Genomic DNA, 56591 nt, shown 5'->3' on the forward strand with positions numbered 1-56591 from the left:
GCTTAACAGATTCAAATTCAAATAATTTAATTATTATAAATGAATTTTATTGTGTTAGCTTAATAAGCTTCCTTCACCATCATTAAATTTCTTAGACATTTTATTAGCTGCAAATATTAAGATAATTCCTACAACAGATTTGAAAATACCGATTGCTGTACCAAATGAATATCTAAACATTCCAATACCATAATCTAATGCGTATTTATCAATAACTAATGATTTACTTGCTACTATCGGATTTCCAAGCAACATTTGCTTTTCAAATCCTATATTAATAAGATTTCCTATACTCATTATAAGAAGTACTAATACTGTACTTTTTATTGAAGGTAATGTAATACTAAACATTTGTCTAAATCTGCCTGCTCCATCAACCTTAGCTGCATTATACAATTCTGGGTCTATTGCTGTCATTGCTGCAAGATATATGATTGCATTCCACCCCATTTCCTTCCAAACATCTGATGCTGTAACTACTCCCCAGAACATGCTTGGTGTTGACATAAATTGTATTGGTGAGCTTATTATATTTAACTTCATTAATATTTCATTTACTATCCCTGAACTTGATAACATATTTGTTACTAAACTTGCTGCAACAACCCACGATATAAAGTGTGGTAAATATGAAATTGTTTGAGCTGTTCTCTTAAACTTTGAAGATCTTATTTCATTTAATAACAATGCAAATGTTATAGATGCAATTGTTCCAAATACTAGTCCCAAAATACTCATTCCTAAAGTATTTTGAAGTGCTTGATAAAATTGATCTTCTTTAAATAATGCTATAAAGTGTTTAAATCCTACCCATGTTTGATCTAAAAATCCATTTTGTGGTTTATAATCCTGAAAGGCCATTGTCCACCCTGCTAATGGAAGATACTTGAAAACTATTACCCATATTACAAATGGTAATGACATTGCAATTAAGCATTTTTGCTTTTTAATTTTTTTCCAAGTAATTTTTCTTTCTTTTGGTTTGCTAATTTCCTCTTCTATTCTGTTTGATGTGTTAATATTTTCTGCTGCTTGCACTATTTACTCCTCCATTCCTGTAAACTGTAGTTGATAATATTATTTTAATCCTGCCCTTAACTTCTCGATACCCATAAAAATGTATATGTTTTCATATAAAAATTAGAGTATTGATAAGAAAATACATTGAATATTTAACATACTACATTTACATTTAATTTTTAATGATTTTATATTAGAAAGCGGCTTATGCTCTATTTTCATTGGAAGTTCTTCAAAAGATATCAAACTAGAAAAGACTATAAATATTATAGGTAAAAGTAAATTAAATCCTACTAATTCTATTAAAGATTTATACTTATTAATTAATGGTGATTGTTCAATAAACTCATTAAAATTATTATAAACAAAAAGATATAAGTAAAAAATTTTACTTATATCTTTTTTTATTTTGAATATTTTTCTTTTAACTCAGCATCTACATCTTTTAAAATATTTTCTTCCATTCTTAAAATAAAATAGCATACTGCACTCCCACCAAACAACACTGCAATTAATGAAATGTTAGTAAAGCCTACTATAGCTACACCTATTATTAAGATTGATATATTAGTTAATGTTATATATAACTTTTTAAATACTAATCTGGTAGATATCTTAAATATATCAATTGTTTTTGCGTTTATTCTTGATAAGATTGGATAAACATATAAGCATATTGCTCCCATAAATATAGCTAATGCAATTAATATATAAGAAATAAACTTCATGTTACTTAAAAAAAATAATCCTATATCTACATAACAAACCATTAATATTATATTTATAATGGCTGCAATAAATATACCTTGTCCAAAATTAAGTTTATAAAAATGAATGAAATCTTTCGTAGCATTTTCTTGTTTATCATTCATTGCTCTACCTGTAACAGAAAACATTGTTGACAGCGCTGGACCTAGTACTATTCCTATAAATGTTAATATTGGAATAGATAAATTTTCACCTGATAAAAAGAAATAAAGTATAAATGGTGAAATACTTACCAAAAACCATATATTAGTTATAAAAAGATACATTAATTTGCTAGTCAATATATATACCCTATTATCACATGCTTCTTTTGCCATGATATCACCCACCCTTTGTAAAATTAGTAATTGTAGATTATATTTTTTATAATTATACAAATTTTAAAGGATATTTTATACATTACTTTTTTTATATTAAATACATAAAAAATTAGAGGTTATATAATTTTAAATTATATAACCTCTAATGCCTTGACTTTATTAATTATTTTTTATACTTAAATAAAAATTAGTTTCAGTTACTTTAACATATGGTGCAACCCAAAGCCCTGCAATTCCAACGGTTATTGCTGTAAGAAGCCACCATCCTATAAATGTTAATTCTAAATAAAATAAGTCCCACTTATGGCCATTCATCATATCAACACTTTCTTTTATGCATTGTGTTATAGATTTGCTAGGATCTTCAGATAAAATATAATAGCTTTGAGAAAACATAAGTCCAACAATTATTCCCGGAACTATAAATAATATAGTACCTATACATACAGATAATGTAATAAGTATATTTAATCCTAGTGTTTTAAGATAAATATTAAATTGAGAAAATAAAGTTTCAAATCTTGGCTCTTCTCTTTTAGTCGTCATATCTAATAAAAATTTACAAAGCCCTACTGAAATAACGCCCCCAAGGAATAATGATATTAAACTGCATGATATACTTAATCCAATCAAACCAAATTTTTCACTAACCTTATACATTACATCTGAATCGATTAATATATTAGCAACTAGTACAGTAGCAATTGCCACTGCCCATTTTCCTCTTAACTGCTCTTTTGCATTTGCCTTTAATTCTGCTGTATTCATTTTTACTTTCACCCCCTATTCCTTTATATGATATATATAAAGTTCTTATTCACTTTATAGCTATTTAATTATATATAGTCTTCTATAATTTATTTTTCATACTCGTAAATATAATAATTACATTCATCCATACCAATATTTTTATATGTTTTTTGAGCAACATAATTTTCCTTCTCTACATATAATCTTATTCCACAAATATCTTTATCATTATCACAAATATCTTTTATATATTTATATAAGTTTTTAAATATACCTTTTCCTCTAAACTTCTTATCAACATATACACTTTGAATCCATAAGAATGTTCCATTTCTCCAATCGCTCCATTCAAAAGTATACATTATTTGACCTACAACCTGTCCTTCTATTTCACATACATGATAAATTCCCTTAGTTGAATCTCTTAATATTGCTTCAACGCCCTTAGTTACTGTATCCATATTTAGTACTTTTTCTTCTGTTTCAAGTGCTAAGTTATAGTTATACTTTGCTATTATATTTACATCTTCTATGGTTGCTTTTCTTATTTTCATTATAACTCTCCTTGTTTGCTTATTTATTTTTTATTATTATATTTTGCATTAATGTTTTCACTAGCATTACTCGTACTTACTTCTAAAATATCTATTACAAACTCCTTATCTTTTAAATTTTCTAATGTTATTTCTGCATTTGATGTATCTAACTTTAAATTATTTGCATAGCATTCATATGCTTCTATTTCTCCATTAGAAGTATCTAGTACAACTTTGTTACCTCGACATTCATTTACCTTAATTTCCCCATTTGATATATCTACCTTTATTTTTTTTCCATTTATATTATTTAATATTGCCTCTGAATTACTTGAATCTAAAATAATATTTTCTGCAGATACATTTAAAACTTCAATTCCTCCATTAGATGTATCAATTTTTATATCTTCTTTAACATTAACATTTTCTACAATTATTTCTCCATTACTTGCATCCATATAAATATTGTTCGCTTCAATATCATTTAAGATTATTGCTCCATTAGAAGTATCAGCATCAATGCTTGCTATTAGCGTACTTGGTATTTCTATTTTTATATTATCTCCTTTAATATTCCATTTAAATAGTTCCAATTTTTCTTTTTTCTCTATTATTATATCATTACCTTTTTGATTTATTTTATATTGGCTATTATCATTATTAGTACATTGAATTTTTATTTCCTTTTCATCAGTTTTTATAATCTCTAAAGATGCATTAGGTGCATCTATATTAAATTTAACAAGATCATCATTTGGTATAAATTCTTTTAATATGTTCCACTTTGAACTAGTAATATCTTTTTCATCAAATATATCTTTGCCTTTATTTAATGTCCCTTTCACATTAGCAAATATTATTGCCCCAATTACAACTATAACTACCAACCAAGCCGTTATAATTTCAAACTTTTTATTCATTAAACACCTCACATATCATTTACTGGCACCTAATTAATATATTAACATACTGTAAAATATTTGTTAATATATTCCTACAACGGAGTTTATCTTGCAATATTTAAAAGATATATTAAAAATAAAGGAGCATATACTCATATGCTCCTTTATTACTTCATTTTATTTAATGATTTTTTCATATTATCTACTGCACTTTTAAATTTATCTTTTGCTTCATCGCCTAACTCTTCTACTTCATTAATTACATTGCTAATTTCATCAGCAATTTCTTGAGATAATCTTCCTTGCTTGATTTTTTTATTAATTTTATTAATTTTGTTTTCTAATTTTTCAAAAGCCATAATTAATAACCTCCACTGTATATAAACTATATAATTAATCCTAAAATTATTTTATCCAAATTATTTATTTACATACATTAAAAGTATTTCTAACTATACTTATAGATATTTTCTTATATTTATCTCTTTTGTTCCTCTTTAATCCAAGTAATAATATACTTATAATGCTTTGGTACCTCTTCAATTTTAGGATCTATTACTTTAAATCCCCCATTTATTCCAAGTTCTTTACAAGTTAAATCAAAGTGACACATTGCAATTCCTAAATCTATTTTGTTAATATCATATCCTTCTTTAGCTTCCTCTTTATCATTAGAAATAAAAAAATGAAAATCATCTCCATGCTTTACTATTCTCCAAGGTTGTTTATTTAAAGCTGATGGGGCCAATCTTACATTTTCTAATGCATCTTTGAATCCATCTAAAGTAGCATGTTCAGTTAAGGGGCATGAAAAATCTCTAAAAAAGAAAATTTTATTCCATGGCTTTCTATAATCACAATTTGAAAATCTTCTCATTGTTTTTTCTACAAAGCTTTTATTTTCACTTTCATATCCGATTGGTGATATTATAGGTAAAATTTCTCCTGATTCAACTTCCATTGCCTTAGCAAATTGTCCTTTTTTAAAAGTGCCTCCAATCCAACAAGTACCTAACCCCAAAGCTGTTGCATATAAGACTAAAGATTCCATTTCATATCCTAATTCTTCTAATGCAAATTCCCCTTCCTTTATCTTTGCTGCAATGAATTTTGTTGCACCTTTTATTATTCCATATGTTCCAAGTTTAGCTCCATTAATATGTTCTTTAGAATCAAGTATTTTAAATACTACCTTTTCATCAAAAGGTCCACTTAGGGATTTAATATATTCATTAAGTTTATTTAATATTTCATCTGGTATCTTTTCAGTATTATATGTTCTAACTGATTTTCTTTTAGTTATTATTTTATTTATATCCTCATTAAATATAAACTTGTTACTCATACCGTCTACCCCCTTTCAAATCATTTATAACAAAAAACTTTTACATATTTAATATTAATCTTTATTAATATTTTTATTCATTTACTTTCCATATTATTAAAAATACCACCATTTTTAATTTATAATTGGTGGTATTTCCTTAAATATTTATCTAAAATTAAATTTATCAAATTATAATTAACTAAAATATGCTTATTTATTTTTCTCAAATTGAATTATCATCAACTTATATATTATAATCTTTCTTATTATATATTATATAAGTTCCAGCAAGTGATATTATCATTATACCTAATCCTATAATAATATACTTTTCTTCAAATCCATTTTTTATTACATTTGATGGAGCAGCATAATCAAACGGAGATAAATATATGAATCCACTTAATCTATCTTGAAGCTTTGAAAATATTCCTAATATATAACTTGCAAAAAATATTCCTAATGCTATTGATGTAGCTTTCTTTGCAGACTTTACAAAAACTGATATTAAAAAACCTATTGTCATAAATACATATGAAATTAAAGCCATTCCTAAATAAATCTTATTTATATCTGTAATCACTGATACAAATTTTACATCATCCGGTTTAACGATTATAGTTGAAATTATAGTTATAATAAAAACTATAATTATAAATATAAAAAGTATAAATGCATTAGCTAAAATCTTTGCTGTAACTATTCTACTTCTTGTAACAGGTTTAGAATATAAAAATTCAATAGTACCTTCACTTTCCTCCTTAGCTAAAGATGATACTCCAAGTATTGCCGCATATATTCCACCTGCCATTACTATATATTGAAGAACATAAGCAGAAAAATCAGAAATATTACTAAAATCAGTGGCTCCACTTATATTAAAAGCTTCTAAAAATGCCTCTGGAAGTGATTCTAATTTTGATCCTACTAACTCTTGCATTCCCATCTCCTTCATACTTGGAAAGAATAACATAAACATTACAATTAAAACACTACACACTAAAGCCCAAATGATATTCCCCTTCAATAACCTTTTAAATTCAAAATTAAAAATATTCATATTATCTTACTCCCTTGCTTTCATAATAATTCATAAATGTATCTTCAAGTGTTTGTTCACTAATTAATAATTTACTTATTTTATATGCTGAAAGCTTCTTAATCAAACTATCTACATCATTACTATAATTAAAAACAAATTCATTCTTTTCTTTAGAAATAACTTGTCCTCCTATTTCTTTTATTATCTCTTCATTTATTTCTTTGCAGCTTAAAACTATCTTTAAAGCTGCTTTTTTAGCTAACTTTTCTAAAACTACAGTGTCAATAATTTTACCCTCTTTAATTACCGCTACTCTATCACAAAAATTTTCCACTTCCACTAGGTTATGAGATGAAAAAAATACTGTAGTTCCTTCTTTATTTGCCTTTTTTAATAATTCAAATAACCTTTTTTGAATTAATGGGTCTAATCCATTCGTAGGTTCATCTAATATTAATAACCTTGGTTTGTGAATTAACGCCTGTACTATTGCAACCTTTTTCTTATTTCCTAAAGAAAGCTCTGACATTCTTTTCTCAACATCTACTTCTAACAATTCATAAAGTTTATCAACATCTTCTTGATTAATTCCATCATAAAAACTACATGAATATTTAATTATATCTTTGACCTTTATTTCATCATAAAATTTAACTTCACTAGGTACATATCCTATTTGCTTTTTAATATCTTTACTTTGCTTTACTATATCCATCCCTAATATTTTTCCACTTCCCCCTGTTGGAAAAATAAAATTTAATAATGTTCTTATTGTAGTAGATTTCCCAGCGCCATTTGGCCCTACAAATCCAAATATTTCGCCTTCTTTTATTTTCAGATTTATATCTATTATCCCTCTATTTTTCCCGTAGGACTTTGATAAATTACTTGTTTCAATAATATACATTTACTAATTCCCCCTTAAATTTTTATAAAAAATTGAGAAGATTTATTTAATATAACCTTCTCAATGTTCTTATTATCTTTTAAATACAAAAGCCTTTATTACTCCAAAAAATTCTCTAACATAAAACACTACAGCCGATACTTTATGAGATGGAGCCGGATATCCTAAAGTATTAATCCCAACTTCTTTGGCTAAAAATTTTGCTCTAAACATATGAAAATTATTAGATATTACAGTAACAGTAGGATCTTTTACTTCACTTTCCTCATCTAATATTTTCTTTGTATATAAAAAATTTTCATATGTATCAGTTGATTTATCTTCCATTATAATTTGACTTGAATCTACTCCATTATCAACAAGGAAATTCCTCATTGCACTAGCTTCACTAATCTTTTCCCCTTCACCTTGCCCTCCAGATACAATTATCTTTACATCAGGATATAATTCATGAAAATCTAATGCTGTTTCTAGCCTATATAATAATGATGTACTAATTTTTGTTCCCCTCAGTCCTGCTCCTAATACCATTAAATAATCTGGCTTTTCCTTATCAACATGATGACCATTATATATTATAAGACCTTCTACACTTATAAATAAAACTAATCCTATTGTAAATAATATAGTAACTATATTTCTTATTATTTTAGGAATCTTGCCCCAAATATTTATTTGGAACTTTAATTCTATAAAACTATAAATAATTAAAACTATTCCTAGCATACAAAACATACTAGAAAATGCTATAAATCCAAACATTAATTTTAAAACTAAATAATACAAAACTAATATTATACCTATTATCATAAAAGCCTTGTATATTAAATTACTTTTTCCAACTAAGCTTTTTTTCATTTTCATTACCTTCCATTTCATTCCTCTCTAGTTATATTATAAAGTATCTTTATAACATAATTAAATAGTTTTTAATTAAATAAAATTGCATATATCATATATTTATATTATTAGTTTTCCTTTTTATTAATAAAGTAATATAATAAAAATATATAAATAGTAACAAGGAGATAAAAAATATGAACTTAAGTAGAAATGACCACTGTTGGTGTGGTAGTAATAAAAAGTATAAAAACTGTCATTTGGCTTTTGATGAAAAAGTCCACTCTTATAAATTAAAAGGTCATGTAGTACCACCTAGAAATATTATTAAAACACCTGAACAAATAGAAAAAATTAAAGAAAGTGCTGCAATTAATACTGCAGTTTTAGATTTAGTGAGCAGTAAAATCAAAGCAGGAATGTCAACTGAAGAAATTAATACTATTGTTCATGATTACACAGTATCACAAGGTGCTATACCTGCTCCATTAAACTTCCAAGGGTATCCTAAAAGTGTTTGTACATCATTAAATGATGAAGTTTGCCATGGTATTCCTAGTGAAGATGTTATTTTAGAAGATGGTGATATAATAAATGTAGATGTTTCTACTATATATAATGGTTATTTTTCAGATGCCTCTAGAATGTTTATGATCGGTCAAGTACATCCTGATTTAGAGAAATTAGTAAGAGTAGCAAAGGAATGCTTAGATAAAGGTTTAGCAGCTGCAAAACCTTGGGGATTTTTAGGTGATATAGCTGAAGCTGTTCAAACTCACGCTGAAGCTAATGGTTACTCTGTAGTTAGAGAATTTGGTGGTCATGGCATAGGTCTTGAATTCCATGAAACACCTTTTGTTTCACATGTAGGTAAAAAAGGAACTGGAATGTTATTAGTTCCTGGTATGGTATTTACCATTGAACCAATGATAAATATGGGAAAACCAGATATATTTATAGATTCTGATGATGGTTGGACTACATTAACTGAAGATGGTTATCCTTCAGCGCAATGGGAGTATACAGTATTAGTAACAGAAACTGGAGTTGAAGTATTAACTCATTAAAATTAAGGTGCATGTATAATTGCACCTTTTTTTTATACCTTAAATACTTATAATATAATAATTCTTTCCCCATTTTTATTAATTTAAATAAATTTCCAAGACTTTTATATCAATTTACTATTTTTTTTATATTTATTTTAACTTATTTTATTATATTACTAAAACTTATTTTTTCTATTTTAATTTCACTAATTCTATTATAAAATTAATACTTGCAAGAAATATTTCAGTGTTTATACATCCTGAAAGGAGACATTCATAATGAATACAGAATTAACTAAAGAAAACTTGAAAAATATTTATGGAACCGTAAGTCCATTTGAATTTAAAGATAAATTATTAAAATTAGCATCTTTAAATAATAATACAATTTTAGATGCTGGTAGAGGAAATCCTAATTGGACTGCTGCTGAACCTAGACAAGCATTTTTTACTTTTGGTCAATTTGCAATATTAGAAACTCAACGTACTTTAAACATTAATTCCTTAGCTGGTATGGTACAAAAAAAAGGTATTGCTAAAAGATTATTAGAATATATTAACACAAATCCTTCACTACCTGGAATTGATTTAATACAAAAAATTTATGATTATGGAATTAATAATCTTGGATTTAATGAAGATGAATGGATTTTTGAATTAGCTGATGGAATTATAGGTGATAATTATCCTGTTCCTGATAGAATGCTCGTAAATATAGAAAAACTCGTAAATAAATATTTACTTAAAGAATTATGTGGTGATATTAAATTTGAAAATAATTTTGATGTTTTTGGAGTTGAAGGTGGAACTGCAGCAATGTGCTATATCTTTGATTCTCTTGAAAAAAATCACCTATTGAATAAAGGTGACAAAATAGCTCTTATGACACCTATTTTTACTCCTTATTTAGAAATACCACATTTACCTCATTACAATTTTGATGTAATAAATATTCATGCTAATGAAGTTGATGAAAATGGTCTTCCTACTTACCAATACAGTGAAGATGATTTAAATAAATTAAAAGATAAAAGTATTAAGGCTGTATTTATAGTGAATCCAAACAATCCTGCATCTATTGCACTAAATGATGATTGTAGAAATACACTAAAGAATATTGTAACTAAATATAATCCTAATTTAATGATTATTACTGATGATGTTTATTGCACATTTGTTAATAACTTCAAATCTGTAATTAGTGATTTACCTTATAATACTATTGGTGTTTATTCATTATCAAAATATTTTGGTGTAACTGGTTGGAGACTTGGTGCAATAATATTAAACGAAAATAATATTTATAATAAACTTATAGGTGCGCTACCTGAAACACACAAAGACACTTTAAACAAACGTTACTGTCATTTATCTTCAAACCCTGAAGAATTATCATTTATGGATAGATTAGTTGCTGATAGTAGACAAGTTGCTTTAAATCATACTGCAGGTCTTTCAACGCCACAACAAGTACAAATGGCATTTTTCTGTGGATTTGCATTAGTTGATTTAGAAAATAATTATAAAAATCTTACTATTGATATCTGTAAAAGACGTAAGGAGTTACTATGTGAAGGCTTAGAACTTAAAGTTTTTAATAACCCTCATTATGCTTCTTATTATACTGAAATAAATATATTAGATTGGGCTAGAATTGAGTATGGAATTGACTTTGCTAAGTTTATTGAAGAAAATTACACACCATTTGACATTCTTTATGATTTAGCTAAAAATTATTCTATTATTTTATTAAATGGAGATGGTTTTGCATCTTCTAGATGGGGTTTAAGAGTTTCTCTTGCTAACTTAAATGATGAAAGTTATCTTGAAATTGGTAAAACTTTAAGATTTATTTTTAATACTTTAAATCAACATTGGGAATCTAGTAAATAAATTTTAAAACTTGACCATCAGAAAAAATTAGTAATCAACTTTTCTGATGGTCAAGTTAAATAAAACACATATGCTAAAATAAGAAAAACTATACTTTCTTATGATTTTAACATATTTAAAATCATGAACTGATTGTATAATTGATTTTTTCTATCACTCTTAACAGGAAAAGATTTTCTCAATGCTATTATTTCCTTTAAATCAATAATCCCATAAATTATTCCCTCAACATTTTCTATACTTTCTATTACCTGACCATTAGGATCAATAATACATGAATCTCCAGAGTAATATAAACCATCTATTTTTCCAACACAATTAACACCAAGTATATAAACTTGATTTTCAATAGCTCTAGCCTTCAACAGTGTTTTCCAGTGTTCACTTCTATTCTGTGGCCAATTAGCACTAACAATTATAATATCTACATCATTTGAAACACATTGAAATATTTCTGGAAATCTTAAGTCATAACAAATAAAAGAAGCAAGCTTAGTGTTATCTATTGTACACTTCACTATTTCTTCTCCTGATAAATAATGCTTATCTTCATTACTAAAAGAAAAAGGATGAATCTTTATATAATCGGATATTATCTCACCTTTATAATTTATTATAGTAAAATGATTTTCTCCACTACTATTTATTTTTTTAACCCATCCAAATCCTACATTTATATTATTATCAATACATATTTTTCTGAAAAAATCTATGGTTTTATTCTCTTTCTCTCCTATTAACTCAACATTAATACCAAATCCTGTCAAAGTCATTTCAGGAAATAAACATAAATTTGCCTCGTTATTTTTTGCTTCTTTAACTTTAGCTATAATTTTCTTTTTATTATATTCTTTATTTTCAAATTCAATATTTATCTGACATAATGCAACCTTCATATTACTTTTTCCCTTCATTTACAATCACCTCTGTACCACATTGTATGACCACATTTTCCTTTAATAAAAAAGTGCTCTTTCAAGCACCTTTGAATTATTTTACTTATTATTCATCTTTAACCATTTAGTAACTTTATCTATAAAAAGAATTCCATCTAAGTGATCTATTTCATGGCAAAAACACTTTGCCATTTCTCCTCTTCCAGTCAAAATTATTTCTTCTCCATTTTCATTTAATGCCTTTATTGTAACTTTTTTAGGGCGAATTGTATTGCCATATTTATTAGGAATACTTAAGCATCCTTCTACACATTCTTGAATTCCCTTTTCTTCAATAATCTCTGGATTAACTAATTTAATTATGCCAGTTCCCATATCTATTACTACAAGCCTTTTTAATATTCCAATTTGCGGTGCTGCAATTGCTGCTCCATCTTCTGTATTATGCAAAGTATCAAGCATATCATCTAATATCATTCTTATATGATCATCAACTTCTTCGACTTTTTTGCACTTTTTCCTTAAAATCTCATCACCTTCATATCTAAGTTGTCTTAATGCCATTTTATTCACCTCTAATTTATTTCTACACTATATTGTACTCATTGCAAATATAAATATGAAAAAGTGATTAATGCATTTTATTTTTACATTTATTTGTGCAATAATAAAAATATAAATTATAAAAAGGCCGGTGATTTTATGACTGCTGAAATAGATAAGTTAACAAAAATACTAAAAGAAAGTAACAATATAGTCTTCTTTGGTGGGGCTGGAATGTCAACTGAAAGCGGAATTCCTGATTTTAGAAGTTCCAATGGATTATTTAATGAAAAACTTAATGTTACTTTTACTCCTGAACAATTAGTTTCTCATAGTTTTTATATAAGATATCCAGAAGAATTTTTTAACTTTTATAAAGCTAAACTAATATATCCTAATGCAAAGCCTAATGCTGGTCATATCGCATTAGCTAAACTAGAAGAAATGGGTAAATTAAAAGCTATTGTTACTCAAAATATTGATGGACTCCATCAAGCTGCCGGTAACAAAACTGTATTTGAACTTCATGGTTCTGTTTTAAGAAACTACTGCACTAAATGTCATGCTTTTTATGATGAAAAATTCATTTTACAATCTAAGGGAGTACCTACTTGTACTAAATGTGGTGGTAATGTTAAACCTGATGTTGTTCTTTATGAAGAAGGTTTAGATGATAATGTCATTAGGGGTGCAGTTAATGCCATTGCAAATGCTGATACATTAATTATAGGTGGAACTTCTCTTGTTGTTTATCCTGCTGCTGGACTTATTGATTACTTTAGTGGAAAGAATCTTGTTCTTATAAATAAGAGTTCAACTTCTGCTGATAATAAAGCTGATTTAGTAATTCATGATTCTATAGGTAAAGTTTTAAGTGAAGCTATAAATAAAATTTCCTAGGAAATTCATCGTAAATAAAACAATAGAGTCTAAATTTATAGACCCTATTGTTTTATTTATATTATTCTGCAGCTTTTTCTTCATCTCTGCATTTACATTTATTTTGATCTTTTGATTCATCTTTCTTAGACTCATCTTTGCATTTAGATTCGTCTTTCTTTTTTTCTTCTTTCTTAGATTCATCCTTACACTTAGTTTCTTCTTTTTTCTTTTCTTCTTTCTTATTGTCGTCCTTGCACTTCTTGTCTTCTTTTTCCTTCTTCTTCTCTTCTTTTTCTTTCTTCTTGCAAGGGTTTGAAGAAGTTTCTTCTATATCATCTTGAGAAGTTTTTTTGCACTTTTCATCTGAAGATTTTTCTTCTGAAGGTTCAGATGTTTCCTTAGATTTAGTTTGTTCCTTTTCTTCTGCAGGTGCTTCTACTGTAGTCTTACTATCACTTGAATTATTAGTTATAGTTTGAGCATAAGTAACACCTTCTACCATCATTAATGCAGAACAAATCAATAATGATATAACTTTTTTCTTCATACTTTTTTCCTCCAATATTATCTTTAGTTTATTATAATTACTCCTAAGTATTTCAAGCTTAGTATTACCATATTGAAAGAAAAATATGATTGTCCATATCAAATGTGGCCAAACTAATTATGATGTAAATAAACCCTTTTTAACCACTAATTTCTGAAATTTATACAAAATTGAGAAAATATTATTATCATAAACTAATACTTCTAGATTAGTTCCTGAAACCATTGGCGATATCTCAATTTCAAATTCACCATTCTTTTTTGCTTGAGTTGTTCCTACTGTCCCATTTTCAGATACAACAATTACATTACTACTTGGAATAGTTTTACCTTTAATATTATTGCTAGAAGTTGTAACTTTCTCTACTTCTAAGTTTACATAATCCTCATATTCAGAAATAACTTGAGTTGCCATCATTGCATGTCCAACTTTATTGGGATAGATTTTAAATTCATTATTTACAACATGAAAATTTAATTTTTCATCACTATTTAAAATGTTATAGCAATCAATGACTTTATAATCATATATGCTATAATTTTTTGTAATTACTTCATTAATAGCACTTATTTTTTCATTAAAGTAATCATATATATCTCCTTTTTTATTAATAGGATTATACACAGTATTTATATAAATATCTGCATCAGGAGATAACTTTTTTATTTGTTTAATTATATTAGTAAAATCTTTTTCAAAAACTTCTATTTCATTTATAACTTCTAAATTTTTTTCATCACTATTCAAGTATTCACTTACAATAGCCTCAAACATTTCTTCATCATATTCTTCTAGAGATTCGCTATCAATATTACTATATAAATTGTTCATAATTACATTTAATATATTATTTCCCCCTATAGATATAGTAATTAAATTAGCATCTTTTATTTCCTCTTTATTTAATTTTATTATGTCAAGTAATTCAGCTGATGTTATTCCTTCCATACTTAAATTACTATAAGCTAGATCTGAATTTAAAGCTTTTAAAAAATCTTTTATTAATGATACATAAGATACATCATAATAATCTTTACTTTCAGATGCAACCTCATCACCGAGAGCAACATATTTATTTATTCTCTTACTTGCATCTCTTCCATTTGCTTGAATTGAAATGGGTATAATTAAAAGTATTATTCCTATTGTTACTATAGCTATTATATTTAATTTGCTTATCTTTTTCACAATAACCCCTCCCTAAAAAAAACTCATATATTTATTATATAGCTTTTTCTCTAAAACTATAGCCTCTTTAGGTATTTTTTTCCATTAAATTTTCTTCATTTTCTTCTCTATTTTTCAATAATATAAAAAAATTCTACAATTCCCCTAAGAAAACATTTATACAGTTTTAATAAAAAAGGTTATATTAGCTAATAAAAACATAAACTAATATAACCATGGTTTTACATATATTTTTCTAAAGTTTCGGCTCTTAAATAAGATTTTTTAATTATTTCTTTTGGATATCCAATATAATCTAATAATTTAATAGCATTACGAGTTTTAGATACTCCTCTTTTTAACTTATAATCAAAGTTTAATCCCTTACTATCAACTTTTTCACTAAAATAGAAGAATTCATAATTATCCTTAAGTATGTCTGTAAGTTCCCTATCATGAGTTGCTACTATAGATATACTATCTTTACTATTTATATATTTAAGAATTTCAGCTGACGATGAAATTCTTTCAATAGGATTTGTTCCTCTAAATATTTCATCAATAGGACAAAATACTGGTAATTCCAAATCCAATGCTTTTATAATTCTAAGTAATGCTTCTGCTTCTGCCATATAAAAACTCTTTCCTAAAGTAACATCATCACTTGGACTAATAGATGATACTATGTTAAAGAAGCAAGCTTCATATTTTTTAGTTAAAGTGAAATTAAAAGTTTGAGCAAAAATCATATTTAATCCTATCATTCTTAAGAAAGTAGATTTACCTGACATATTAGTCCCAGTTAAAACTATTCCCCTCTTTTCAAATTTAATAGAATTAGCTACAGCATTTTTTACAAGTGGATGTATTCCATCAACTATATTGATATTTACTTCATCATTGAATACTGGCTTAGTATATTTACCTTTTATCTCTTCTTTATAAGAAGCAATTGATATATAACTTTCTATTTCTCCTACTAAATAATATAAATCTATAATTTCTTCTCTCTTTTCACCTAAAAGGCTTGCTACTCTGTAAAAAGAAGTTTCTTCTAATAAAAATGGTATAGTTAATACCTCAAAAACTCCTCCTCCAACGTTTGCCAAATGAATAGTTCTTGTAGCACTATCAATTGCCTTTAATTCCTTTAACAACTTTGATATTTCATCAGTATAATTTTTTATTTTAGGATTATTTATCTTTTGAATTTTTTTTGCAGAAATTATTATATTTCTTAAGTATAATAATCCTTGTGATTTAACATTCTTTCTTTCCTTATCATTAATAAAGACATTTACCCATAATAAACAAAAAGTAACAAGTAACCAGTATGGTTCCTTAAATAATATTGATAAAATAATAGTTCCAAGCATTAATACTCTTCCAAAAAAGATATATAAATAATATTTAGTTTTATTTTCCTCAAGAGGCTCCATTATCATATCTAAAAAAGTATTTTTTCTATCATAACCAAGCTTAAAATAAATCATCTGAAGCTTAGTTCTTAAATCACTATCACTTCTTAATTCTTCAATAAACTTATCTCTTTCATCTAACTTCTTTTTATCATGAAGTGGATTTCTAAGCATTTTATATAATATAGCTTCTCCAGCACTACTATATGTTCTATCAACCTTTTCAAATACTTCATCCATATTAAAGTCATCCCATGTTTGATCATCTAAAGTATATCCATCATGCTCTTCCATATCAAAATAGGTTCTTATATATTTAAAATTTCTTTTCTTTTTTCTTTCCTCTCCAAAATCATTTTTCATCATATCATACAAACCTAATATTGAATCCATTAACCCCATATTGCACCTCTTTTGCTTCTTATAGTTTGAAATAAATTTTAAGATTCCATTATATTATTATAAATTTATTTTAATTATACACTATAATCATATTTTATAATATAATTAATGGCATTGTACTTTTCATAATATATAAAAACGCCTCTAAAGCTTTATACTTTAAAGACGTTATATTGTTACTCTTTCGAAAATTTATATATGTAAAACATATTAACAAAGAATATAAATGTATTAATAATTCCTACCGGATAGGCTTTTACAATAAATCCATAAATTGCAAACAGCACACATCCAATTGAATTAATTATTCTAAGTTTTAATATATCAGTCATTAATAAAGATATTGCAATCATTATTGATGCTGCATATCCAACCCATTCAATTAATGGTATTCCAAACATAAAAATCACCTTCTTTTGTTAAAATATTTTTATTTTATACTAAGTTCATAAACAATGAATATATATTCAATTAAATTTCTCTTAATATTCTCTTAACACAATTACAAAATCTATCATTTAAGTATATAATATATTTGATATTCGTTATATATTAATATACGAAATATATTATTCGAAAGGAGTTATTATTCTATCATGAAAATAAACTACAAAAATATATTTAAATATTTACTGGTTATTTTATATCCATTAATGATATCTGTTTTGTTAGAATATAATATTTGTCAAAATTTCACTGAAACAATGACATTCTTAATAACAAAGCCAAATATCTTATTATTTAATATATTAATATCTGCAATACTATTTATACTAATTTTTCTTATCTTAAATAAAGCCTGGCTCTCAATGACAATTCATGGTGGAATATTTTATATTCTATCTTGCGTAGAATATTTTAAATATAAAACTAGCGGAAGTCACTTAGTTATTAGTGACTTAATAATGACAAAAAATCTAAGTGATGTTGGAAAATTTGCATCATTAAAAATTACTTATCCTTTAGTGCTTAATTTAGTAATTTTAATACTATATATAGTTTTTACCTATAAAAATAATTTAATTCTAGGTTTTTCACTAAAAAAGCGTATTTACATTTGTGCTAGTATAAGTGCAATGTTAACTATAGCATTAACAACTTCCATCTCAGCAAAAGTATTTTCAGCATTTGAAATAGAAACTAATGTTGCTACTAATATATTAGAAAGTAACGAACAGTTTAGTGATATAGGATTTTTGCCGTATTTAGCAAAGACTACCTCTGAAAATTTAATGGATATTGTAAATCCACCTGAGAATTATAGTTATGATTCTATAAACGAATTATTTTCTTCTGAAAATAAAGATTCAGATGATAGTAAAACTACAAATTCAGATAATATAACATCTGATGAAAATAAACCTAATGTTATATTTATTATGTCTGAATCATTTAGTGATTTTAGAGTGTTTGATTCTCTTAATATTGATGAAGATATATACTCTGGATTCGACCAAGTAGGATCTGAAGGATATATAGGTAATTGTATTGTTCCAACCTTTGGAGGATATACAACAAGAACTGAATTTGAATTATTAACTGGTCTCCCAACCTATGCAATTAATACACCATCTGTTCCACAAAACTTACTAAAAAAGCAAGAAATAATCGATACAATACCTAAATACTTTAAAAATTTAGGATATTCTACTACTTATATTCATCCTTTTAGTAAAAGTTTTTATGATAGAGAAACTCTTTACTCTCAATATAGCTTTGATAACTTATACTTTGATGATAATATGACAGTAGAAACTACTAAATTTAGAAGGTATATTTCAGATGAAAGTGTATTTAATCAAATAAAATCAGTACTAGAATCAAGTGATAATCCAAGTTATATTTTTGCTACTACAATGCAAAATCATCAGCCTTACTACGAAGAAACTGCTGAAGGCGCTGATCAATTATCATACTATTTAGCCGGTATAAAAGAAACAAGTGATACTTTAAGAGAATTTACTAATTGGCTTAAAGATTTTGATGAGGATGTTGTTTTAGTATTTGTTGGGGATCATTTCCCATTCTTTACTCCTGATGATGATGTTTATAACAGACTAGGGGTTTCAGATGCTAATTCTGAATTAATCTATACTCAAAAATATATTATTTGGAACAATTATAATTCAAGCATTTTAGATAAAGATGATAAAACTATTTCAGCTTTTTATATTCCTTATGTAGTAACTGATATGATTGGCAGTGAAGATACAAAGTTTACTAGTACTATGAAAAGTATTATGAATGACTATCCACTTTACTCTCCAAGTGTTCAAAGTTCTAATGAGAGAAATGCTGAACTTGATTTAATCACTTATGATAGGGTTATCGGTGAAAACTATAGTAATGAAATAGAATCTAATAATAATTAATATATTTTTACATTTAATAATATTATATAATAAAAATAAACTTAGCTGGTAACTTTATAATTACCTGCTAAGTTTATTTGCACTTTAACTAAATATTATATTTCCATTATTATCATAACTTAATTTCTTAATAAAAGTATGTCTATTTGGATCATATAATGGATCTCCTACTATATCTTTATAATTTCTAGCATGATATACCAACATATCTGTTTTTCCATCCTCTGAAACAGTAAAACAACTATGACCTGGTCCGTATATTTCCTTTTCTTCATCAGTCTTAAAAACTGGTGTTTCTGATTTATGCCAAGAATCTTTATTTAATAAATCACTATTTTCATCAGCTATTAGAACTCCCATACAATAATTAAAATCAGTTGCACTTGCTGAATATGAAATGAATATCTTACCATTTCTATTTATAACAGCAGGCCCTTCATTAACAAGGAAGCCTATCTTTTCCCAATCATACTCTGGCTCTGTAATCATTACTTGTTTTCCTTCAATTGTCCAAGGATTACTCATTTTTGCAATATATAAATTTGAATTTCCACATATATTAGGATCTTTTTGAGCCCAAACTAAGTATCTAATTCCTTTATGTTCAAAAGTAGTAGCATCTAATGCAAATGACTCCCAATTAGTTTTTAATTGCCCTTTTTCTACCCACGATCCTTCTAATGGATTTTCACTTTCATTTTCTAAAACAAATATCCTATGATCAAATAATCCTTCTTTAGTTTCAGTCGTTCTAGCAGCTGCAAAATATACATACCATTTTCCATCGATATAATGAATTTCTGGTGCCCATATATTTGCACTTAACATTCCTTCTTTATGCTTTCTCCACACAGTTACTGCTTCCGATTCTGCTAATCCATTTATAGTTTTTGATCTTCTTATTTCAATTCTATCATATTCTGGAACAGATGCTGTAAAATAATAATATCCATCTGTATGTTTATATATCCATGGATCTGCCCTTTGTAATATAATAGGTTTTACGATTTCTTTAACTGCCATAATGACCTCCATTTCTAATACCACTCTTTTTACTCTTTAATTTTGTCGTATTCCAATTTCATTACAATATCTTGTGGATAATCTCCAAAACTCTTACCAAAAATACTTATCCCCCCGATATTTTTTGCTTCTTCCTTTATACCAATTTTTACACTTATATAATCATTATCTTCTAATTTAAATTCACTAATTTTTTTATCTGATAATTTCATATTATCAATATAAGTACCATCTTTTTTGATTCTCCAGTATTTCAAAAGCCCATATTGATTAATATTATCAGGCCACCATTGTGGATTATTTTTCCCTCTTCTTCCTCCAAAATCTCCTGGGCTAGTCCAAGTCCCTACTTCTATATCATTTACCCATAATGTTATATCTGAAGGCCAATCATTCCTATAAAATGGTGCTTCTGAACACATTTCAATTGAAAGTTCTAACATTGTTATATTAGAATTTTTTATAGATTCATATGGAAATTTATATTCTATATATCCTTTATAAAACCATAACAATTGTGCATTAACTTTTTCAGGATAATAAAAACTGCTTGGCTTATCAAATTTACCTATGCTTCCTTTCTCTCCGACTAATCCACAAGATGGTTTTACAATACAATCACTATAACTTCCTATTGGCATATTTATATATATACTATTTTCTAGTGCCCTACTTTGTTTACTATCTAAGTTAATAATTACATCTCTACATGATTTACTACTAACCTTCATCGAACCTCTAATTCCTGGTTGTAACTCTGTCATTACTAAACCAGCTTCTTCTAATATTTTAATATTCAAAGCTGTTGTAGATACTGGCATATCTAGCTTCTCCGCTATTTCATTTACATTTAAGCACCCATCATCTAATAACTCTAAAATATTAATTCTAGCCTCATTTGCTAATGCTTTAATAACACTAAGCATCTCATTTTTATCACTATAACTTAGTTCAATTTCCTTTAACATTCTGCGACACTCCTTCTTGTAAACACCACTTTTTAATTTTTATTAATATTAATCTGCAAGTAAATTACAAAGCGATTTAAAAAACTACTATAGTACACTAATAATTGTAAATCCAAGATGCTCAGCAAATATATTTACCTTTATTTTTTTCCTAATCTTATTACATTACAAGATGCTTTACCTAATTGAAAAGTAATAATACCCTCACTTAGTTAAATCTATTTCTGAAATCTTAAAATCTTTATTTATTATCATTTTAGCTTTTTTGCTCATAAGGTACCTTACTCTTCCGCTTTATCCCTTTACAGCTCCTGCTGTCATACCATCAACAAAGTATTTTTGGAAACATAAGAATATTATTAATACTGGAATTACTGAGAAGAATGATCCTACTATCAATAAATCATAGTTGTTTCCATATGGTGTTAGCAATGTATTTAAACCTATTGGTAAAGTAAATTTTGTATCTGTTTTTAAGACTAATAAAGGCCATAATAAATTATTCCAAGCACCCATAGTATTTAATATTGCCATTGCAGCAAATGCTGGTTTCATAATCGGAATAATAATTCTAAAGAATATACCATATTCTGAAGCACCATCTATTCTACCGGCACTAATTAAATCTTTTGGTATCCCTAATAAATATTGCCTAAAGAAAAATACTGTAGATGCACTAGTTATACCTGGCAATACGATACCCGTATAAGTATCAATAAGACCCATATCAATTATTTGACTATACATAGGCACCATTAATATTTCAAAAGGAACCATCATAACAAATAATACGCAAATAAATAGAAAATTTTTACCCTTAAAATCATACATTGCAAATCCATATCCTACTGCTGCACATACAAATAATGTAACTATTACTGATACTGCTGTTAAAAACAAACTGTTAAAGAACCATGTAAAATATTGATGCTGACCAGTAAATAAGAATATAAAGTTATCTAAGGACATCTTATCAAATTCTAACTTTAAGTTTATTCCATAACGTATTAAATCATTACCTGGCTTAAATGAAGAAATAACTAAAATGTAAAATGGAATAAGTATAATAACTGATAAAATTGCGAATAAGACAAATATCAATACTTGTAATGCTAAACGTTTCTTATTTCTTGTAACTTGTTTCTTTATTGGTTTTTCTATATCTCTTGATACTTCTAAAGTAGACATTGCTTATCCCTCCTCCTTTGAAAATGTTCCATTTAATTTTAATTGAATCATATTAATTGTCATTGCAATAATAAATAGTATAATTCCAACTGCAGATGCATAACCCATTGCATTCTTTTCAATACCTTGTCTATATAAATATCCTACGATTGTAAGACCTATGTTCTTAGGTGAAGAATTTCCTCCCCAAATCATATAACTTTCTGTAAACATTGCTAATCCAGCATAAATAGAAATAGTTAATACATAAACTATTGTTGGCTTTAATTGTGGAACAGTTATATAAAAGAATTTTTGTACTGCGTTTGCACCATCAATATCTGCTGATTCATAAAGTTCATCAGGTATGTTCTTAAGTCCTGATAAGAAATATAACATATTAACACCTGTCCATCTCCAGCATGCTAATAATAATAATGCGAAAAATCCAGTTCCTGCACCTTTTAACCATTTTATAGGATCCATTCCAAAGAAACCTATAATAGAGTTCATTACTGCACCATCTAATTCACTAAATGCTAATCTAAAAATTGTACCAGCAACAACTACAGATGTTAATGCAGGTAAATAAAGAGCTGATTTAAAGAATTCTCTTCCTTTTGCAAATTTACTATTTAAAACTGTAGCTAATAACATTGGAATTGGTATTAATAAAACCAATGTCCAAAGCATGTATTTCATACTATTCATAATAGCTTTAAGAAATACTTTATCACCTAATAATCTACTATAATTATCAAAACCAACCCATTCAGTTATTCCTGGTAAAACTGATTGAAAGCTCATTATTATTGTTCTTGCCATAGGTGATATAAAGAAAACTAAAAATATAATTATAAATGGTAATATAAATACATATGGAGCAACCTTTTTATTATATATAAATCTTTTTACCACTTTGTTACCTCCCTCTATAAATTATGCAAAACCCATCTCCTATGATGGATTTTGCATTTATTAAAAAATATTATTATTGAATTGCGTTATCAACTTCATCCTTAGCATAATCTAAAGCATCTTGTACACTTTCTCCATCTTCGAATATACTATTTAAAGTTGTAGTACAGAATACTTCATTAATTGAAGGGCTATTAGCAACAACTTTGCATAATCCAATTTCATCTCTTATTTCTTTTAAAACATCAAAAGGATTGTTTTGGAAGTATTGAACATATTGGTTATCTGGATTATTAGTAACTTCTTCGTTATCCCAAACAGCAGTGTTAACTGGATCAAAGCCTAGTATTTCCCAAACCTTTATATTACCTTCTTCTGAAAGCTTAGCAAATGCTAAGAATTCTTTAGCTAAATCCTTAGCTTCACATTGGTTAGTAACAACAGTACCAGTACCTCCCCCACCAACTGAGCGGTCTTGACCTTCTTCAAAAACAGGAGCTGGAGCTATAGCAATTTTACCTGATAACTCTGGCATATAGTTAATAAATCTTGACATATACCACATTGGCATAATAGCACAAGCATAATTTCCATTGTTGTATTCACCAAAAGCTTCTTCATTATCAGGTTGTCCACCTGCAATTGTTGCAATAGCATTACTATCTTGAAGATCCTTTAATGTTGTTAGCACCTTTTCCATTTCAGGTGTATCAATTTGTGGATTACCTTTATCATCAGTATAATCACTTCCAAGTTCTGATATCATTAATGATTCAGTCCATATAGAACCTGTATCAGCTGTTCCTAAATATTTTCCAGTAGCATCATAATATTTACTACCTGCTTCTTTAAAGTCATCCCAAGTTTTAATTGTTGTATAATCAATACCTGCAGCTTCTAATAATTCAGTATTATAGAATGCAACTGTTGCTCCAACATGTGTTGGTAAACCATATACTTCTCCATCTGAACTATAAAGATTAAGTCTTGATTCAACTATAGAATCTTTATAAGGTTCAACTACATCTGTTAAAGTTTCTAATTGTGGTACACCTTTTAAGAAATTAGGAAATTGTCCAACTTCAATATCACATAAATCTGGAGCACCCTTTCCTGCTAATAATGAAGATTGTAATTTAGTATGCATATCTCCATAAGGTAAAACTGTTAATTTTAAATTAATTGTCTTATCTGGATTTTGCTCATTCCACTCTTTAACCATTTCTTGATAAAACTGAGCATGTAATTCAACGAATGTCCACATTTCAAGTTCAGTACCATTTTCATCACCTGCTGTTAATATTTGTGCTTCCTCTTCTGAAGACTCATCTGAAGTTTCATCACTATCAGATTCACTTGAAGAGTTCGAACTTCCAGTACCACTATTACCACTTGATCCACATCCAACCATTAACCCCGTAGTTACTGATGTGGCTAGTATTAATCCCATTAACCTCTTAAACGTTTTCATCTTAACCATAATATCCCTCCATAAATACATAATATATATTACAAAAGCTATTGCTTATGTAGACATTTAATAAATTTCCACCCTTTTTTCCTTACATACTTTTATCCAATTATTTTATTTTCATTTTCTTGAATTAGTACAATATTATTGTAACTAATAGCACCTAATATTGTCAATACATTTCCAGTTATTTTTTCCAAAACATTGAAAATATTTTCTGCATTTTATTGACAATTAATTAAAAATCTAAATATTGTACTTACAATAATATTTATAATTATTTTTTAAAATAATAATAATCCATATTATACTTACATTTCAATATTGGATTTAAATAATATCAGCCTTCATCCAAACAATCATTTCACCTTTTTTCCTATTACCCCAATAACAATATGGTATTGCCTTTAATTTAATATCATTTAAAACAGGTCTTTTATTTAAATACAATTTTTCTTTACTTGAATTTTTGTCATCTACTTTTTTTCCATTAACATATAATAAAGTTGTTCCCCCTAATAAATTTTCATCATATATTTCACTAATTTCCTCCGCGGTATTAACCATAATTCCTGAAAGATTACTTCCATTATCAACTTCCTCTAAACAATATACTAATGGACCTTTTGTTATTGCTACTTTTGCAAAATCAGCTCTTAATAATGGATTTGAATACATAAATCTTGCCGGTGAATCAAATTTAACTTTTATAATATCATCATTAAAACTTCCATTAATAACTGCAAATCCTTTATTTACTTCAAATAAGCAACTTTTACCATTTATAGTTATATTAAAATTCTCTGCATAATCAGGTATTCTAATTGCAATTGAAGCCTTATTATCATTGTTAGATGATACCTTTAAATTTATATTATTGTCATTTGGGAAGTCTGTAACAAGTTCAACATAAATATTCTTTTCTTCCAATTCTACTACTGATGTATTTGAAACAAATAAATTAATATATAAAGTGTCTTTAGCCTTCATATAAATATATTGTCCTAATGAAGCTAATGTTCTTGCTATATTAGGGGGGCAACATGCTACACCAAACCATTTTTGCCTTACTGGTTTTACATGTTCTTTACTTGTACGTGATAAACAAGAGTCTGGCCATACCTCTAACGGATTTACATAAAAGAAGCTCTTTCCATCCATAGAAATTCCAGAAATCACCGTATTATATAATGCTCTTTCTACTACATCTATATATTTTGCTTTTCTTGTTATCTTAGCCATTCTTAATCCAAATAAAGCTAACCCTATAGATGCACATGTTTCTGAATAATTACTATCATTAGGTAAATCATAATCAGTTGTAAATCTTTCTAATAATCCTGATGATCCTATACTTCCTGTTATATACATTCTTTTATCAACTATATTCTTCCATAATATTTCACAAGCTTTAAATAATTCGCTATCATTATATTCACATGCCAAATCCGCCATAGCACAATACATATAAACAGCTCTTACAGCATGTCCCTCTGCTGTTTTCTGTTCTCTTACTGGTAAATGTGATTGTGAATATAATGGACTATACCCATCAAATTCTGGAAAAATCCTTTTAAATTTTTCACTCTTTTGTTCTTCTAGGAAGTAATTAGGAGATTTCCCTCTTTCATCTATAAAATATTTTGCCATATCTATATACTTTTTTTCATTTGTAATTTCATATAACTTAACTAATGCTAATTCTATCTCCTGATGTCCAGGATATCCATGATTTTTTCCTGCTTCTTTTCCAAAAGTATCACAAATCAAATCAGCAAATTTAATCATAATATTCAAAAATTTATCTTTTCCTGTAGCATTATAATATGCTATAGCAGCCTCTAATAAATGTCCTGCTGTATATAACTCATGTCCCTCCATTAAATTTGTCCATCTTAATTCTGGCTCCTTTATAGTGAAATAAGTATTCAAATATCCATCTTCGCATTGAGCTCTTCCTATTAAATCTATTACCTCATCTGCAGTAGCTTCTAAGTTTTTATCTTTATCTGTTGCTAAAGTATACGCTACTGCTTCCAACCATTTTGCTACATCTGTATCTTGAAAAACTGCTCCACCAAATTCACCACTACTTTCTCCTGCTGCAATTTTAAAATTCTTCAAGCAATGACTTGGTTCAGCGCCCTTAACATTATCATTTAATATATTCCACTGATAAGGAATTATTACATCCTTGACTAACTTAGTATATTTAGTCCAAAAGGCATCATTAATTTTTATTTTTTGCAGATTAACTGATTTCAACTTTTTATTATTCTCTAATCCCATTTTGACTCCTCCCTATTGTTTACTAAAACGTTTAATTACTTTCTAATATATTTATACCATATTTTTACTTATTTTAAAATTCATCCCTAATCTCTTTTTCATAATTATCCCAATATATCTCTTTTCTTCTCTTATTATCTCTAAATAATAATATAAACTAATTTAATTTGTTCTTAATATTTATACTTAAACGTTTAATAAAAAAAATAGGTATATCATAGCTTTTCTATGTTATACCTATAAGTACTATATTTTTCTTAAGGAATTTCCCTCTATAAATTTACATTTTATTTTGTATATTTTATTTGTAATCTTTTTATTATTCTCTACCAAGGATTTAATTAATACTTGCGCTGATTTTCTTCCTATTTCATACAATGGTAATGCCATAGTTGCTAATTTAGGGTTATACGCTTGACTTACTTCCCTATTGTCAAAACCTATAATAGAAATATTTTTACCAATTAATATACTTTTATTATTTAAGTAGTCATATACTCCTCCTGCCATAACATCATTCATTGAAAAAATTGCTGTAATACCTTGTTCAACTAACCTTTCAGCTGCTTCATATCCTGATTCCCTTTCCCAATCCCCATAATATAAAAAACTAGGATTAAAAAGTATATTGTTATCATATAAAGCTCTTTGATATCCTCTTAATCTTTCTTGAGTATGTATACTTTGTTGTAATCCACATATTACTCCAATTTTTTCATTTTCATTTTGAATAAGTCTACATGTAGCATCATATGCTGCTTCCTCATCATCAAAAATTATCGAAGAAAATTTATCTGATTTTACAAAACTATATGCTATTGTAATAGGTATTGGAAATTTTTCAGGAATACACTTAAGTTCCCTACAATGACATGCAATATATATAATTCCCTCTACTTGCTTAGATATCATTAATTTAAATTCTTCATTAACTCTTTTATAATATTTATCAGAGTTATAAAAATTTTTATCATATTTTTTATATAATCTTAGATTTCCAAGCACCAATTGATAACCTTGTTCATCACAATACTCATTAATTCCATCTACTATATTAGCAGTATTAAATACTGTTAAGTCTTCTGTAATTACTCCAATAGTTTTAGTATTTTTTTGCTTCAAATTTTGCGCAATTACATTTGGTGTATAATCTAATTTTTTTATTACATCCATTACCCTTTTTCTGGTCTCATCACTTGCCCCTGGCTTCCCATGTATGATGTTAGATACTGTTGCAATTGATACACCACTTTCTCTTGCAATTTCTTTTATTGTTGCCATTCTCATTCACCTTTATTAAACGTTTTATTTAAAATTATAGCAAATTTTAACTTTTATATCAATTATATACTATTTATTTCAAAAAAACTTAACATAAACAAAAAGTATCTAAGCTGCTATAAAAAGCTTAGATACTTTTTTAAATATAAATTTATAACATTAATTTTTTCTTTGATTTTGCTATTACCTTTTCAACTATAGGATCAAACAATTCAGCAATTTCTTCCTCTTCTTCAATTAATTCTAATGATCCATAATTAGTTATTGCCCTATGCATAGGTAACTCTCCTAAAAGTTCTACATTCATATCCTTTAAGAACTTTTCTGTATTTTCACCATTAAACAATTTTATTGTTTTATCACAATCTGGACATTTAATATAGCTCATATTTTCTATTACTCCAAATACATCAATATTCATTTTTCTAGCCATATTTATTGATTTAGAAACAATCATAGAAATCATATCTTGAGGAATAGAAACCATTACTACCCCTTTAATAGGAATAGACTGCATTACTGTCAGAGGAACATCCCCTGTTCCTGGTGGCATATCTATTATTAAGTAATCTAATTCTCCCCAATATACTCCAGTCCAAAATTGATTTACTACACTTACTATTGCAGGACCTCTCCAAATTACAGCTTCGTCTTCCTTTTCCACAACAAGATTTAAAGACATAACTTTAATTCCTTCACTACTTTCTACAGGGAAAATTAATTTTTCAGTCCCCATTGCTCTTTGTTCTTCTATATGAAGTAATCTTGGGATACTAGGACCCGTAATATCTGCATCTAAAATTCCTACAGAATATCCCCTTTGAACAAGCTGTCTTGCTAACATTACAGACATAGTAGATTTTCCTACTCCACCTTTTCCACTCATTACAGCTATAATGTTTTTTATTTTATTTGATGGATTATTTTGAATACCACATTTTTCTTCCTCTTTTCCACATTCGCCATTACTTGGGCATGAATTACAATTTGACATTTATTTCACCTCTTTATTTGGTATTATTTATCCTAAGTTTATTCCTCTTATGTTTCTTTGTCAAATCAGATAACACTTAATAAACATAATTTCCTATATATCAATTTAATATCCTTCATCATCATAATAATGATGTTGATAGTAATCATACTTTTCATCATAATAATCATAATCGTAATAATTATTGTAGTAATCATAATCATCAAAATAAAAATCTATTTTATTCTCATATTCATTATTATCTTTATTTATCAAATCATTTTTTTTACTATAATCATTTGTATTATAATCATGATTAAAATACTTTTGATAATATGTTTTTGGTGCGCCATATGAATCAGGTACTTTAATCTGAATCATACTTTCATTTCCTTTAGCAAGATATAATTCTATTAATAATACTATAAAAATTCCATTTATAAATATTTTTTTCATATATACTCCTTTATTTATATAAAAATATTCTAAATAATAAGTTTTTGCATGTTTTATATTTAATTCTTAATTTAAATTTAATCATAATTAAACTTTGATAAATCTTATTAAGATTAATGTGAATTATAGTAAAAATATATATTTTTTCGTATTTTTTTACTATTTTTATTTCATTTATACAATTATATACATTTATTGTTGAAGATGCTAAAATTAATTATAGGAGGTTTTCAATATAATTTTATAATTAATAGGTGGGATAAATATATTATGAATTCATTAACATTAACCAAAAAATACAATATTTACTTAAAATATTTCTTAATTTTTCTTTTTAGTATTTTAGCAATTATAAGTGAATTACTACTTCAAAACATTAACTTTGCATTTCCAATAACACTAAGCAGTATTTCACTGTTTATAATAATTGGACTTGCTAATGGAAAGAGTAGTTTTTTCATTATATTGTTAATAAATATTATTTTCTTTTTTACAAACGATTTCAACATATTGTCAACAATTGAATTTTTACAAGTATATTTTATGTGGTTTTTATATCAAAAAAACAAAAAAAATATTTTAATGAATGCTTTATTATTTATATTAATAATATCACTTCCTTTAATGTTGATTAACTTATACTTTACAAACAGTTCACTTGATATCAATACAGTATTTTTTTTCTTAATAATATTTTTAAATAAAATTTTCAATGCATTAGTTGCAGATTTATTTTTGCAATATATTTCATTAAGAAAAATAGTACCATTACCTACTAAACACGAAAAAAAGCTAACTTTATCAAATTTGTTAACGTATACTCTAATAGCTAGTGTTATAATCCCTGTTATAGTCTTTGTGATAATTGCAGTTATTAATACAGAAAAAGAAGTTAATTTAAAAGTAACAGAAGATTTACATCTTGCTTCTGATTATGTTAATGATAAAATTGAAAATTGGACAATAGAAGAAAAAAGCAATTTAAAGCTAAATAATCCTATTCACGTATCCAAATTATTAGATATTTTAAACGTATATGTTTCTACCTCCGACTCCACTATAAGTTTCTATTTAGTAGACTTTAATAATAAAATAATTAGTAATTTACCTAATAATGATTATTCATCATTAGGATTAAACTGGATAAAAGATGGATCAATTGATGAGTTTTCACCTGGCTTCTATACATGGTGGTCTCCTATTGACACTTCTTACTTAATCAAAAATTATTCTAAAGATTGTAACTATGTGTATGTAACCTCAATAGATAATTCAAAAATTTTAATTAGTATTCCATCATCTCAATACACTAGTACTATAATTTCAGGATACTTAGAATCATTAAAAATATTAATTCCTCTTGCATTAATACTATTCCTAGTTATTTCATTATTAAAAAATATTATTTTAAAATCAATTTCTAAAGTAATTATATTAAGTAGTGGTTTGCCTGAAAAACTTAAAAGTAAAGAAACAATAGTCTTTGAAAATAGTAATATACTTGAAATAGATTCTCTTATTTATAATTTTCAATCTATGGTAGATAACTTAAGTAACATGATTTTAGAAGCTGAAATAACAAATAAAAAACTAGAGGAATCAAGAAAATTACTATTTAAACAGGCAAATTATGATTATTTGACTGAATTACCAAACAGACAATATTTTATTGAACATGCCCAAAATACAATAAACGAATTTTCCAATAACAACTTATACAATGGAAAGAATGGAATAGCTATATTATTCCTTGATTTAGATAAATTTAAAATTGTAAATGATACATTAGGTCATTCGGCTGGAGATAAACTTCTTCAAATAATTGCAAAAAAAATGAAGGAAATACTTAATTCTTATGATAGTAATTCAGCTTGCGTAGCACGTTTAGGTGGCGATGAATTTGTCATTCAATTGATTTATAATGACAAATATGAAATCGAAGAGTTATCAACTAAAATTATTGAAACGATAAAACAACCAATTAATTTAGATAGTTCTACAATTACTGTTGGTGTAAGTATAGGAGTTGGATTATATCCTGAAGATGGAAATGATATTGAAAGCATTTTTATAAAATCAGATACATCGATGTATAAAGCTAAAGCTTCAGGCGGAAATGAAGTTTATATTTAGTATTTCTATATTTTAAGGAGAAAAAACATGATAAAACGACTAACACTTATAATTTTTTTAATATTTTCTTTATCATTTATTGGTTGTAGCTTTAATGATAAAAATACTACTGCTGATGAACTTATTTCACCATCGTTAAGCGCTGAAATTCCATCAGCAGATGAAAATAAAAATGCTACAGAATTTACATTAAATGTTTTATGTCATTCATATGATCATGATAAAATTAAGGACATATTTAATTCATTATATCCTAAAGCTACTATTAATATTACAGGAATGGATACTATGGATGCCAATGCAATAATTAATGCAGTTTCCGCTAATTCCGAAAACTCTCCCGATCTTATTATTTATTCATTAGATTATATAGGGGAATTTAATGCAATTAATGCTTTTGAAAACCTATTAAACGACTCATATTCTTTTGATAATATAAAAAATATTTTTCCTGAATCAGATATAAATTCTTGCATGTCAATGGATAAAAGTAAACTTATTGCCCTTCCATTTACACAAGCTTCTACAGTAACTTATTATAGGGCTGATATTTTGGAAGAACTCGGAATACCAAGTGAGCCTGAAGAATTAGCTCTAGCCATGGAAACTGCAGAAGGTTGGTTAGAAATTGCTAAGAAACTTAAAGAAAAAAATATTTATGCTCTTCAATGGAAAGATGCTTTTGTAAAGCTAACATTAAATTCTCAAGGAATCTTTGATGATAATATGAATTTAAACATTGAAAATGATAAAATGAGAGACGCCCTTTTAATTGCAAATGAAGCTTATAATTTAGGATTAATATCAAGATTAGATTTATGGACTGATGAAGGAAGAAATGCTGTACGCAATGGTGAAATAGCTATGATTCATTTAAATAAATGGGGAGAAGATTATTTAAAAGAAACTACACCAGACACTATTGGTAAATGGCGTGTTACTAGATTACCTCTTGGTTTATATAGTTCTGAAAATACAAATGCAATATCTATCGTTGCTACAAGTAAATATAAAACTCAAGCATGGAAATTAGCTAGAGCTCTTATACTTGATGAAAATAACTATTATAAATCAATTACATATGATAAAAGTGAATTTTTAGGAAATCAAGCTGCAAATCTTTTATATAGAGATATTTCTAACAATCTTCCTTTAATTAATAAAACAATGTTAGACGATACAGTATATTCCATACTATTAGAAGCAGTAAATAATCATACAGACAAGACTCTTGATATTGATAATTTTCTTTCCTCTATAAAAGTAAAAATTACTAATCAAATAGGTACTGAACAAGATATCTTATATAATTATATCAATAATTAAGAATGTGACTACATCGGATGATGTAGTCACATTCTTAATTTATATATAATCTATTTTTAAATATTATATATAAACCCATGATAACAATAAAATTTGTTATTATTGGTTTTATAACTTTATTTAAAATGATTTACCCCTTCTACTATTATTTATATAATTTATTCCTCTCATTTTAAATCTTTCATATTCATTTATATTATAAAAATGGTTTAAATCTGATACTAAAAATAATCCACTCATTATTAAATATTTTAAATCATTTAAATTATTTTTTTCTTCATCATTTGCAGCAACAATCTCATCACTTTCAAACTTCAAATCTTCATAATTCTTTAATGCTATTTTTAAATTCATTTTCATCTGTTCTTCAGTAAAATTTTTAAAATCCTCTTTTATAGCTTTCTCAATAAAAGCTATAAATTCAGTATTTATCTTTGCAAATTTTTCGTATGTACTAATCAAACTCATATCTTACCTCTTTCATTTTTAATTATTATTGGTTTTATTATATATTAATAATTAAAATTTTAAAACTTAAAAAAGATACTGTTATTTAAATTAATAACAATATCTTTTTATGTAAATCTAACTTTCTATTTCAAATTAATTTGTCCCTTATTCTTAAATTTTATTAATGTATACACCTCATCAAAGGTTAATAATATTATTAATAAAATTGCTAATATAGGCCATATAGGTTTTACTATACTATATATTCTTATTATTAAAAAAGGTTGTAAAAACTCTATAGTCAAAATACTAATAATAGTCCATGCTATAGAAAATCGTAAGCATATTATTCCTTTGTAATTATATCTTTCATTAAAATAATCCCAATAATCCTTATTAAAATATTTTCTCATTATAATACCCGTTGTGTATTCAACAGTAGTAGGAATAACAATTGATATAAATAATAAAAATATCTTATTAGGAAAAGCATTGTGTAATTGAATAATCCACGCCATAGCAATTGCATACATAGGCTTAAATGGTCCAATCAAAAAACCCTCTTCTTTATAATGTCCAGTAACTGCGTAACTAAAAACATTTTCTAATATCCATCCTAAAAATCCATAAATAAAAAAATTATACAAAAACTCCATATTGCTTCCTCCTTAGTATGTTTTTAGTTTTACTCATCTTTTTTAATTTATTCAAAACTCTGTTTATATTCTTATATAAAAAGAGCTCAAGAATATCTAATATTTAGATATTCTTGAGCTTGTTATTTTTATATTTTCCTACTAAAAAACTTTTTTTCATCACTATCAATAGCCTTAGTTTTTATTTTACTTTTTAAATTTGCTACTATTTTATCTTTTATTTTATATGGTATATCTAAAACTTTTTTTATCCTATCCTCACTTACTTTATTCATAAAATAAATTATTACTTCACATATAACCATAGCCCCTATAATATCTGCTACGAAATGTTGCTTTATAAAAACCGTAGATAAAATTATTAATGACCCTACAATTTGTGTATAATAAAAATTTTTCTTGTTTTTTTCATATTTAGTATATCGCATTATAAAATAGGTTGTTAATGCATGTAAAGATGGAAAGCAATTTACCGATCTATCAGCTGAATAAATAATATTAACTAAATAATTCAATACATTTGAATTTTCAATATTGGGTCTAATAATTTCTGTTGGATAGATATAATAAATACAGTAGCATATTCCCATTCCAATGAAAAATGATAAAAATGTTCTCATGTAATTTACTCGAGATTGTATTAATATAATTATAAATCCTATTACAATATACACATACCAATATACATATGGAATTATGAAAATTGAATTAAATTTCATAACTTTATCAAATATAGTCGCTAGATTATGTCCATTTTTAGTAATTGTACTTGCTATATAATAATTTATATTTATTAATGGTATAACCATAAACCATACTAAATCTAAAGTTCTTATTTGTATTTTATTGTTTACCTTTATTGTATTTAAGTTAATTTCCACCACTCCGCCCTCCAAATACTTAAATTTACACTTTATCTATTTTTATACTACTATTATAATACTATCTTACTCACTACTTTTCTATATAAAACAAAAAAATAACCAATTTCATAATAAATTGGTTATTTTTTATTATTTAAGTTTTAATAAATTTAACTATTTAATAATCTAAACATCTCTGCAACTGATTGCTTTATATTATCTGGAAGATTTTCTAAAGCTTTTTTTCTTTTTTTCTCATCTTGAATTTGTGCTATTCTCATTACTTCTTGTTGTAAACCAGGAGTTCTATTAAACTCTGCAACTAGTTTATTAAACCTATTAGCAAAATTAGGATCTTGTTTCATTTTTCTATCAATTTTCATGATTAATTCATATGGATTCATTTACCTTTAATCTCCTTGAATTCTTTCTAATTTATAATATTCCTTATATTTGTATATGTTCACAATAAAATTTTATCTATTAGTTTATTCTCTGTTTATAGCTTTGCATAAACTAATACTACTATTGGATAAAATACTATAGGAATTCAACATAAGGAGAGTTTATGATATGTATAATACAAATGAAAAATTTAAATTTAATAGGATTTTTAATTTTAACTTAGTCAATAAATCTAAAACAACACATAAATATCGAATTTATTCTTTAAAAAAACTTACGATTTTTCTATCTTCTTTTTTTATTATGATTAATATTTTTTATTATAATTTAAATTGTGAAGTGAATTCAAATCCAACTGAAAAAATTGTTTATTTGACCTTTGATGATGGTCCTAGTAAAAATACAGAACTAATACTTGATATTTTAAAGGATAATGATGTTCATGCAACATTTTTCATTATATCACCTTATATAGAGCCCCATATTAAATTTGTAGAAAGAGCATACAAAGAAGGGAATGCAATTGGCAATCATACCGCTGATCATGAGTTTCAACACATCTATACCTCAGAAGAAGCATTTTTTAATAACTTTGAAAAGCAACAAAAGTTCATTAAAGAAACAACCGGTAGTGATTGTACAATTTTTAGATTTCCTGGTGGGTCTCATAATACTATTGTAGCTAATTCTAGAGGTAAAGACTTTACTAAAAACATAACTAAAAAGCTTAATGAACAAGGCATAAATGTTTATGACTGGAATGTAGATTCTGGAGATGCAAAAGGAAATAATATACCTGCCGAAACACTTATTCAAAATGTTGCTAAAAACATTAAAGATAAAGAGGGTAACTATAAAAATCCAGCTATTATTTTAATGCATGACTGTATGACAAAAACTACTACAGTAGAAGCTTTACCAGGAATAATTAAGCTACTAAAAAATGAAGGATATACATTCAGAACATTGAAATAATTTAAGATAAAAAAATGTTAAATCCAAACTAATATTTAGTTAAGATTTAACATTTTTACTAAATTAATATTCTATTCCTGCAGCTGCTATATTTTCCTTATCTCTTGATGAACAAGGAGTAACACCATATGTCATTTTGCAATAAGGACAATTATCAACTAATTTTTTCATTGTAAATGTCTTTCCACAACTACATTCTATTTCATGAGGAGTTGCTAAAGGGAAGTCTGCTTTTCCTTTACTTCTAACTAAGTCAACTACTGATTTCCCATCTTTTTTATTCATATTTCCGCATCCACAGCTCATTTATTTTTCCTCCTTAAATATATAGATGTATTATAATCTTAATTATACAAATAATTAATTATTATTTCAGTAACATTTGTTACATTATTTCTTATTAAATAATAATTTTTATTGTATATTTTCATTTAATAATATTTCTACTATCAATATTATTATCTTCTATTTAATCACTTCATATTACTCCTTTGTTAATTTATCCCTCCAAGCTTTATTTACATAAATAACTTTTGATTTTATGTACACATTGTTTTCTTCTAAGAATATATTATAGTATATTACGATAAACTTAGGAGGATAAATTCATGAGCGGAAGAATAGGAAATTGTATTTTTAAGACTGGGTATAATGAACAAATAGATGCAGTTGTTAAATTACCAAAAGAAACTAGAAGCTGTATATTTGGTACAGTACTTGATGAAAATGGACTACCTGTAGCTGATGCAGTAGTTAAATTACTCCAAGTTAATGATAAGTGTGACTATCCAATTCCATTAACTCATACTTTCACTGACGATAATGGCCAATTCTTATTAGGTCCTTTATGTCCAAATACAACTTATATGTTAAAGATTTTTAAAGATAATACTCAAATTATCCGTAAATGTTTAAAGGTTAGTTGTTTTAAAGGATCTTGTATAAGTGCTGCTACTGCTGGAAGCGACAATGAATCTACTGGTTGCGGATGCTAATTTTAAATTGCAACTCATAATTTTATACAAAAGATAAATAAAAGGGACTGTAAAATAGTCCCTTTTAGTTTATATTTCTTTAAAACGCTAATAATTAACTACTCTATTACGTCCAAATAATTTAGCTAAATATAAAGCTTCATCAGCAAGTTTTATATGCTTATTAAAATATTTATCATCTTTCAAGTAATTATATACTCCTATACTTACAGTAACATTTATTTTTTTAGAATCAACAATAAAGTTATAGTTCTCAATATTTTTTCTGATATTATTTGCTAGTACTGATACATACTCCTTATTGCTACTATTAACTACAATAAGAAATTCTTCTCCTCCATATCTTCCGATATATCCATTGCCTTTAATATCCTTTTTCATAAGGTCACTTATAGTTTTTAGTACATAATCACCTGTAGCATGCCCATAATTATCATTTATACTTTTAAAATAATCAATATCCATAATCATTACAGAACATCCTTTATTATTTTGAATTATAGTTTGTCCTCTTTTAAGTATTTCTTTTCTATTATAAACATCTGTTAACCAATCATGAGTTGCTGAATACTCTATATTTTTAAATAACTTGGCATTTTCAAGTGCAATTGCAATATATGACGCTAGTATTTCTAGCTTTTTAACAGTATTTTTATTATATGAATTTTTCTTATAGCTTTGTACAGTTAATATTCCTAATACTTCATTTTCAACTACTATAGGACAAAATATTGCTGATTTTATGTTTTTAACATTACAATTATCATCTTCAATACCTTTATTTCTACTTGGAACATATTTTCTATATTCATTTTCCATATCATTAATAACTATATTTTCTTTATTTTTATAACACCATGTTCCAAAGTTTTCTTCTTCTAAAGCTGATATGCCACAATTTTTTCTTTTTCTGTTGACAATAAATAAATCATATTTCAATATTTTTTCTTCTTTGCTATATGAGGCTATTCCAAAAACATCTGCCTCCATTAATTCTTTTACTTCTTCATATATTACTTCTAAATTTCTCTCAATTTTTAAATCTGAAGTGAATTTTTTACCTATCCCTGATAGTAAATCTATTTCTTGATATAGCTCTCTATAAATTTTTGCTTCTCTTGTTATTTCCTTATTATGTAGTCTTGCAAGCCAACTACTACTCTTGTTATTAAAAATTTCTTTTTCTATTTCTAAATGTTCTTTTAAAAACTTATACGCCTCTTCATATCTTTTTAGTTGTGCATATAATTCATTTAACTCGTAACATATTTCACTTTTATCTAATAATGAGTTTAAACTATTTACCTCATTAAAAGCTTCAATTAACTTTTTCTCTGCTTTATCCAATTCACCAATTCTATTATAATGTTTAGCCCATCGCCTTAATGTTTTTACAATATAAATAATATTTTTAAAACTTTTAGCGCTTTTAATTGCCACTTCAAAATCTATTTCTGCTTCTTTATTTTTCCCAAGTTTTGAATTTGCCTCTGCCCTAATGGAAAGAATCTCACACTCATATATCCAGCATCCTAGCTCTTTAATTAATTCTATTGCAACTTCACAACACTCATATCCCTTATTAATATCACCAGAAATTACTTCTACTTCAGCTAAGGTTATATAATAAACTATTAATTCACTTCCCTGTATTTGTCTATAAACTTCATTTATTTTATTTAATAGTCTTTTAGCCTCATCATATTTTCTATAATCCATATATGATATTGCTGTATTAATCATTAAATGAATTAATGCTTTTTCATCATTTTCTTTTTCTGCTAAATCTATTCCTGATAATCCACTTTCTATCGCTAGCTCTAAATTTCCTAATCTTGTATAATCCGCTAATAATCCATTATATGAAAATATAAGTCCTTTTACACAATTATTTTTAATAAATATTTCATTAGCATCTAGTCTATACTTGCAAGCATTTGTATAATCACTAATTGTAAAACAATACCACCCAATATACATTAAACACCATCCATAAGCAAGCTCATATTCTTTATTTAGCGCTATTTCCATTACTAAATCAAGAATTTCTTTAGCCTTTTCTGGATTAGATTTTATATATTCAGGAAAAATAGATATAAAGTATTCTATGTGATTTTCATCCTCTTCAAATTTACGTAAATTATATTGTAATTCATTATTCTCCATCACAATACCTTCCTTTCCTAGCGCAGTAGTATATTTTGGGAACAAATTGTAGATTTATTTTACCATATTTTTTTATTTTTTAAAATATATTAATCCTCTTTTTAAATTTACTATTTTTTTAATAAGTTTTTAAATATAATTAAATATTATTTTTCACAATAAAAAAGTTAGTATTTAACGTAACCTAAGATAATTACTAAATACTAACTTTAAATTTCATCTAATTATAAATTGTTATCAGCAGCTATTTTATCAACTATAGATTTTCTTTCTTCTCCAATTGCTGCAATTAATTTAGTTGGCATAAATCCATTTTTATATATTCTATCATCATTAGCCTTTATCATAGCTACAACTGTTGCTTCTAGCTTTTCATATGATAATAAATCATCTTGATATAAATCTACTACATCTTTTAGCTTTGTAGCCAATTCTTTTGGATTTCTATATACTGCTCTCATATATTACTCCTTTTTATTTTATCTTTTTTGTTAAATGTGTTTAAAAAGTAGAATTTTATTTTTATAGCACATATTGTATTATATATTAAGTAAATTAAATTGACTAGCCCCTATAATTCTATTCCAACCCTAGATGGAATACCTTCTTTAAAGGGATGTTTGATACACTTCATTTCTGTTACGTAATTAGATAATTCCACTAGTTCATCTTTGGGATCTCTACCTGTCATTACAACCTCTAATGATTTAGGTTTATTTCTTAAAAATTCTATTACATCATTTAATTCTATAAATTCATTATTTATAGTAGCTATTATTTCATCTAATATTAATAAATCATACTCTTCTTTATTTATTATGTCCTTAATTTCCTGAAACCTTTTAGTATGTTCTATTTTAGCTTGTAACTTTTCTTCCTCATTCATATTCCAAACAAATTTATTAACTGGTTTTCCTGGGAAAAATGTAATATACTCATCTAACTTCTCTAATGATATTAATTCTCCACTTTTACCACTTTTCAAAAACTGAGTAATGAATACTTTCTTCTTTCTTCCCGCTGCTCTTATAGCTAACCCCATTGCTGCTGTTGTTTTACCTTTGCCATCACCACAGTATATATGTATAAGTCCATTATCCATTATTTCCACCTCTAAAAATATCTTATAATTATTTTAATAATAATACTTTTATATTTTCACGTTGTCAACTTTAACTGTTGTTAAAGTAAAATTGCTATTAATGCTAGTGCTGATATTATTTGAAGTGTTCCTACTCCTAATGCATATAAAGATACAGCTTTTCCTTGTTTAAGCAAATCTCTTACATTTACTCTTAATCCAATTGCAGCTAAAGCAATTATTTCTAAATTGTTACTTATTTCTTTACATATATGAGATATATTATTAGGTATTATTTTCAAAGAAAATAATGCACAAGTTACAAAAAATCCTATTACATACCAAGGAATTCTAACTTTTCCCTTTTTAATATCTGTTGCTTCTTCTTCGATTATTTCTTCATTAGTTTTATTTTTTATATGTCCAAATACAAATACTACAACAACAAGTAATACAACTCTTAATATTTTAAATATCATAGCCATATCCTTTACTTGCTCACCAACCATAGCTCCACTAGCTGCCACTTGTCCAACGGATTGTAAAGTTCCGCCTATTAATGCTCCTGTAGCTAAAGTATCATTTTTAAATAATGCCTTTGATATTAATGGTAAAATAAACATTAAAACAATACCTGTTATATTTACTATAGTTATTGAAATTCCCTTATCTTTATCATCAGCTTCTATTACAGGTGCTGTTGCTGCTATAGCTGATGAACCACATACGGCATTTCCACTAGCCATTAAAAATCTAAAATTTTGACTAAATCCTAATTTTTTTCCTATATAAATAGCACCAACAATAGTTATTGCCATTTGTATTATTATGAAAGCAAATCCACCTATACCAAGCTCTAATAATGTTCCTATACTTAATGTTGCTCCTAATAAAACTATAGAATATGATAATATATCTGTCTCTGAAAATTTATATCCTTTTTGAAATACATCTTGATTTAAAAATAAATTTCCTACAAACATCCCTAAAAATATAGATATAGTACCAGCACCTAATTTAGGGACAAATTTTGCAATAAACATTCCAACTAATGCTACTGCTAATGCAACCAAAAATCCTGGTACTATACCTTTAATATACTCTATAAATTTATTTTCCTTCATATTATCACTCCGAATCTTTTATTATTTAAATCTTTATACTATTAGTATATCCACCTCTTATTCATTAGTAAAATAAATCTTAATCATAATAATCATTACTTTTTTTAATAATTAGTGTATAATAATATTATTACTTTATACTTAATTACATAAGGAGGGCTTTAAAATGATTGAAGAACTTAAAACTTTTATCTCTGTAGTTGATTATAAAAATTTTACTAAAGCAGCAGAATATTTGAACTTATCTCAACCTAGTGTTAGTACTCATATCAAAAATTTAGAAAATATATTTGGAGTTACTTTAATAAACAGATCAATAAAACAAAAAACTATATCTATTACCGAAAGTGGATACACACTTTATAAAAGGGCTAAAGAAATAATAAGTTTATTAGATGTAACATTTATCGATGTTAAAAACTTATCCTCTTCTGTTAAAGGTAGCTTAAAAATAGGCGCTAGTTTAACTATAGGAGAATATATACTCCCTAAATTTTTAGCTATTTTTTCAAAAAAATATCCTGATGTTGATATTGAAGTTATAATCGAAAATACAGCTCTTATTTCTAGTGAATTAAAAAAATTTAAATTAGATATAGGCCTTATAGAAGGAGCTGCTTCATCATCCTTATTTAAACAAGAATATTTTTTACATGATGATATGGTATTAGCGATACCTTACACTGATCCATTAAAATCTACTGAATTTAACATTGAAAATCTTCAGAACAAAGCTTGGATTGCAAGAGAAGATGGCTCTGGAACTCGAGAATATCTAGATTTATTCTTTACAGAAAATAAAATAATTCCTAAAAGTATGATGGTATTAGGAAGTAACCTAGCTGTTAAAGAAGCTGTTAAAAATAACTTAGGGATAACTATAATTTCTAAACATGTTATTGCAGAAGACGAAAATAGAAATGAGATATCTAGTATAAAACTTGATAATCATTTCACTCGTTCCCTTTCATTTATTTATCCTAAAGAATTAACACTTTCAAAAGCTGCTAGTATATTTTTAGATGAGTTAAAAGATTATTCTAGAATTATACAACTTGAAAGTACAAAAAAATAAATGTATTTTTCTATAGGAATTAATATAAATTCTATTAAGATTCTATATTAATTCCTTCTAGTAATACATTTATTTTTTATCAGATTGTCTGACTTACATACATTTTAAAACTAAATTAATGTTTATAATACTTTATATAATTTTATTTTTCTTATTTTATTTATTACAATATAACTTTATAGTATATCTGATAATAATCTTGAAATAGATTCCTTAACCTTAACAATTGTACTTCTTTTATTATACTTTTCTATAGTTAACTCTTCACATTTCATCATATCTTTTTCAAATTCATATTTTTGCTCTTTTGCTATTTTTTCTGAATATATAACTGAAATAACTTCAAAATTCAATTCAAAACTTCTTGTATCCATATTAGCAGTTCCTATTGAACAAATTTTATCATCTATAACTATAGTTTTTGCATGTAAAAACGCATTTCTATCGTAATGATATACTTTTACTCCTTCTTTTATTAATTCACCTGCATAAACTAAATTTGCCCAATATACAAAAGGGTGATCACCTTTGCCTGGTAACATTATTCTTACATCAACACCTGAAGCAGCTGCTAATTTTAAACTATCTGAAATACTATTATCAATTATTAAATATGGAGATTGTATATAAAGATATCTTTTTGCTTTTTGTATCATTTTTAAATATGCTAACTTTATTTCATACCTATCACTTAAATCTGGTCCACTTGATACTATCTGCATTCCTATATTAGATTTTTTTAGCTCATCTTCATTAATTTCTAATACATGATTTAATGTAACTTCTTCTTTCGTAGCATATCTCCAATCTGCTAAAAATCTTAAATTTAAATCCTTAACTGCACTACCTTTAAATTTTATGTGAGTGTCTCTCCAATATCCAAACTTATCATCTTTTCCTAAATATTCATCGCCAACATTAAATCCACCAACAAATCCAATTTTATTATCTATCACAACGATCTTTCTATGGTTTCTAAAGTTCATATTAATATTAATAAGTTTTAGCCATGAAGGGAAAAATTCACCAACCTTACCTCCAACATCAGTTAATTTCTTAAGCACATTTCTATTTAAAGATCTACTTCCAACTGAATCATATAATAATCTAACTTCTACTCCTTCTTTAGCTTTTTCTTCTAATATATTTAATATCTCAGTACCTATATTATCATTCTTAAATATATAAAACTCTATATTTATACTTTGTTTAGCTTTTTTTAAACTTGTCAATAATTCTTCAAAAAACAAAGTTCCATCTGAATACATATAAACATCATTATTACTTCTATAAGGAGAATAATCTGTTGCTTCAAGAGCTCTAATCATATCAATATTTTCTATATCAATATTTTCATCTTTTAAACTTTCTCTTTCTTTAACTTGATTTGTGTAATTTTCAAATATTTTTAGCTCTGCATTTTTAAACCCAAACATATTAGCTTTATTCATTTTTCTACCAATTAGTATAAACACGATAAAACCTATAAATGGTGCCAAATATAAAACCAAAGTCCAAGCTATGATATTGTTAGCTGAACGTTTTTCTTTGAATATCATATATAATATTGTTACCAAATTAATTATATGAATTAAAACAGTTATGACCTTAAACATATCTTCATCTCCTTAATATTATTTTTTCATTAAAGTATCTTATTTATAAAATTACATTATTATTATTTGCATCATTATACATTTATTCTTCAACTTTATTTTAATATAGTTTTCATATATATATATATAAAGCTTTATCATTTATATAGATAAAGCCTCTTTCCCTTTATAATACACATATTATAAACCAAATTTATATTTTATAAAATATTTTCCATTAACTTTCTTATAAAAATAAAGTCAATATATATTGCTGTATCAATTAATTAAAATACGTACAATATATATTGACCTACTCTTTAAAATTCTTTTATCTAACTATTAAACTTCTTCCTTGAATTCTCTTTGGTGCAACACTTGCTCTTGCTGAATAACCAATTGCTGCACAACCAACTACTCCAAAATCAGAAGGTATATGACATCTATCAAGTATTTTTCTTACTTGTGGATTATCATAAGTATCTGCTAATTGATTAATCCAACATGTTCCCATGCCCAAAGATGTAGCTGCTAAAAATATATTTTCTAATCCTACCGCTCCATCAGTATAAAAATATTTATAATCCTTTTTTGCAGTAACTATTACAAGGGTTGGTGCTTTATAATAAAAATTGTAATCTTCATCAAATCCCCTTGAATCTTCTCTTTCCCTAAATACAGCTTTAACTGCTTTATTTAATTCTTGTAATACCTCTTTATTTTGAATTGCAGTATAATAACATCCTTGGCTATTCATTCCACTTGGTCCACATAAAGCACACTCTAAGATTTCATTTAAATCTTCAGTTGATATTTGTGTATCAATATATTCTCTACAACTTCTTCTAGCTTTAATATTTTTTATAACCTCATTCATATCAAAACCCTCCTAAAAAGCACCTTGTTTTTTAAGTTCATATTAATTTATATAAATAAATTTAATTAATATGCTTACCCTCATATTAATTAATATTTTAATATTTTAATATTAATTAAAATATTCTTCTTATTTTTTCTTCATTTGATTTAACCCATTTACATAGTGTTATTGCTTTTATAATCTGCTCTTTTAAAATTTTTTCTGAAGACATAAAATTATTACTAATTCCATCTTTATATCTAACAAGAAAATGTATTATCACATCAAGTCTTCTAAGCATAATTAATGATGGTATTACATTTATCTCATCAATTGAAAGTTTTATATATTCCTTATAACCATTAATAAAGCTTCTCATATTTTCTAGTTTTACTTTGTCATCATTTTCATTTGAAATTGCTTCTGACAAACATATTGCTAAATCCATAGCCCTTAAATCCCTAGCTGAAAATTCAAAATCTAAAACTGCTGATATATTGTTATATTCATCCTCTAATACATTAGATGCATTAATATCTCCATGAATAATCTGATGTGGCAAACTTCTTAATTTAGGTATTACCTCTTGAAATTCAATAAAATATCTACTTAATTCCTTTAAATATTCTCTTTCATTTTCAAATTCATTAGATGGATAAATACAAAACTCTATTACTTTATTTAAAGGGCATTTAGGATAAGACTTTTCTAGTTCATAGCATGGTTCATAAATAGGATTAAGCTCAACTTCTATACTACCTAACTCTTTTGTTATTTCACCAACAACTTTACCTAAGCTATAAAATTGTTTAGTAGTATGTAATTTAGGATTAGATCCTTTTATCATTTCAGCTATTGACACTAGCTTTTCATCTATACTAACACTTATAGTATTACCTTTTAAATTTTGTTTTGGCTTTGGAATATTAAATGATAAATTTCTTTTATTAAGCTCCTCTAAGACTAAATGTTCATAGTTCACCTTTTTACTATCCCTGTGACTTTCATATATTCTTAAAATATATTTTTTATCTCCTACGCATAAGAATTTAGTAGTATTATTCATTCCACTACTTTCTTGTTTAACATAATAATTTTCATCCTTAAAATATTGTTTCACAATATAATCTATATATTCTTCTTCCACTTTATTCTCCTCTTGAAATTTTATAAACTATATTTCATAATCCATACACATTCTATTGCAAGTAATACTTCTAACTATTGTAGCAATCTTAACATGTTCTTCATGAACTTGATAATTATTTAATGCCTCAATGCTTTCAAATGTACTATTTAACATTATATCTGCATTACTACCTGCTACTGGATTAGTTATAACCTCTATTTCAATAATTCCTGGAATCTTACCTTTTAAACCTTCTAATCCATTTTTTATTTTTAATTTATCCTCTTCACTACCTTTACCATCTTGAAAATTCCATAAAATAATATGTTTAATCATCTTTTTCCTCCCCTTTTAATTTATTTATATTTTAATTATATCAAAGTAACATCTTATTTAAAATTTTCATTTTCTAATTTCTTTTATATTCATTATTAAAATTTTACTTTTTTATCAAATATAATTATGATGCTAAAAAAATTTATTCATTATAATAAAACTAAATAATATGTTATACTAAATAATAATTAATATTAGTTGCATAATTTAGGAGTTGAAAAAATGAATATAATTATTTCCCCAGCAAAAAAAATGAATATAAACAATGATGATATTATTTATGAATATCACCCTGTCTTTATGGATAAAACTAACATATTACATAATCAATTGAAATCACTTTCATATGATGAACTAAAAAAACTATTAGTTTGTAATGATGATTTAGCTCAATTAAATTTTGAAAGATATAAAAATATGCATTTAAATAAAAATCTATCTCCAGCCTTATTAACTTATGAAGGAATTCAATATAAATATATGTCTCCAGATTCTTTTAGCGAAGATGAATTTAATTATGTAAAATATCATTTAAAAATACTATCTGGATTTTATGGAGTTCTTAATCCTTTTGATGGAGTTGTACCATATAGATTAGAAATGCAAGCAAAACTTAAAATCGATAATAATAAAAATCTTTATGAGTTTTGGGGCAATAGTTTATATAAAGAAATAACTAAAAATAGTAATGTTATTTTAAATTTAGCTTCAAAAGAATATAGTAAAGCAATCGAAAAATATTTAAGCAAAGATGATATATTTATTACTTGTATATTTGGAGAATTAAAAGATGATAAAATTAAAGTAAAAGCTACAGAGGCTAAAATGGCTAGAGGTCTTATGGTAAGATATCTAGCATCTAATAACATAGAAAATATTGAAGATGTTAAAAACTTTTCTGAACTATCTTTCAAATATTCTGAAGAGCTTTCTACTGATAAAGAATTTGTATTTATAAAATAAAATATAAATTTAATAATTTAAAAATTTGTATTTATAAAATAAAATATAAATTTAATAATTTAAAACCCCATGAAAAATAATAATTTCATGGGATTTTTATTTTTTATATTATATATAAATATATTTGTAATTCCTTAAACTTTAAAGTTTCGTTTTTTTATCTCTAAGTGCCTTTAAGCTAACTCTCACATTTGATTAACTACCTTTTAGTTTTCCAATATATATCGGCCTCTGCTTCTAACTTCTTAAGCCTTGTATAATAATCAGGAAATTCTAAAAGATGTGCATATGCAATTTTACCTGTTAAAATAGGATCATTATTAGTTACATTTGCCTTTGAAAATTTAGTACCATGTTCAAGCTCTACATTTATCCCCATAGTAAACTCATTTAAATCAAATTTTTCTTTTGTAAAATCAATGCCTATCTTTTTTGCTATTTTACATGCTTCTTCAGAAGTAAATGATAATCTGTTCTTTTCCCCTCTTAATTTTACTATATACCATTGAGTATTTTTCATTTCTACCTCATATTTAAAATAATATATAAATTATACTATGAGAAAAAACTAATTAAGACTACTGTAAAAATCTATTACAGTAGTCTTAATTTATTTTTATCAATTTCCATTTATCTTCAATCATAATCTATTCCAATTATCTTGTTATCTATACTAGGTATTTTCCACCTCATACTCTTGAAAAATTCTATTACTTTTGTATAAAATAAATATTTTCACCATCACTCTTAATACTAATATCACCACTACTAGTATAAAAAGTTTTTATTTTATATTTTTCTAATAAAGATACTAGTTTTCTATCAGGATACATAAACTGAGAGCAAGTTATTACTGCATATTTAGGGGATACAGATTCTAAAAAATCTCCTACCTCATTATTATATATTCCATGATGAGCCATCTTTAAAAAAGTATATTCACCAGTATTTTCATTAATAAATTCCCTCATTCTTTCATCTTCAGCATCTGCTGCAAATAAAAATCTATACTTTCCATAATCAATTCCAACAATAATACAATAATCATTTGACTTTTCATACTCATCTTTAATGGCCGGATAAATAGTTATATTAGCACCATTAATATTTTTAACAATTTTGTTATGCAATAAAACAGGTGTCAACTCATTTCTTTTTACTGCTTCAATATAATTCTTATATTGTACAGTATCTTTTTCATAATCAGCTTGAATTAAATTTTTAATTTTAAAATTATCTAAAATAGTAGGCGCTCCACCTATATGATCTTTATCATTATGGGTTAAAATCAAATATTCAATTTCTTCAATACCTTTATAATTTAAATAATCATTTATTACGGTGCTATTTTCATAAAATCCTGTATCTATAACAATAAATTTTCCTTCACATTCAATCAAAATAAAATCTGACTTTCCTGTACTCAATATATCTATTTCAAAAGGTAGCTTAACAGTAACATCTGCATCTACCCACTTTTTACTATCACTTTTTATTTTTAAAAAACCTATTACACTGAATATAATTACTAAAATTATTATTATCAATCTAACCCTAACTTTTTTTAAGACAACATTTTTCATTTATCTCCCTTCTTAACTATAAAAAATACTTTATTTATATTATTATACTCTTATTACATAGTAACTTATACAAATATGAATTATTATTACTAAATTATGTCAAATTAATGCAACTGTCATTAATTTGACATATTAATGCACTATACTAAAGAAAATAACACATAGAAATTAGTGTTATTTATTAGTTAATATCATTCCCTTCAGAAAGATATAGATTAGTTCCCCCTATTTCTAATCTATATCTTTTCTTATATTAACCCTTTAATTCTCTCCTGCAGTTCCTCATATAAATTACTTATATATTTAAAAATATTTTCATTATATCTTTTTCCATAAACAATTAAAGCTTTATATCCAATTCTTACTACAATCTCATTATTTAAATCAACAAACTGTTCAATCTTTTCATCTCCATATTGCATATTTCTAAGATATAGCTTTTGTGTTAATAAAGTTATATGTATTACTAAATCTCTTATAGAATTAGCCCCATTGCTTTTATTTAAATAATCCCGAGTAGAATCCATTAAATATTCATCATATCTTAAAATTTTTCTAACCAATTGTTCTATTCCATCCTTCAATTTATATGGAAATATAAACTTATTAGCTAACAAAACTATAACTACCCCTATAATCACATATAAAATTCTATAAAATAATAATTTATTAATATTTACTGTTAATGATGATACACATATTGATGCCATAGCTGCAAATAATGATATTTTATAATACTCTTTAAATCCATATAATAAATACAAAGATAAAACTAAGATCCCTATTATAACCCACTTAGAATCAAATAAATGTATTATTATTCCTGTAAGTAAGATAGCTATAATATTTCCTTTTACTCTTTCTCTACTCTTCGAAATAGTATCTTCATAATAAGGTTGCATAATAGACATTATAGTGATTATTGCCCAAATCACTTTATAAAAACCTAAGAATTCTGCTATAAAAATTGCAAATGACAATGTAATTGACATTCTCATAGCAAATTTAAACCTAATTGATGAAATCACAAAATATTCTTTAAAAATTACTTTAGGTTTATCTAAATAAGTCCTTTCCCAATTCTTATATATTTTATTAATATCTTTATCATCTAATTTTTCCAAATCTTTAATACATTCTATAATTGATGAAATAGCAAATAATACTTCTTTATATAAATTCATTGAATTTTTATTTTTTTCAATTATAAAAGTATTTTTATAGACTATATCACTTATCTTACATGATTCCTTTGAATAATTAATTATTAAATCAATTAACGACCATAAATCTCCTAGTTCTTCCTTTGAAATATTGTTATTTTTATACTCTTGAAAAACCTTCTTCAAGCATATATTTATATACTCTATATTTAAATATAATTTAAACTGAATAGTTCCAAGGTTAGTAGTTAAATATCCTTTATGCCTTGTTGTATATACTTTATAAACCAAATCCATCATTATTTTTGAGCAATCTTTTGTTAACTTATAATCAAAATTATCTTCTAAAATATTATCTAGCTGAACTTTTAAACTTTTCAAAGCAGAATTAACACTGTTTCCAAAAACAACTTTTGCATTAGCCCTTTTAATATAGGTTCCAATAATTATTATCATTGCACCAAATATAACTGCTAATAATCTATTTGGAAGTTCATAAATAGATATCTTAGAATATTGAGTAAATACATATAACATTATAAAAGGTTTATAAAATGTTGCATCATAAGGTGAGGATACAATATATATTATTAAAAATATTGCTACTAAATCTATTAAAATACCAGTCCAAGGATTTAATGATGAAATAAATGCAACTAAAACAATAAATAAATCTAGCAATAAAATTCGCCCTATTCTACTAAGTGGCTTAACATAAAAATTTTGTCTTCCTATTACTGTTGAGGTTAATGCAATTGGAAATGCTATCATTATATTTTTAACACCAAATAAGACTCCAACACCAGCCATTGTAATTACTGCAACTGTTCCATTTCTTATCATTGATGTAATATTTAAATTATATTTTTTCACAAAATAATCAAGCATTTTCTCACAACCTTTATTTAAAAGAATTAAATTTCCACTATTACTTTGTCCTTATAAATACTTAACTATTCCATACTAAAAATTATTTATAATAAAATAAAGATGTAAAGTCTATATATTTCTATTAGCTTCACATCCTTATTTTTTCTTTAAATTTTCAATTTCACTTTGTAATTCCTTTATTTGCTTGCTTAACTCTGATATGGATTTCTTTAATTCATTTATATCGTTACTTGATTGTACCTTATTTTCTGAACTGCTGGTTGTTTTTTTCTTTTTACTTGAACTTACATTAGCTTGTCCCTCATCACTTGAATTTGAGCAAAATGGATTAGCTGCATTTCTATAAATTGGACTATATATTCTTCCTGGTCCACCTTGAAAATATTGTTGTTGAGCATTAAATGTTATTATTACTTGACCTAAAAGTTGAAGCCAGTTACCTAAAGCATTTTGTACATTAAATGGCATCTTTTGTGATGCAATATTACCAAACAAAACAGTTATCAAATTAAGTATTTGTGGATTAAAATCTTGAAATCCACCTGGCACATCACTACATGCCTTCCTTTGATCTTCTGTAGCCTCTGCATTTTCATTTCCAAACATGCAATTTTCACATCTACCATTACTTGCTTGTGAAGTGTTACTACTGCTATTTTCATCAGTAGTTTCTGAATCAAAAGAGGCCATATATTCATTAAAAAATTTTATAAACTCATCAAAACTATTATTTCCATTTTGATTCATAATTTTCCCCATAAAAAACTACTTACTATCATAATACTCTTTAATTTTTTATTTGCTACAATCTCAAAATATGATCTTTTAAATCAAATCATAATTCTTTAATAAACTATCTAAGTTATTTTGTAACTTCACTTCATCTTGAATTAACTAAGGATATATACTTTTGAAAATATGATATTTTATGAGTGAAAATGATTTATTAAATAAAATAAAAAAATATCAAATGTACAAAGTAATATTAGGTGTTAAATTTATTTGATTTATAATATAAAAAACAGTAGATAAGTTTAAAAATTTATCTACTGTTTGATAGATTCATATATTATTAACTATATATCAAAATAATTATTTTAATAATCTGAGCCGGCTAAATATCCTGTTGAAAAAGCCATTTGAAGGTTATATCCACCTGTTTCTGCATCTATATCAATAACTTCACCTGCAAAGTAAAGATTTTTAATTACCTTAGATTCCATAGTTGAAGCATTAATTTCTTTTACTTTTACTCCGCCTGATGTTACTTGAGCAGCTTTTATAGTTAAAGTTTCTCTTGCTGTAAGCTTCATTTCCTTCATATACTCAATTATTTTATTTTCATCTTCCTTCTTTAAATCACTTGATTTAATTTCAGTTAACCCTAACATTTCAAATACAACTTTTAAAAAGTTCTGTGGAAGAACACCTTTTAAATTGTTTAATACAGTTTTATTAGGATTACTTCTCATTATTTGTGAAATTTCATCTTTAGATTTATCTTTTAAGAAATCTAAAGATACTTCTACTTCCCTTTCACTTAAAGCCTTAGTTATATATGAAGAAAGTTTTAAAACTGCAGGGCCTGAAATACCAAAGTGTGTAAATAACATATCTCCAAACTTTTCAATTTTTTTCTTTTTAAGTTTTGCAGAAACTACAACATCTTTCATTGCAACCCCTTGTAAACTTTTAACAAAATCCTCTTTTATAACTAGTGGTATTAAAGCCGCGTATATAGGTGTAATTGTATGCCCATACTTTTCTAATATAGAATACATAGTTCCATCAGAACCTGTATTAGGAAAACTCTTTCCTCCTGTTGTTATTATAACTTTATCACCTAATATTCTTTCACCATAAGATGTTACAACACCTTTAATATCTTCATTTTCAACTATTAAGTCACTTACCATTGTATTGTATCTAATTTTAACTTTATTCTTCTCTAAATCATTTTTTAGTAATTCTATAACTTCATCAGCCTTATCACTTTTTGTATATACTTTTTCATCAAGTTCAACTTTATATTCAAGTCCATTGTTACTTAAGTATTCTAAAAGTGAATAATTAGAAAATGTATATAACGCACTATATAAAAACTTTTTATTATTAACTATCTTGTCAAAAAATTCTTCTATATCCCTATTATTAGTTATATTACAGCGACCTCCACCAGTAAGTCTTAATTTCATACCAATTTCTTTATTTCTTTCTATTAATGTAACTTCATTATTTTTTGCTGCACTAAGAGCTGCCATAATTCCTGCAGGCCCTCCCCCAACAACTATAACTTTAGCCAAATTTGTCACCTCACTAAATTTCCTTTGTTTATTTACTCATTATATCATACTTTATAATTGTAGCCATTTATATAATCTATGATATAATTATAAAATCTTAAGAAAGTGTTCATTTGATTTTAAAATATTAATTAGATATAATTTATTAAAATAGGTAATACATACTACTTTAACTACGTAATTCCATTTAGGTATTTAACTTACCTTACAATAAAATATTTTAATTTAAGAGGAGATAATTATGGGATTAAAGAAGAGGATTTCTACACTACTTATATGTGGAATAATAATTTTAGGAAATATTAGCACAGTTTATGCTGATGGTGCTAATGTTGTGACTTTAGGGACAAACCTATCATCTGAACAAAAACAAATAGTTTTAGATTACTTTGGTGTAAAAGAAAATGAAGTTGTTATATTAGAAGTTAATAACCAAGAAGAAAGAAAATACTTAGAGGGAGTTGCTACTGAAGCTCAACTTGGTACTAGAACCTACTCTTGTGCTTATGTACAACCTACTTCAAAAGGAAATGGCCTTAATGTTAAAACAGTAAATTTAACTTATGTTACTTCTTCAATGATAGCTAGTACTCTTACCACTTGTGGAATTACTGATGCAAATGTAATTGCAATGACTCCAATTTCTGGCGGTGTAAGTGGTACTGGTGCTTTAACTGGAATAATGAAAGCCTTTGAAGATGCAACTGGTGAACCTCTTGATGAAACAAAAAAAGAAATTGCTTCTGAAGAACTAGTTATAACTGGTGACTTAGGTGAAGATATTGGACAAGACAAAGCTACTGGTGTTATAAACGATATTAAAACTGAAATTATTAAAAATAATACTCAAGATACTATACAAATTGCAGATACAATAAATAATGTAACTAATAATTATAATGTTACATTAACTCCTGAACAACAACAACAATTAGAAAACTTAATGGCTAAAGTTTCAGAACAAGATTATGATTATAAAGAAATGAAAGATGCTTTAAATAGTGTTAAAGATGTTGTTAATGAAAAACTTGATGCTATGGGTGAAAAAGTATCAGTAGGTTTTATTGAGTCTATAAAAGAATGGTTTACTGGTTTAGGAGATTGGTTTACTGGATTATTTAATAGTAATGAAAAGGATCTTGGCATATTAGAAACAACTAATGATGATCTTTTAGGTGATAATGTTGTTGTAGATGCAACAGATGACAATGCAATTAAATTACCAAGTTCTGAAGAAACTAAAGGATTTTTCGAAAAAATATGGAACTGGTTTACTAACTTATTTAATAATAATTCAAGTGATATAAATAACGATAATTCTACTAATTCTGTTGATTCACCTGTTATTAGTGGTTCTGAAAATATAGAGTCAAATGACACTATTGATGATACATTAAATCCTATGGATAATAATACTACTCCTGAACAAGATAATTCAAACTCTATAAAAGATACTAATACATCATCTTCTGATATTATACCAAATGATGATAATAGTAATTCTGATTCCGATAATAATACAACTGACACAAACGATAATTAATAAATTTTAACTAAAATTTATTAAAGACTTCTAACCATACGGTTAGAAGTCTCTTTATTTTAATACTTTAACTTTTATTAACTTAATGCAAAAACTGTTATAGTTGCTGCATGAACTCTAACTTTAGGAATATCTCTAGTAAGGTTAGTTAACTTAACAACTGCCATTTCATTATCATCAACGTCTAATAAAATACCTAATGAAATATTATTAGCATAAACTTCATTTGAAACTGATGCTACATGCTTAGTTCCTGGTATTTCATTTCCATTGCCATCAGTAAGAGCAAAGATTATATCACTTCCGTTGCTACCGCAGTTAGTAGCTGAATATGATACTGTATATTTTACAAAATAAGGATGTCCACCTAGTAATATTACTGGTGCAGTATTAGCATCATGTTGAATGTTATTTCCAGCAATTTCATTATTACTAAAAACAACATCTTCAGCATAAGATAATTCTTGAATATCTTGGAATTGTCTATAAATTGTTCCATAGTCCTCAATATTTCCAGACTCTCCTGTTGCTCCTGTTGCTCCTGTTGCTCCTGTTGCTCCAGTTGCTCCAGTTGCTCCTGTTGCTCCTCTTATTCCTTGTGGTCCTGTTGCGCCTGTTGCTCCTGTTGCTCCTGTTGCTCCTGTTGCTCCTCTTAACCCTTGTGGTCCTTGTTCTCCTTGTGCCCCTTGGACACCTTGTGGCCCTTGTTCTCCTTGTATACCTTGTGGTCCTTGTTCTCCTTGTGGTCCTTGCTCACCTTGTATACCTTGTATACCTTGCTCACCTTGTAGTCCTTGTTCCCCTTGTATACCTTGTGGTCCTGTTGCTCCTCTTGCTCCTCTTGCTCCAG

Annotated in this window: 55 protein-coding genes; 11 read left to right on the plus strand and 44 right to left on the minus strand. The window is 26.1% G+C overall.

From position 1 onward, the window contains the following. Window positions 1-54 precede the first annotated feature (54 nt). From TY07_RS11530 to TY07_RS11575, 10 genes are all read right to left on the minus strand, one after another. Entirely contained in the window at window positions 55-1038 is a 984-nt protein-coding gene (locus tag TY07_RS11530; RefSeq protein ID WP_242833255.1) for an ABC transporter permease, read from the minus strand. Between the two features lie 386 nt (window positions 1039-1424). After that, complete coding sequence (locus tag TY07_RS11535) at window positions 1425-2105, minus strand: DUF624 domain-containing protein (RefSeq protein WP_042399868.1); 681 nt, start codon at window positions 2103-2105, stop codon at window positions 1425-1427. Window positions 2106-2267: 162 nt separating this feature from the next. After that, entirely contained in the window at window positions 2268-2876 is a 609-nt protein-coding gene (locus tag TY07_RS11540) for a DUF975 family protein (protein ID WP_042399871.1), read from the minus strand. A gap of 89 nt (window positions 2877-2965) precedes the next feature. Continuing rightward, the gene (locus tag TY07_RS11545; RefSeq protein WP_042399874.1) at window positions 2966-3412 is read right to left on the minus strand and encodes a GNAT family N-acetyltransferase; all 447 of its coding nucleotides are present in this window, start codon (window positions 3410-3412) and stop codon (window positions 2966-2968) included. Window positions 3413-3435: 23 nt separating this feature from the next. Beyond that, on the minus strand, window positions 3436-4314 hold the full coding sequence (locus tag TY07_RS11550; protein ID WP_042399877.1) for a DUF4097 family beta strand repeat-containing protein: 879 nt from the start codon (window positions 4312-4314) through the stop codon (window positions 3436-3438). 149 nt (window positions 4315-4463) lie between these two features. Then, window positions 4464-4655 (minus strand): hypothetical protein, encoded by a 192-nt coding sequence (locus tag TY07_RS11555; protein ID WP_042399881.1) that lies wholly within the window; start codon window positions 4653-4655, stop codon window positions 4464-4466. A 119-nt stretch (window positions 4656-4774) separates the two neighbouring features. Next, window positions 4775-5641 (minus strand): nitroreductase family protein, encoded by an 867-nt coding sequence (locus TY07_RS11560; protein WP_042399884.1) that lies wholly within the window; start codon window positions 5639-5641, stop codon window positions 4775-4777. A 226-nt stretch (window positions 5642-5867) separates the two neighbouring features. Further along, entirely contained in the window at window positions 5868-6683 is an 816-nt protein-coding gene (locus TY07_RS11565; protein WP_042399887.1) for an ABC transporter permease subunit, read from the minus strand. 1 nt (window position 6684) lies between these two features. After that, window positions 6685-7572, minus strand: a complete 888-nt coding sequence (locus TY07_RS11570; protein WP_042399889.1) for an ABC transporter ATP-binding protein — start codon at window positions 7570-7572, stop codon at window positions 6685-6687. Window positions 7573-7644: 72 nt separating this feature from the next. Next, entirely contained in the window at window positions 7645-8430 is a 786-nt protein-coding gene (locus tag TY07_RS11575) for a YdcF family protein (RefSeq protein WP_052330708.1), read from the minus strand. A 179-nt stretch (window positions 8431-8609) separates the two neighbouring features. On the opposite strand from TY07_RS11575, the gene TY07_RS11580 reads away from it, so the two are divergent. Further along, complete coding sequence (locus TY07_RS11580) at window positions 8610-9479, plus strand: methionyl aminopeptidase (protein ID WP_042399892.1); 870 nt, start codon at window positions 8610-8612, stop codon at window positions 9477-9479. Between the two features lie 258 nt (window positions 9480-9737). Then, entirely contained in the window at window positions 9738-11354 is a 1617-nt protein-coding gene (gene aspD / locus TY07_RS11585; protein ID WP_042399897.1) for an aspartate 4-decarboxylase, read from the plus strand. A 98-nt stretch (window positions 11355-11452) separates the two neighbouring features. Here the strand turns inward: aspD and TY07_RS11590 are convergent, their stop codons facing one another. Further along, complete coding sequence (locus TY07_RS11590) at window positions 11453-12268, minus strand: nitrilase-related carbon-nitrogen hydrolase (protein WP_242833256.1); 816 nt, start codon at window positions 12266-12268, stop codon at window positions 11453-11455. Window positions 12269-12349: 81 nt separating this feature from the next. Continuing rightward, entirely contained in the window at window positions 12350-12814 is a 465-nt protein-coding gene (gene def / locus TY07_RS11595) for a peptide deformylase (protein ID WP_042399901.1), read from the minus strand. 138 nt (window positions 12815-12952) lie between these two features. Here def and TY07_RS11600 point away from each other — a divergent pair, with 138 nt between their 5' ends. Next, a complete protein-coding gene (locus TY07_RS11600) occupies window positions 12953-13693 on the plus strand; it encodes an NAD-dependent protein deacylase (protein WP_042399905.1) in 741 nt (246 codons plus the stop codon). Window positions 13694-13754: 61 nt separating this feature from the next. On the opposite strand, the gene TY07_RS17830 is transcribed toward TY07_RS11600, so the two are convergent. The 4 genes from TY07_RS17830 to TY07_RS11620 form a co-directional block, all read right to left on the minus strand. Continuing rightward, entirely contained in the window at window positions 13755-14222 is a 468-nt protein-coding gene (locus TY07_RS17830) for a hypothetical protein (RefSeq protein ID WP_042399908.1), read from the minus strand. 117 nt (window positions 14223-14339) lie between these two features. Beyond that, complete coding sequence (locus TY07_RS11610) at window positions 14340-15410, minus strand: GDSL-type esterase/lipase family protein (RefSeq protein ID WP_042399911.1); 1071 nt, start codon at window positions 15408-15410, stop codon at window positions 14340-14342. A 221-nt stretch (window positions 15411-15631) separates the two neighbouring features. Further along, window positions 15632-17209 (minus strand): MutS-related protein, encoded by a 1578-nt coding sequence (locus TY07_RS11615; RefSeq protein ID WP_154820406.1) that lies wholly within the window; start codon window positions 17207-17209, stop codon window positions 15632-15634. 176 nt (window positions 17210-17385) lie between these two features. Then, window positions 17386-17610: a YgjV family protein gene (locus TY07_RS11620; RefSeq protein WP_042399913.1), complete on the minus strand. Its 225-nt coding sequence runs from the start codon at window positions 17608-17610 to the stop codon at window positions 17386-17388. Window positions 17611-17805: 195 nt separating this feature from the next. Between TY07_RS11620 and TY07_RS11625 the strand changes: the two genes are divergently transcribed. Next, a complete protein-coding gene (locus TY07_RS11625; protein ID WP_042399917.1) occupies window positions 17806-19581 on the plus strand; it encodes an LTA synthase family protein in 1776 nt (591 codons plus the stop codon). Between the two features lie 84 nt (window positions 19582-19665). Here TY07_RS11625 and TY07_RS11630 read toward each other — a convergent pair whose 3' ends face one another. The 9 genes from TY07_RS11630 to TY07_RS11670 all read right to left on the minus strand — a co-directional run bounded on the left by TY07_RS11630 (window position 19666) and on the right by TY07_RS11670 (window position 30127). Next, window positions 19666-20604 carry a glycoside hydrolase family 43 protein gene (locus tag TY07_RS11630; RefSeq protein ID WP_172676132.1) on the minus strand — a complete coding sequence of 313 codons (939 nt, stop codon included), beginning with the start codon at window positions 20602-20604 and terminating at the stop codon, window positions 19666-19668. 29 nt (window positions 20605-20633) lie between these two features. Next, the gene (locus TY07_RS11635) at window positions 20634-21572 is read right to left on the minus strand and encodes an ArsR/SmtB family transcription factor (protein WP_042399920.1); all 939 of its coding nucleotides are present in this window, start codon (window positions 21570-21572) and stop codon (window positions 20634-20636) included. A gap of 294 nt (window positions 21573-21866) precedes the next feature. After that, window positions 21867-22760, minus strand: a complete 894-nt coding sequence (locus TY07_RS11640) for a carbohydrate ABC transporter permease (protein ID WP_078061356.1) — start codon at window positions 22758-22760, stop codon at window positions 21867-21869. A 3-nt stretch (window positions 22761-22763) separates the two neighbouring features. Continuing rightward, entirely contained in the window at window positions 22764-23657 is an 894-nt protein-coding gene (locus TY07_RS11645; protein ID WP_042399925.1) for a carbohydrate ABC transporter permease, read from the minus strand. 73 nt (window positions 23658-23730) lie between these two features. After that, the gene (locus TY07_RS11650) at window positions 23731-25137 is read right to left on the minus strand and encodes an ABC transporter substrate-binding protein (protein WP_042399929.1); all 1407 of its coding nucleotides are present in this window, start codon (window positions 25135-25137) and stop codon (window positions 23731-23733) included. A gap of 321 nt (window positions 25138-25458) precedes the next feature. Beyond that, window positions 25459-27417 (minus strand): glycoside hydrolase family 127 protein, encoded by a 1959-nt coding sequence (locus TY07_RS11655; protein WP_042399932.1) that lies wholly within the window; start codon window positions 27415-27417, stop codon window positions 25459-25461. 246 nt (window positions 27418-27663) lie between these two features. Further along, the gene (locus TY07_RS11660) at window positions 27664-28698 is read right to left on the minus strand and encodes a LacI family DNA-binding transcriptional regulator (protein WP_042399935.1); all 1035 of its coding nucleotides are present in this window, start codon (window positions 28696-28698) and stop codon (window positions 27664-27666) included. Window positions 28699-28849: 151 nt separating this feature from the next. After that, the gene (locus TY07_RS11665) at window positions 28850-29692 is read right to left on the minus strand and encodes an Mrp/NBP35 family ATP-binding protein (protein ID WP_042399938.1); all 843 of its coding nucleotides are present in this window, start codon (window positions 29690-29692) and stop codon (window positions 28850-28852) included. 105 nt (window positions 29693-29797) lie between these two features. Then, window positions 29798-30127 (minus strand): hypothetical protein, encoded by a 330-nt coding sequence (locus TY07_RS11670; RefSeq protein WP_042399941.1) that lies wholly within the window; start codon window positions 30125-30127, stop codon window positions 29798-29800. Between the two features lie 735 nt (window positions 30128-30862). Here TY07_RS11670 and TY07_RS11675 point away from each other — a divergent pair. Beyond that, the gene (locus TY07_RS11675; RefSeq protein WP_198133996.1) at window positions 30863-32260 is read left to right on the plus strand and encodes a GGDEF domain-containing protein; all 1398 of its coding nucleotides are present in this window, start codon (window positions 30863-30865) and stop codon (window positions 32258-32260) included. Window positions 32261-32287: 27 nt separating this feature from the next. Beyond that, window positions 32288-33586, plus strand: a complete 1299-nt coding sequence (locus TY07_RS11680; protein WP_042399949.1) for an ABC transporter substrate-binding protein — start codon at window positions 32288-32290, stop codon at window positions 33584-33586. Between the two features lie 120 nt (window positions 33587-33706). On the opposite strand, the gene TY07_RS11685 is transcribed toward TY07_RS11680, so the two are convergent. From TY07_RS11685 to TY07_RS11700, 4 genes are all read right to left on the minus strand, one after another. Beyond that, on the minus strand, window positions 33707-34054 hold the full coding sequence (locus tag TY07_RS11685) for a hypothetical protein (protein WP_042399951.1): 348 nt from the start codon (window positions 34052-34054) through the stop codon (window positions 33707-33709). Window positions 34055-34179: 125 nt separating this feature from the next. After that, window positions 34180-34692 (minus strand): putative ABC transporter permease, encoded by a 513-nt coding sequence (locus tag TY07_RS11690; RefSeq protein ID WP_042399953.1) that lies wholly within the window; start codon window positions 34690-34692, stop codon window positions 34180-34182. A gap of 128 nt (window positions 34693-34820) precedes the next feature. After that, window positions 34821-35573 (minus strand): phosphatase PAP2 family protein, encoded by a 753-nt coding sequence (locus TY07_RS11695; RefSeq protein WP_242833257.1) that lies wholly within the window; start codon window positions 35571-35573, stop codon window positions 34821-34823. Window positions 35574-35725: 152 nt separating this feature from the next. Beyond that, window positions 35726-35959: a hypothetical protein gene (locus TY07_RS11700; protein ID WP_042399959.1), complete on the minus strand. Its 234-nt coding sequence runs from the start codon at window positions 35957-35959 to the stop codon at window positions 35726-35728. Window positions 35960-36263: 304 nt separating this feature from the next. Here TY07_RS11700 and TY07_RS11705 point away from each other — a divergent pair, with 304 nt between their 5' ends. After that, window positions 36264-36935, plus strand: a complete 672-nt coding sequence (locus TY07_RS11705; RefSeq protein ID WP_195948587.1) for a polysaccharide deacetylase family protein — start codon at window positions 36264-36266, stop codon at window positions 36933-36935. Window positions 36936-36998: 63 nt separating this feature from the next. On the opposite strand, the gene TY07_RS11710 is transcribed toward TY07_RS11705, so the two are convergent. Then, complete coding sequence (locus TY07_RS11710; RefSeq protein WP_042399962.1) at window positions 36999-37241, minus strand: hypothetical protein; 243 nt, start codon at window positions 37239-37241, stop codon at window positions 36999-37001. A 302-nt stretch (window positions 37242-37543) separates the two neighbouring features. On the opposite strand from TY07_RS11710, the gene TY07_RS11715 reads away from it, so the two are divergent. Continuing rightward, window positions 37544-37930, plus strand: a complete 387-nt coding sequence (locus TY07_RS11715; RefSeq protein ID WP_042399965.1) for a carboxypeptidase-like regulatory domain-containing protein — start codon at window positions 37544-37546, stop codon at window positions 37928-37930. Window positions 37931-38017: 87 nt separating this feature from the next. On the opposite strand, the gene TY07_RS11720 is transcribed toward TY07_RS11715, so the two are convergent. From TY07_RS11720 to TY07_RS11735, 4 genes are all read right to left on the minus strand, one after another. Beyond that, a complete protein-coding gene (locus tag TY07_RS11720; protein WP_042399968.1) occupies window positions 38018-40096 on the minus strand; it encodes a sensor domain-containing diguanylate cyclase in 2079 nt (692 codons plus the stop codon). A 224-nt stretch (window positions 40097-40320) separates the two neighbouring features. Beyond that, window positions 40321-40557, minus strand: coding sequence for a TIGR04540 family protein (locus TY07_RS11725; protein WP_042399971.1), 237 nt, complete (start codon window positions 40555-40557; stop codon window positions 40321-40323). Between the two features lie 110 nt (window positions 40558-40667). Further along, window positions 40668-41198, minus strand: a complete 531-nt coding sequence (locus tag TY07_RS11730; protein ID WP_042399974.1) for a cob(I)yrinic acid a,c-diamide adenosyltransferase — start codon at window positions 41196-41198, stop codon at window positions 40668-40670. A gap of 80 nt (window positions 41199-41278) precedes the next feature. Next, a complete protein-coding gene (locus tag TY07_RS11735) occupies window positions 41279-42301 on the minus strand; it encodes a YeiH family protein (protein WP_042399977.1) in 1023 nt (340 codons plus the stop codon). A 166-nt stretch (window positions 42302-42467) separates the two neighbouring features. Between TY07_RS11735 and TY07_RS11740 the strand changes: the two genes are divergently transcribed. After that, a complete protein-coding gene (locus tag TY07_RS11740; protein ID WP_042399978.1) occupies window positions 42468-43376 on the plus strand; it encodes a LysR family transcriptional regulator in 909 nt (302 codons plus the stop codon). Between the two features lie 176 nt (window positions 43377-43552). Here the strand turns inward: TY07_RS11740 and cls are convergent, their stop codons facing one another. The 4 genes from cls to TY07_RS11760 form a co-directional block, all read right to left on the minus strand. Continuing rightward, window positions 43553-44992 carry a cardiolipin synthase gene (cls, locus tag TY07_RS11745; protein ID WP_042399979.1) on the minus strand — a complete coding sequence of 480 codons (1440 nt, stop codon included), beginning with the start codon at window positions 44990-44992 and terminating at the stop codon, window positions 43553-43555. Window positions 44993-45302: 310 nt separating this feature from the next. Continuing rightward, entirely contained in the window at window positions 45303-45848 is a 546-nt protein-coding gene (locus tag TY07_RS11750) for a nitroreductase family protein (protein WP_042399980.1), read from the minus strand. 115 nt (window positions 45849-45963) lie between these two features. Then, window positions 45964-46977, minus strand: coding sequence for a phosphotransferase (locus TY07_RS11755; protein WP_042399981.1), 1014 nt, complete (start codon window positions 46975-46977; stop codon window positions 45964-45966). Window positions 46978-47004: 27 nt separating this feature from the next. Next, entirely contained in the window at window positions 47005-47295 is a 291-nt protein-coding gene (locus tag TY07_RS11760) for a Dabb family protein (protein ID WP_042399982.1), read from the minus strand. A 222-nt stretch (window positions 47296-47517) separates the two neighbouring features. On the opposite strand from TY07_RS11760, the gene yaaA reads away from it, so the two are divergent. Beyond that, the gene (yaaA, locus tag TY07_RS11765; RefSeq protein ID WP_042399983.1) at window positions 47518-48258 is read left to right on the plus strand and encodes a peroxide stress protein YaaA; all 741 of its coding nucleotides are present in this window, start codon (window positions 47518-47520) and stop codon (window positions 48256-48258) included. Window positions 48259-48457: 199 nt separating this feature from the next. On the opposite strand, the gene TY07_RS11770 is transcribed toward yaaA, so the two are convergent. The 5 genes from TY07_RS11770 to TY07_RS11790 all read right to left on the minus strand — a co-directional run bounded on the left by TY07_RS11770 (window position 48458) and on the right by TY07_RS11790 (window position 54198). Further along, entirely contained in the window at window positions 48458-48778 is a 321-nt protein-coding gene (locus TY07_RS11770) for a DUF5661 family protein (protein ID WP_042399985.1), read from the minus strand. 190 nt (window positions 48779-48968) lie between these two features. Beyond that, window positions 48969-49841: a ComEC/Rec2 family competence protein gene (locus TY07_RS11775; RefSeq protein ID WP_042399987.1), complete on the minus strand. Its 873-nt coding sequence runs from the start codon at window positions 49839-49841 to the stop codon at window positions 48969-48971. A 248-nt stretch (window positions 49842-50089) separates the two neighbouring features. Then, window positions 50090-51877 carry an FUSC family protein gene (locus tag TY07_RS11780; protein WP_242833258.1) on the minus strand — a complete coding sequence of 596 codons (1788 nt, stop codon included), beginning with the start codon at window positions 51875-51877 and terminating at the stop codon, window positions 50090-50092. Between the two features lie 153 nt (window positions 51878-52030). Further along, on the minus strand, window positions 52031-52642 hold the full coding sequence (locus tag TY07_RS11785) for a hypothetical protein (RefSeq protein ID WP_042399991.1): 612 nt from the start codon (window positions 52640-52642) through the stop codon (window positions 52031-52033). A 350-nt stretch (window positions 52643-52992) separates the two neighbouring features. After that, entirely contained in the window at window positions 52993-54198 is a 1206-nt protein-coding gene (locus TY07_RS11790) for a BaiN/RdsA family NAD(P)/FAD-dependent oxidoreductase (protein WP_042399995.1), read from the minus strand. 241 nt (window positions 54199-54439) lie between these two features. Between TY07_RS11790 and TY07_RS11795 the strand changes: the two genes are divergently transcribed. Beyond that, entirely contained in the window at window positions 54440-55741 is a 1302-nt protein-coding gene (locus tag TY07_RS11795; RefSeq protein ID WP_042399998.1) for a DUF1002 domain-containing protein, read from the plus strand. 77 nt (window positions 55742-55818) lie between these two features. Here the strand turns inward: TY07_RS11795 and TY07_RS17360 are convergent. Next, the coding region (locus tag TY07_RS17360; protein ID WP_198133997.1) for a collagen-like protein at window positions 55819-56591 on the minus strand (773 nt) is incomplete at its 5' end.

It is taken from the genome of Clostridium saudiense (assembly GCF_000577815.1).
Taxonomy (GTDB): Bacteria; Bacillota; Clostridia; order Clostridiales; family Clostridiaceae; genus Clostridium; species Clostridium saudiense.

Bases quoted from the DNA above. Each gene is read 5' to 3' on its own strand.
- TY07_RS11590 (WP_242833256.1), bottom strand. From the start codon at position 12,268: ATGAAGGGAAAAAGTAATATGAAGGTTGCATTATGTCAGATAAATATT.
- TY07_RS11785 (WP_042399991.1), bottom strand. From the start codon at position 52,642: ATGAATCAAAATGGAAATAATAGTTTTGATGAGTTTATAAAATTTTTT.
- TY07_RS11625 (WP_042399917.1), top strand. From the start codon at position 17,806: ATGAAAATAAACTACAAAAATATATTTAAATATTTACTGGTTATTTTA.
- TY07_RS11640 (WP_078061356.1), bottom strand. From the start codon at position 22,760: ATGTCTACTTTAGAAGTATCAAGAGATATAGAAAAACCAATAAAGAAA.
- TY07_RS11600 (WP_042399905.1), top strand. From the start codon at position 12,953: ATGACTGCTGAAATAGATAAGTTAACAAAAATACTAAAAGAAAGTAAC.
- TY07_RS11685 (WP_042399951.1), bottom strand. From the start codon at position 34,054: ATGAGTTTGATTAGTACATACGAAAAATTTGCAAAGATAAATACTGAA.
- TY07_RS11575 (WP_052330708.1), bottom strand. From the start codon at position 8,430: ATGAAAAAAAGCTTAGTTGGAAAAAGTAATTTAATATACAAGGCTTTT.
- TY07_RS11690 (WP_042399953.1), bottom strand. From the start codon at position 34,692: ATGGAGTTTTTGTATAATTTTTTTATTTATGGATTTTTAGGATGGATA.
- TY07_RS11620 (WP_042399913.1), bottom strand. From the start codon at position 17,610: ATGTTTGGAATACCATTAATTGAATGGGTTGGATATGCAGCATCAATA.
- TY07_RS11550 (WP_042399877.1), bottom strand. From the start codon at position 4,314: ATGAATAAAAAGTTTGAAATTATAACGGCTTGGTTGGTAGTTATAGTT.
- TY07_RS11535 (WP_042399868.1), bottom strand. From the start codon at position 2,105: ATGGCAAAAGAAGCATGTGATAATAGGGTATATATATTGACTAGCAAA.
- TY07_RS11740 (WP_042399978.1), top strand. From the start codon at position 42,468: ATGATTGAAGAACTTAAAACTTTTATCTCTGTAGTTGATTATAAAAAT.
- TY07_RS11565 (WP_042399887.1), bottom strand. From the start codon at position 6,683: ATGAATATTTTTAATTTTGAATTTAAAAGGTTATTGAAGGGGAATATC.
- TY07_RS11770 (WP_042399985.1), bottom strand. From the start codon at position 48,778: ATGAAAAATACTCAATGGTATATAGTAAAATTAAGAGGGGAAAAGAAC.
- TY07_RS11635 (WP_042399920.1), bottom strand. From the start codon at position 21,572: ATGTTAAAGGAAATTGAACTAAGTTATAGTGATAAAAATGAGATGCTT.
- TY07_RS11760 (WP_042399982.1), bottom strand. From the start codon at position 47,295: ATGATTAAACATATTATTTTATGGAATTTTCAAGATGGTAAAGGTAGT.
- TY07_RS11735 (WP_042399977.1), bottom strand. From the start codon at position 42,301: ATGAAGGAAAATAAATTTATAGAGTATATTAAAGGTATAGTACCAGGA.
- TY07_RS11670 (WP_042399941.1), bottom strand. From the start codon at position 30,127: ATGAAAAAAATATTTATAAATGGAATTTTTATAGTATTATTAATAGAA.
- TY07_RS11795 (WP_042399998.1), top strand. From the start codon at position 54,440: ATGGGATTAAAGAAGAGGATTTCTACACTACTTATATGTGGAATAATA.
- TY07_RS11730 (WP_042399974.1), bottom strand. From the start codon at position 41,198: ATGGATAATGGACTTATACATATATACTGTGGTGATGGCAAAGGTAAA.
- TY07_RS11775 (WP_042399987.1), bottom strand. From the start codon at position 49,841: ATGAAAAATGTTGTCTTAAAAAAAGTTAGGGTTAGATTGATAATAATA.
- TY07_RS11715 (WP_042399965.1), top strand. From the start codon at position 37,544: ATGAGCGGAAGAATAGGAAATTGTATTTTTAAGACTGGGTATAATGAA.
- TY07_RS11680 (WP_042399949.1), top strand. From the start codon at position 32,288: ATGATAAAACGACTAACACTTATAATTTTTTTAATATTTTCTTTATCA.
- TY07_RS11650 (WP_042399929.1), bottom strand. From the start codon at position 25,137: ATGGTTAAGATGAAAACGTTTAAGAGGTTAATGGGATTAATACTAGCC.
- TY07_RS11665 (WP_042399938.1), bottom strand. From the start codon at position 29,692: ATGTCAAATTGTAATTCATGCCCAAGTAATGGCGAATGTGGAAAAGAG.
- TY07_RS11615 (WP_154820406.1), bottom strand. From the start codon at position 17,209: ATGGGGTTAATGGATTCAATATTAGGTTTGTATGATATGATGAAAAAT.
- TY07_RS11545 (WP_042399874.1), bottom strand. From the start codon at position 3,412: ATGAAAATAAGAAAAGCAACCATAGAAGATGTAAATATAATAGCAAAG.
- TY07_RS11750 (WP_042399980.1), bottom strand. From the start codon at position 45,848: ATGAATGAGGTTATAAAAAATATTAAAGCTAGAAGAAGTTGTAGAGAA.
- def (WP_042399901.1), bottom strand. From the start codon at position 12,814: ATGGCATTAAGACAACTTAGATATGAAGGTGATGAGATTTTAAGGAAA.
- TY07_RS11630 (WP_172676132.1), bottom strand. From the start codon at position 20,604: ATGGCAGTTAAAGAAATCGTAAAACCTATTATATTACAAAGGGCAGAT.
- yaaA (WP_042399983.1), top strand. From the start codon at position 47,518: ATGAATATAATTATTTCCCCAGCAAAAAAAATGAATATAAACAATGAT.
- TY07_RS11720 (WP_042399968.1), bottom strand. From the start codon at position 40,096: ATGGAGAATAATGAATTACAATATAATTTACGTAAATTTGAAGAGGAT.
- TY07_RS11570 (WP_042399889.1), bottom strand. From the start codon at position 7,572: ATGTATATTATTGAAACAAGTAATTTATCAAAGTCCTACGGGAAAAAT.
- TY07_RS11660 (WP_042399935.1), bottom strand. From the start codon at position 28,698: ATGGCAACAATAAAAGAAATTGCAAGAGAAAGTGGTGTATCAATTGCA.
- TY07_RS11560 (WP_042399884.1), bottom strand. From the start codon at position 5,641: ATGAGTAACAAGTTTATATTTAATGAGGATATAAATAAAATAATAACT.
- TY07_RS11580 (WP_042399892.1), top strand. From the start codon at position 8,610: ATGAACTTAAGTAGAAATGACCACTGTTGGTGTGGTAGTAATAAAAAG.
- TY07_RS11700 (WP_042399959.1), bottom strand. From the start codon at position 35,959: ATGAATCCATATGAATTAATCATGAAAATTGATAGAAAAATGAAACAA.
- TY07_RS11725 (WP_042399971.1), bottom strand. From the start codon at position 40,557: ATGAGAGCAGTATATAGAAATCCAAAAGAATTGGCTACAAAGCTAAAA.
- TY07_RS17830 (WP_042399908.1), bottom strand. From the start codon at position 14,222: ATGAAGAAAAAAGTTATATCATTATTGATTTGTTCTGCATTAATGATG.
- TY07_RS11710 (WP_042399962.1), bottom strand. From the start codon at position 37,241: ATGAGCTGTGGATGCGGAAATATGAATAAAAAAGATGGGAAATCAGTA.
- TY07_RS11540 (WP_042399871.1), bottom strand. From the start codon at position 2,876: ATGAATACAGCAGAATTAAAGGCAAATGCAAAAGAGCAGTTAAGAGGA.
- TY07_RS11555 (WP_042399881.1), bottom strand. From the start codon at position 4,655: ATGGCTTTTGAAAAATTAGAAAACAAAATTAATAAAATTAATAAAAAA.
- TY07_RS11655 (WP_042399932.1), bottom strand. From the start codon at position 27,417: ATGGGATTAGAGAATAATAAAAAGTTGAAATCAGTTAATCTGCAAAAA.
- cls (WP_042399979.1), bottom strand. From the start codon at position 44,992: ATGTTTAAGGTCATAACTGTTTTAATTCATATAATTAATTTGGTAACA.
- TY07_RS11705 (WP_195948587.1), top strand. From the start codon at position 36,264: ATGATTAATATTTTTTATTATAATTTAAATTGTGAAGTGAATTCAAAT.